The 57671-nt window shown below is 32.2% G+C and carries 59 protein-coding genes, 2 pseudogenes and 1 riboswitch (2 of these 62 running past the window's edge); of the genes and pseudogenes, 8 read left to right on the forward strand and 53 right to left on the reverse strand.

What is annotated here, in order from left to right:
- The 18 genes and pseudogenes from NSS86_RS05945 to cmk form a co-directional block, all read right to left on the reverse strand.
- A protein-coding gene (locus tag NSS86_RS05945; RefSeq protein ID WP_000154683.1) for a DUF1405 domain-containing protein crosses the window boundary here: on the reverse strand, nt 1–408 show its 5' portion. 180 nt of this gene lie to the left of the window's left edge; the window shows 408 of its 588 coding nt (coding positions 1–408); the start codon lies at nt 406–408; its stop codon lies beyond the left edge, outside the window.
- On the reverse strand, nt 398–973 hold the full coding sequence (locus NSS86_RS05950) for a YpiB family protein (protein ID WP_000005212.1): 576 nt from the start codon (nt 971–973) through the stop codon (nt 398–400). Before NSS86_RS05950 ends, NSS86_RS05945 begins: the two co-directional genes overlap by 11 nt.
- Before the next feature lie 13 nt (nt 974–986).
- On the reverse strand, nt 987–2231 hold the full coding sequence (locus tag NSS86_RS05955) for a tetratricopeptide repeat protein (RefSeq protein WP_000389517.1): 1245 nt from the start codon (nt 2229–2231) through the stop codon (nt 987–989).
- 6 nt (nt 2232–2237) lie between these two features.
- Nucleotides 2238–3536: a 3-phosphoshikimate 1-carboxyvinyltransferase gene (aroA, locus tag NSS86_RS05960; RefSeq protein ID WP_000253231.1), complete on the reverse strand. Its 1299-nt coding sequence runs from the start codon at nt 3534–3536 to the stop codon at nt 2238–2240.
- Between the two features lie 9 nt (nt 3537–3545).
- On the reverse strand, nt 3546–4610 hold the full coding sequence (gene aroB / locus NSS86_RS05965) for a 3-dehydroquinate synthase (protein ID WP_000776312.1): 1065 nt from the start codon (nt 4608–4610) through the stop codon (nt 3546–3548).
- Between the two features lie 25 nt (nt 4611–4635).
- Entirely contained in the window at nt 4636–5802 is a 1167-nt protein-coding gene (aroC, locus tag NSS86_RS05970; protein ID WP_001269921.1) for a chorismate synthase, read from the reverse strand.
- Between the two features lie 385 nt (nt 5803–6187).
- A complete protein-coding gene (locus NSS86_RS05975; protein WP_000789522.1) occupies nt 6188–6388 on the reverse strand; it encodes a hypothetical protein in 201 nt (66 codons plus the stop codon).
- Between the two features lie 208 nt (nt 6389–6596).
- On the reverse strand, nt 6597–7046 hold the full coding sequence (ndk, locus tag NSS86_RS05980; RefSeq protein ID WP_000442480.1) for a nucleoside-diphosphate kinase: 450 nt from the start codon (nt 7044–7046) through the stop codon (nt 6597–6599).
- 91 nt (nt 7047–7137) lie between these two features.
- Nucleotides 7138–8097: a polyprenyl synthetase family protein gene (locus NSS86_RS05985; protein ID WP_001096471.1), complete on the reverse strand. Its 960-nt coding sequence runs from the start codon at nt 8095–8097 to the stop codon at nt 7138–7140.
- Between the two features lies 1 nt (nt 8098).
- On the reverse strand, nt 8099–8824 hold the full coding sequence (locus tag NSS86_RS05990; protein WP_000774684.1) for a demethylmenaquinone methyltransferase: 726 nt from the start codon (nt 8822–8824) through the stop codon (nt 8099–8101).
- 2 nt (nt 8825–8826) lie between these two features.
- Nucleotides 8827–9399, reverse strand: a complete 573-nt coding sequence (locus NSS86_RS05995) for a heptaprenyl diphosphate synthase component 1 (RefSeq protein WP_000450555.1) — start codon at nt 9397–9399, stop codon at nt 8827–8829.
- A gap of 430 nt (nt 9400–9829) precedes the next feature.
- Nucleotides 9830–10102, reverse strand: coding sequence for an HU family DNA-binding protein (locus NSS86_RS06000; protein ID WP_001043863.1), 273 nt, complete (start codon nt 10100–10102; stop codon nt 9830–9832).
- A 170-nt stretch (nt 10103–10272) separates the two neighbouring features.
- Nucleotides 10273–11271 carry an NAD(P)H-dependent glycerol-3-phosphate dehydrogenase gene (locus tag NSS86_RS06005; RefSeq protein WP_000161745.1) on the reverse strand — a complete coding sequence of 333 codons (999 nt, stop codon included), beginning with the start codon at nt 11269–11271 and terminating at the stop codon, nt 10273–10275.
- 16 nt (nt 11272–11287) lie between these two features.
- Entirely contained in the window at nt 11288–12598 is a 1311-nt protein-coding gene (gene der, locus NSS86_RS06010) for a ribosome biogenesis GTPase Der (protein ID WP_000165530.1), read from the reverse strand.
- A 221-nt stretch (nt 12599–12819) separates the two neighbouring features.
- A complete protein-coding gene (rpsA, locus tag NSS86_RS06015) occupies nt 12820–13995 on the reverse strand; it encodes a 30S ribosomal protein S1 (protein ID WP_000133961.1) in 1176 nt (391 codons plus the stop codon).
- A 256-nt stretch (nt 13996–14251) separates the two neighbouring features.
- Complete coding sequence (locus NSS86_RS06020; RefSeq protein WP_001800578.1) at nt 14252–14443, reverse strand: hypothetical protein; 192 nt, start codon at nt 14441–14443, stop codon at nt 14252–14254.
- Between the two features lie 119 nt (nt 14444–14562).
- Nucleotides 14563–14676 (reverse strand): annotated as a pseudogene (locus NSS86_RS06025) (hypothetical protein); the annotation flags it as partial.
- Nucleotides 14677–14706: 30 nt separating this feature from the next.
- The gene (cmk, locus tag NSS86_RS06030) at nt 14707–15366 is read right to left on the reverse strand and encodes a (d)CMP kinase (RefSeq protein WP_000644391.1); all 660 of its coding nucleotides are present in this window, start codon (nt 15364–15366) and stop codon (nt 14707–14709) included.
- 76 nt (nt 15367–15442) lie between these two features.
- On the opposite strand from cmk, the gene NSS86_RS06035 reads away from it, so the two are divergent.
- Complete coding sequence (locus tag NSS86_RS06035; RefSeq protein ID WP_000681756.1) at nt 15443–16411, forward strand: asparaginase; 969 nt, start codon at nt 15443–15445, stop codon at nt 16409–16411.
- A 114-nt stretch (nt 16412–16525) separates the two neighbouring features.
- Here the strand turns inward: NSS86_RS06035 and ypdA are convergent, their stop codons facing one another.
- The 5 genes from ypdA to NSS86_RS06060 form a co-directional block, all read right to left on the reverse strand.
- Nucleotides 16526–17512 carry a bacillithiol disulfide reductase YpdA gene (ypdA, locus tag NSS86_RS06040; protein WP_001174258.1) on the reverse strand — a complete coding sequence of 329 codons (987 nt, stop codon included), beginning with the start codon at nt 17510–17512 and terminating at the stop codon, nt 16526–16528.
- Nucleotides 17513–17672: 160 nt separating this feature from the next.
- Nucleotides 17673–17789, reverse strand: a complete 117-nt coding sequence (locus tag NSS86_RS06045; protein ID WP_031764458.1) for a hypothetical protein — start codon at nt 17787–17789, stop codon at nt 17673–17675.
- Between the two features lie 124 nt (nt 17790–17913).
- Nucleotides 17914–19374, reverse strand: coding sequence for an elastin-binding protein EbpS (gene ebpS / locus NSS86_RS06050; RefSeq protein ID WP_000069291.1), 1461 nt, complete (start codon nt 19372–19374; stop codon nt 17914–17916).
- A 152-nt stretch (nt 19375–19526) separates the two neighbouring features.
- Complete coding sequence (locus NSS86_RS06055) at nt 19527–20906, reverse strand: ATP-dependent DNA helicase RecQ (RefSeq protein WP_000902099.1); 1380 nt, start codon at nt 20904–20906, stop codon at nt 19527–19529.
- Nucleotides 20896–21849 (reverse strand): helix-turn-helix domain-containing protein, encoded by a 954-nt coding sequence (locus tag NSS86_RS06060; protein WP_001163801.1) that lies wholly within the window; start codon nt 21847–21849, stop codon nt 20896–20898. The genes NSS86_RS06055 and NSS86_RS06060 overlap by 11 nt, the downstream gene beginning before the upstream one ends.
- Nucleotides 21850–21956: 107 nt before the next feature.
- Between NSS86_RS06060 and NSS86_RS06065 the strand changes: the two genes are divergently transcribed.
- The gene (locus NSS86_RS06065; protein WP_001151997.1) at nt 21957–22205 is read left to right on the forward strand and encodes a ferredoxin; all 249 of its coding nucleotides are present in this window, start codon (nt 21957–21959) and stop codon (nt 22203–22205) included.
- A gap of 105 nt (nt 22206–22310) precedes the next feature.
- Here the strand turns inward: NSS86_RS06065 and NSS86_RS06070 are convergent, their stop codons facing one another.
- From NSS86_RS06070 to NSS86_RS06125, 12 genes and pseudogenes are all read right to left on the reverse strand, one after another.
- Nucleotides 22311–22856: an ECF transporter S component gene (locus NSS86_RS06070; protein WP_001186912.1), complete on the reverse strand. Its 546-nt coding sequence runs from the start codon at nt 22854–22856 to the stop codon at nt 22311–22313.
- Between the two features lie 61 nt (nt 22857–22917).
- Nucleotides 22918–23052: riboswitch (FMN riboswitch) on the reverse strand.
- A gap of 205 nt (nt 23053–23257) precedes the next feature.
- Nucleotides 23258–24214 carry a DUF1672 family protein gene (locus NSS86_RS06075; RefSeq protein ID WP_000913227.1) on the reverse strand — a complete coding sequence of 319 codons (957 nt, stop codon included), beginning with the start codon at nt 24212–24214 and terminating at the stop codon, nt 23258–23260.
- Between the two features lie 38 nt (nt 24215–24252).
- Nucleotides 24253–24613 (reverse strand): annotated as a pseudogene (locus tag NSS86_RS06080) (hypothetical protein); the annotation flags it as partial.
- A gap of 71 nt (nt 24614–24684) precedes the next feature.
- The gene (locus NSS86_RS06085) at nt 24685–25581 is read right to left on the reverse strand and encodes a DUF1672 domain-containing protein (protein WP_000476354.1); all 897 of its coding nucleotides are present in this window, start codon (nt 25579–25581) and stop codon (nt 24685–24687) included.
- A 57-nt stretch (nt 25582–25638) separates the two neighbouring features.
- Nucleotides 25639–26544 (reverse strand): DUF1672 domain-containing protein, encoded by a 906-nt coding sequence (locus NSS86_RS06090; RefSeq protein ID WP_073429754.1) that lies wholly within the window; start codon nt 26542–26544, stop codon nt 25639–25641.
- 89 nt (nt 26545–26633) lie between these two features.
- Entirely contained in the window at nt 26634–28796 is a 2163-nt protein-coding gene (locus tag NSS86_RS06095; RefSeq protein ID WP_001033761.1) for a hypothetical protein, read from the reverse strand.
- Complete coding sequence (locus NSS86_RS06100) at nt 28789–29715, reverse strand: DUF1672 domain-containing protein (RefSeq protein ID WP_001557355.1); 927 nt, start codon at nt 29713–29715, stop codon at nt 28789–28791. The genes NSS86_RS06095 and NSS86_RS06100 overlap by 8 nt, the downstream gene beginning before the upstream one ends.
- A gap of 243 nt (nt 29716–29958) precedes the next feature.
- Nucleotides 29959–31710 (reverse strand): two-component system sensor histidine kinase SrrB, encoded by a 1752-nt coding sequence (gene srrB, locus NSS86_RS06105; RefSeq protein ID WP_000987774.1) that lies wholly within the window; start codon nt 31708–31710, stop codon nt 29959–29961.
- Nucleotides 31691–32416: a two-component system response regulator SrrA gene (gene srrA / locus NSS86_RS06110; protein ID WP_000064078.1), complete on the reverse strand. Its 726-nt coding sequence runs from the start codon at nt 32414–32416 to the stop codon at nt 31691–31693. Before srrA ends, srrB begins: the two co-directional genes overlap by 20 nt.
- 132 nt (nt 32417–32548) lie before the next feature.
- Nucleotides 32549–33286, reverse strand: a complete 738-nt coding sequence (locus NSS86_RS06115; RefSeq protein ID WP_000159577.1) for a pseudouridine synthase — start codon at nt 33284–33286, stop codon at nt 32549–32551.
- The gene (scpB, locus tag NSS86_RS06120) at nt 33279–33821 is read right to left on the reverse strand and encodes an SMC-Scp complex subunit ScpB (RefSeq protein WP_000368656.1); all 543 of its coding nucleotides are present in this window, start codon (nt 33819–33821) and stop codon (nt 33279–33281) included. The genes NSS86_RS06115 and scpB overlap by 8 nt, the downstream gene beginning before the upstream one ends.
- The gene (locus NSS86_RS06125; protein ID WP_000273371.1) at nt 33814–34545 is read right to left on the reverse strand and encodes a segregation/condensation protein A; all 732 of its coding nucleotides are present in this window, start codon (nt 34543–34545) and stop codon (nt 33814–33816) included. Before NSS86_RS06125 ends, scpB begins: the two co-directional genes overlap by 8 nt.
- Nucleotides 34546–34636: 91 nt before the next feature.
- Between NSS86_RS06125 and NSS86_RS06130 the strand changes: the two genes are divergently transcribed.
- Nucleotides 34637–35143, forward strand: coding sequence for a DUF309 domain-containing protein (locus NSS86_RS06130; protein ID WP_001183429.1), 507 nt, complete (start codon nt 34637–34639; stop codon nt 35141–35143).
- Between the two features lie 77 nt (nt 35144–35220).
- Here NSS86_RS06130 and xerD read toward each other — a convergent pair whose 3' ends face one another.
- The 3 genes from xerD to NSS86_RS06145 all read right to left on the reverse strand — a co-directional run bounded on the left by xerD (nt 35221) and on the right by NSS86_RS06145 (nt 37253).
- Nucleotides 35221–36108: a site-specific tyrosine recombinase XerD gene (gene xerD / locus NSS86_RS06135; protein ID WP_000447733.1), complete on the reverse strand. Its 888-nt coding sequence runs from the start codon at nt 36106–36108 to the stop codon at nt 35221–35223.
- A 48-nt stretch (nt 36109–36156) separates the two neighbouring features.
- Nucleotides 36157–36606 (reverse strand): Fur family transcriptional regulator, encoded by a 450-nt coding sequence (locus NSS86_RS06140; protein WP_000392691.1) that lies wholly within the window; start codon nt 36604–36606, stop codon nt 36157–36159.
- A 104-nt stretch (nt 36607–36710) separates the two neighbouring features.
- Nucleotides 36711–37253, reverse strand: coding sequence for an NUDIX hydrolase (locus tag NSS86_RS06145; protein ID WP_000365240.1), 543 nt, complete (start codon nt 37251–37253; stop codon nt 36711–36713).
- 81 nt (nt 37254–37334) lie between these two features.
- On the opposite strand from NSS86_RS06145, the gene NSS86_RS06150 reads away from it, so the two are divergent.
- Nucleotides 37335–38243 carry an aldo/keto reductase gene (locus tag NSS86_RS06150; RefSeq protein WP_001171335.1) on the forward strand — a complete coding sequence of 303 codons (909 nt, stop codon included), beginning with the start codon at nt 37335–37337 and terminating at the stop codon, nt 38241–38243.
- Between the two features lie 215 nt (nt 38244–38458).
- On the opposite strand, the gene NSS86_RS06155 is transcribed toward NSS86_RS06150, so the two are convergent.
- Together NSS86_RS06155 and NSS86_RS06160 are read right to left on the reverse strand one after the other, a co-directional pair.
- Nucleotides 38459–38707, reverse strand: a complete 249-nt coding sequence (locus NSS86_RS06155) for a hypothetical protein (RefSeq protein WP_000995800.1) — start codon at nt 38705–38707, stop codon at nt 38459–38461.
- Between the two features lie 15 nt (nt 38708–38722).
- Entirely contained in the window at nt 38723–39478 is a 756-nt protein-coding gene (locus NSS86_RS06160; protein WP_000678232.1) for an SDR family oxidoreductase, read from the reverse strand.
- 141 nt (nt 39479–39619) lie between these two features.
- On the opposite strand from NSS86_RS06160, the gene proC reads away from it, so the two are divergent.
- Nucleotides 39620–40435 (forward strand): pyrroline-5-carboxylate reductase, encoded by an 816-nt coding sequence (gene proC / locus NSS86_RS06165; RefSeq protein ID WP_000779749.1) that lies wholly within the window; start codon nt 39620–39622, stop codon nt 40433–40435.
- A 102-nt stretch (nt 40436–40537) separates the two neighbouring features.
- Here proC and rnz read toward each other — a convergent pair whose 3' ends face one another.
- Entirely contained in the window at nt 40538–41458 is a 921-nt protein-coding gene (gene rnz, locus NSS86_RS06170) for a ribonuclease Z (RefSeq protein ID WP_000454063.1), read from the reverse strand.
- A 312-nt stretch (nt 41459–41770) separates the two neighbouring features.
- Here rnz and zwf point away from each other — a divergent pair, with 312 nt between their 5' ends.
- Both zwf and NSS86_RS06180 read left to right on the forward strand, forming a co-directional pair.
- The gene (gene zwf, locus NSS86_RS06175) at nt 41771–43255 is read left to right on the forward strand and encodes a glucose-6-phosphate dehydrogenase (protein WP_000105070.1); all 1485 of its coding nucleotides are present in this window, start codon (nt 41771–41773) and stop codon (nt 43253–43255) included.
- 229 nt (nt 43256–43484) lie between these two features.
- The gene (locus tag NSS86_RS06180; RefSeq protein ID WP_000382585.1) at nt 43485–44351 is read left to right on the forward strand and encodes an AraC family transcriptional regulator; all 867 of its coding nucleotides are present in this window, start codon (nt 43485–43487) and stop codon (nt 44349–44351) included.
- Between the two features lie 81 nt (nt 44352–44432).
- Here the strand turns inward: NSS86_RS06180 and NSS86_RS06185 are convergent, their stop codons facing one another.
- The 7 genes from NSS86_RS06185 to NSS86_RS06215 all read right to left on the reverse strand — a co-directional run bounded on the left by NSS86_RS06185 (nt 44433) and on the right by NSS86_RS06215 (nt 52289).
- Nucleotides 44433–46082, reverse strand: a complete 1650-nt coding sequence (locus NSS86_RS06185) for an alpha-glucosidase (protein ID WP_001041912.1) — start codon at nt 46080–46082, stop codon at nt 44433–44435.
- Between the two features lie 15 nt (nt 46083–46097).
- Entirely contained in the window at nt 46098–47117 is a 1020-nt protein-coding gene (locus NSS86_RS06190; RefSeq protein ID WP_000256319.1) for a LacI family DNA-binding transcriptional regulator, read from the reverse strand.
- Nucleotides 47118–47372 carry a hypothetical protein gene (locus NSS86_RS06195; protein ID WP_001792107.1) on the reverse strand — a complete coding sequence of 85 codons (255 nt, stop codon included), beginning with the start codon at nt 47370–47372 and terminating at the stop codon, nt 47118–47120.
- Nucleotides 47311–47682, reverse strand: coding sequence for a VOC family protein (locus NSS86_RS06200; protein WP_000413436.1), 372 nt, complete (start codon nt 47680–47682; stop codon nt 47311–47313). The genes NSS86_RS06195 and NSS86_RS06200 overlap by 62 nt, the downstream gene beginning before the upstream one ends.
- A 466-nt stretch (nt 47683–48148) precedes the next feature.
- Entirely contained in the window at nt 48149–49366 is a 1218-nt protein-coding gene (locus NSS86_RS06205; protein ID WP_000122710.1) for an MFS transporter, read from the reverse strand.
- A 315-nt stretch (nt 49367–49681) separates the two neighbouring features.
- Nucleotides 49682–51088, reverse strand: a complete 1407-nt coding sequence (gene gndA / locus NSS86_RS06210; protein WP_000193707.1) for an NADP-dependent phosphogluconate dehydrogenase — start codon at nt 51086–51088, stop codon at nt 49682–49684.
- Between the two features lie 67 nt (nt 51089–51155).
- Nucleotides 51156–52289, reverse strand: a complete 1134-nt coding sequence (locus NSS86_RS06215; RefSeq protein WP_000606693.1) for a tripeptidase T — start codon at nt 52287–52289, stop codon at nt 51156–51158.
- A gap of 262 nt (nt 52290–52551) precedes the next feature.
- Between NSS86_RS06215 and prli42 the strand changes: the two genes are divergently transcribed.
- Nucleotides 52552–52731 carry a stressosome-associated protein Prli42 gene (gene prli42 / locus NSS86_RS06220; protein WP_001789875.1) on the forward strand — a complete coding sequence of 60 codons (180 nt, stop codon included), beginning with the start codon at nt 52552–52554 and terminating at the stop codon, nt 52729–52731.
- A gap of 126 nt (nt 52732–52857) precedes the next feature.
- Here the strand turns inward: prli42 and NSS86_RS06225 are convergent, their stop codons facing one another.
- From NSS86_RS06225 to NSS86_RS06245, 5 genes are all read right to left on the reverse strand, one after another.
- Nucleotides 52858–53838, reverse strand: a complete 981-nt coding sequence (locus tag NSS86_RS06225; protein WP_000916196.1) for an aromatic acid exporter family protein — start codon at nt 53836–53838, stop codon at nt 52858–52860.
- Nucleotides 53839–53851: 13 nt separating this feature from the next.
- Nucleotides 53852–54289, reverse strand: a complete 438-nt coding sequence (gene brxB / locus NSS86_RS06230; protein WP_000367419.1) for a bacilliredoxin BrxB — start codon at nt 54287–54289, stop codon at nt 53852–53854.
- Between the two features lie 350 nt (nt 54290–54639).
- Nucleotides 54640–55914 (reverse strand): dihydrolipoamide acetyltransferase family protein, encoded by a 1275-nt coding sequence (locus NSS86_RS06235; protein WP_000406838.1) that lies wholly within the window; start codon nt 55912–55914, stop codon nt 54640–54642.
- A gap of 12 nt (nt 55915–55926) precedes the next feature.
- Entirely contained in the window at nt 55927–56910 is a 984-nt protein-coding gene (locus NSS86_RS06240) for an alpha-ketoacid dehydrogenase subunit beta (protein WP_001096633.1), read from the reverse strand.
- Nucleotides 56910–57671 carry the 3' portion of a thiamine pyrophosphate-dependent dehydrogenase E1 component subunit alpha gene (locus NSS86_RS06245; RefSeq protein WP_000568351.1) on the reverse strand. The gene runs 231 nt beyond the window's last position, so the window shows 762 of its 993 coding nt (coding positions 232–993); the start codon falls outside the window, past its right edge; its stop codon occupies nt 56910–56912. Before NSS86_RS06245 ends, NSS86_RS06240 begins: the two co-directional genes overlap by 1 nt.

The following is a 57671-nucleotide window of genomic DNA, read 5'->3' on the forward strand; positions in this document are numbered from 1 at the left end:
TCCAATCATAGAACGTTTAAACCTAGGATAGAAGTAAATTGCCTGAACAGCCATTATACTGTGGGAAAACATTAATACCAAACCATTTACTGTAATATCACCTTGTTCAATAATAAATAATATATTCATTATAACTGCCCAAATCCCATATTTGAATAATGTTACAAATGCCAGTGCTTCGATAATACTATTTTGTTTTTGAATTAATATCAATGAGATAGAAATAACTAAGTATAATATTGCAGTTGGGCTATCTGGAACAAAAATCTTAAAATGCCACGGCGTATGACTTAATTGTTCACCATACCATATATAACCATAAATCATCCCTAATATATTACAAATGAGTAGCATCATTAACCAAGAACGTTGATAAAGTGTATATTGCCAAAATGTATTAATCGTCATCTGCTAAGTCCTCAAATTGATTATGTTTATTTACTAGCTTGAGTGTATTTAAAATTTGCGTTAGTTGATAAAAACGTTGCTTTTCATTCATCTGTAAACTTAAATCAATATTGTGTAACAAGTAATCTATTAATAACGCATGTTTATGCCGATCTATAGCCATACTATTTAAGTCATGAAGATAAGTTTGATAACTGGGCGATTCCGTTAGTTGAGCAACTATTAAATCATCTAGCCTTTGCTCACGCTTTGACACGTTTGCGAAGTGAATTTGAATATCAAAAGCACAGTTATGATTAGCGATATAATCAAATATTTCATTTGTATTCATTAACTTTATATTACGCTTAGTAAATTGAATTGCAGAAGCGTGACTTCCCACTTCTGCAATTTCTAATGTTTCATGATGATTAATTTTTGTATCTACAAAATGAATGTTTGCCAATTTCGCCTCATTCACTTTTATATAGTTAAGCACCCAAACTGCAATACGCGACTTAAATCGATATTGAAAAAGTAAATATTCAATAAAACTTTCTTTAATTTGATTGAGTGTCTCTGACATCAAATACCCCATTTTAAGATTGCAATCTTGATAATTCGTCATGCCAATTTTCGTTACTTGGCTCTAGTTCCAACAATTGATTTAAAATAGTAATTGCTTGTTCCTTTTGACCAATTTCAATTAAATAGAAATAATAATCACTCATAAAATCAATATTTGTTTTCATCGTTGGATATGCTAATTCAAAGAAATGTTGAGCTTCTTTATCTCGCTCTTCTTGACCATAGGCGAACGCTAAATGCCACATGAATGTAGGATCCAAATCTTCTTCATCTACATATGTTAATAATTCAATGATTGCTTCATAATCTTCTTCATTACGATATAAATCGCTTAAAATCAATAAAGGTTCTTGGTAAGCATTATCAACCTCTAATGCTTGTTTTAACAATAATACACCTTCATTAGCATCGCCGTGTTCTATTTCCAAACATCCAGTTGTATACATTAACTCTTTATAAAATTGACTTAGTCGTAATCCTTCTTTACCCGTCTCAATGGCATCTGGATATTTTTTTTCATTTTCATATAATGATTGTAAATACAAGTAGCCTTGAATATAATCAGGATCTTTAGAAAGTAATGTAGTCATTATTTTAATTGCTTCTTGAGTGATGTCATTTTTATCGTAAGAAATGGCTTTTTTGAGATAATCTTCTGAAGTCATTTCATCTTCATTAATTTCATCGTATAAGCGAATCGCATCACTATAGTTACCACTTTGTAAACTACAATCTGCCATACGAGAGAATAAGTTTACACCATTAACTTGATATTCACCAGTTTCTAAAACGGTTTCGTATTCAGAGGTAGCACGTAAATATTGACCATCATAATATAACATTTCAGCCAATGCAAAATGGATTATTGGATCATTTGGCTCTAGTTCAAGTGCTTCTTGTAATTTATCAATAGCAACTTCCATCATATTAATTTGTTGATATAAATCTGCTTCTAACATCAACTTTTCAGGTGATGGTTCAACATAACTTAAATATTCTAACGCTTCGTCAGTTTGATTTTCAGACATTAAACCTTCAATAAAATAAATCAGCAATTCACTTTCGTCTGGATATTTGTGATATAACACGCGGAATACTTCCAAACCTTGTGGCATTAATCCAAAATTGTAAAGTGTCTCTCCTAGAATAAATAATGCGTCATCGTTGTCAGTAGTTATTGCTTCATTAACACGAGAGTCTAAATTTTCTAGTTTTTGTAGATTGATATCGTCTATTAATTTATAGATATCTTCCATTTTATATTATCCCTCATTTTCTAAAAGCTTTAGTTTTGGTAAAAATCCTGGAAATGATACATTTACAGCATCAAATTGTTTGATTTTGACAGGCTCGCTTGAAAGTAGAGAAGCAACTGCAAGCATCATTCCTATTCGATGATCAGTTAAACTATCAACTGTTGCATTTGTTTTAAATTCTGACGGATGAATAATCAATCCATCATTAGTTGGTTGTAATTCAAACCCTAACAAGTTTAACATATCAGCCGTTGTATCAATTCTATTTGTTTCTTTTACTTTTAATTCCTCGGCATCTTTAATTGTACTCGTGCCAACTGCTTGTGTACAAAGTAATGCTATTACAGGCAGTTCATCAATTGCTTTTGGAACTAATTCTCCTTCGATTGTTATTGGTTGAAGCATTGGTGTGTATTGAATACGAATAGAAGCAGTAGGTTCAGCACCAGTTGTTTGATTGAAAAGTTGGATATTACCGCCCATTTTTTCAACAATATCAATAATACCTGAACGTGTTGGATTGATTCCAACATTATGAATTGTTACATCACTTTCTGGTGTGATAAGTGCTGCAACAATAAAGAACGCTGCAGATGAAATATCGCCAGGAACATGAAAATCTGCAGGTTTAATATGTTGAATGGCATCAGGGGTTGTAGTTATTGATAACCTTTCTGCTTCAATTGGAATATTAAAATGTCTGAACATCGTCTCAGTATGATTTCGACTTACATCTAATTCCTTTATTACCGTTGTATCATTTGAAAACAAACTTGCAAATAAAATGGCACTTTTTACTTGTGCACTTGCAACTTCCATTTGATAATTTATACCTTTTATGACAGATGGCTTAATAATTAATGGTGTATAATTATCTTCAATACCTTCAATATTCGCATCCATAAGTTTCAATGGTCTCAAGACACGATCCATTGGCCTTTTACCAATTGAAACATCGCCAGACAAAACACTTTCAATACCTAAACCACTTAACAAACCAGCTAACAATCGAGTCGTTGTGCCAGAGTTTCCAGTATATAAAACTTGATGAGGTGTTTTAAAAGCTTTATATCCAGGTGAATTCACAACCAATTTATCTTCATCTTCTTTAATATCTACGCCTAATAATCGGAATATATCCATTGTACGACGACAATCTTCACCAAGTAATGGTTTATAAATATTGGAAGTTCCTTCAGCTAAAGATGCTAACATGATTGCTCGATGTGTCATCGACTTATCTCCAGGCACTTCTATTTCACCTTTAAGTGGCCCTGAAATATCGATAATTTGTTCACTTACCATTTACTTCACCTACTTAAAATATGTTTTTAGTTGTTCACACGCATGTTGCAGTGTTGTTTGATCAATGTGTTGCACTACAATATCGCCAAAATGTTTAATCAATACCATTTGAACTCCTTGTTTGTCGTTCTTTTTATCACTTAGCATGTATTGATATATCGTTTCGAAATCTATGTCGGTTATTGTTTCTAAAGGATAACCTAATTTCGTTAAATAATTAATATAATGTTGGATATCGTGATTAGAATTGAACAATATATTCGCAACAATAAATTGATATATTATGCCTATCATTACGGCATGACCGTGTGCAATTTTGTGGTTATACTCCACGGCATGACCAAATGTATGACCTAAATTTAAAAATTTACGTACACCTTGTTCTTTTTCATCTGCAACAACAATATCCAGCTTCGTTTCAATACCTTTAGCAATATATTTATCCATACCATTTAATGACTGTAATATCTCTCTATCTTTAAAGTGCTGTTCGATTTCTTGCGTCGTTGATTCACCATTCAATAACGCATGCTTATAAACTTCTGCATAGCCACTTAATATTTGCTCAAATGGTAACGTCTTTAAAAAGTCTAAATCATAAATCACAGCAGTTGGACGATAAAATGCACCGATAAGGTTTTTACCTTGTTTTGAGTTAATACCCACTTTACCGCCAACACTAGAATCATGCGCCAAAATCGTTGTAGGAACTTGTATAAAATGGACACCTCTTAATAGTGTTGCTGCTACAAATCCTGCAAAATCTCCTGTCGCACCACCACCAACAGCTATAATCGCTGTATTACGCGTTACATGATGTGACAAAATGTATTCTAATGTTTCTTGATATTGCTCAAATGTTTTCGTCTTTTCACCAGCTGGAATAATGACTTTATGCACATTTTCATATGATAAAATATCATCAAATTTATCAGCAAAATATTGATTTACATGCTCGTCAATTAATATAAAACTTTGATCAAACTGATCAATATACGTGCTAATATGGTCAATTGCACCATGTTCAACAAATATTGGATAATTGTTTGAAGGATAGGTTGTTTGTAATTTCATGATCACACCTCAATTGTTCTCGTTGTTAAAACTCAACATTTAATTGTCTGCGGTCAGCAATTTGTTGTTGAAGTTGTTCAATATGGTTTGATTGAAACTCTTCAAGTAATGCTTTCGCTATTTCAAATGCAACAACGTGTTCACACACTATACTTGCTGCAGGTACAGCACAACTATCAGAACGTTCAATTGTTGCCTTAAAGTCTTCTTTAGTATTTATATCAACTGAATTTAATGGTTTATATAACGTAGGAATAGGTTTCATTACACCATTTACAATAATTGGCATACCATTTGACATACCACCCTCTAAACCACCTAAATGATTAGATCCACGATAATAACCAATTTCACTATTATATAGAATTTCATCTTGAATCTCACTACCTGGCTTTTCAGCTGCTTTAAATCCTTCTCCAAAGCTTACACCTTTAAAAGCATTTATGCTGACAACACCTTGTGCAATCTTACCATCTAACTTACGATCATAATGCACATAACTACCAACACCAACAGGCATATTTTCAACTACAACTTGAACGACACCGCCAATTGAATCTCCTTCATTTTTAGCTTCGTCAATTTTATCTCGCATTGCTTGTGCGATACTGTCATCAATTACACGAACATCATTACGATCAAGATTTGCTTTAAATGTTTCTGAATCATAAAAATCTTTATCTTTAATGCCACCTATTTCAACAACACGACTGTATATATCGATATCTAACTGTTGTAATAACACTTTACATAAGGCACCGACTGCAACTCGAGCTGCTGTTTCTCTAGCAGATGATCGCTCTAGCACATTTCGTAAATCACGATGATTATATTTCATACCTCCAACCAAATCTGCATGACCAGGTCTTGGTTTTGTAATAGTACGTTTCATATTTTCACGTTCTTCTTCACTTATTGGAGCTGCTCCCATAATTTTTCTCCAATGCGTAAAGTCATCATTGGTTACAACCATAGTAATTGGACTACCTAATGTATAACCATTTCTAACGCCTGATACTATTTCTACTGTATCTTTCTCAATTTGCATGCGTCGGCCACGACCATAACCCCCTTGACGCTTGAACATTTCTTTATTAATATCTTCAACTTTAATTTCTAAATTTGCTGGTATACCTTCGACAATAACTGTTAATTGAGGTCCATGTGATTCTCCTGAAGTTAGATATCTCATACACACTCGCTCCTTTCATACTTCCGCAATAACATTATAATATGTTGTTAATCTTATCACATTCATTGTGGATTCATAAATGTTTGTTTTCAAGCTTAATTAAGAAAATGGATGACATCTCATTTTAAATGTCAGAATTATCTTAATATTAAACGAACTAAAATTAATTATAATATATTCGTCTGTAGAAAAGTATCATGAATTTCTAAACAGTTGCATCATATAATCATTAATTAAAAATGATTAGCCGTTTTAATATAATCGTATCGCAACTTTAGCAAATAATATACTGACTACATTTCTTAATACAAAAGAACGAACTGTTAATTATTAATAAAGTTAATCAGTCCGTTTAAAAAAATTATGATATTAAAATATACATATGTTAAGCGCTTTTGTTATACTTTGACTTCAAAAATATAATCAATTCTTTTACTAATACATAAAAAATATAAATGAGAGTCAGTATAAAAATAATTTTTGTTATAGGATTAAGTGGTTTATCTAAAAATATAGCACCATATAGTAATTCCATTAATTTTAAGAACATTAAAATCCCCAAAATAATCGAAATAATATTCTTCATTTTAACAACCCCTTCTCTCTGTTTAGTTTCATTTGATAAAGAATATTCCTCTCTTTTTAATACGTGTTACCAAAAAACTATAAAATTTTTCAAGTAATTTACTACAACATAAAAAACGGGCCTTGTTATGTATAATCATAATGACTAACCACATAACAAAACCCTTTCTACCTTTATAAATAAATCGTAAAGGTTTACAGTTTATATTTTATTCATATAACCATGCATCACGTGGTGAAGCATAGCTAGTAATTTCATTTTCATTAAACCATAGATTAATTTCACGTTCAGCAGACTCTAATGAATCTGAACCGTGAATGATATTTCTACCAACAGTTAAACCTAAATCACCTCTAATTGATCCTGGTGAAGCTTCTGAAGGATTGGTGCTGCCAATAATATGTCTAGATACATTAACTGCATCTTCACCTTCAACTACCATTGCGAACACTGGTGCTGATGTAATAAATGAAATTAAATCATTATAAAACGGTTTGCCTTGGTGTTCACCATAATGTGTTTCAGCAAGTTCCATTGGTACTTGCATTAATTTACCACCGACAAGTTTTAGTCCTTTTCTTTCAATTCTTGAAATTACTTCACCAATTAGATTTCTTTGTACTGCGTCTGGTTTAATCATTAAAAATGTACGTTCCACTTTATGTATCCCCCTGTGTTTAATAGGTTTATGTATATTACTATTATATATTAACAGGTTGGTAAAGCGCTTTCAATACTTTTCATAAATACTATGTGTTTCTTGACCCCATTTTTTTCGTCAAACTTAAAAGTAGTGATTTCGGATGTCCATCTGGTAACTCAGAAATCAAATTCAAAGCTTTACTTAAATACTTCGAACTTACTGCCTTAGCCTCATCGATGCTGTCAGATTTTCTAATGATTTGGATACATTCTTCAAATTCTTTGCGTTCACTATCACGACGTAACTGTTCGATTTTCAATTTGAAGTCTGGATTTTTACGCATTTCTAATAAAATCGGTAACGTAATATGACCATTAAGCAAATCACTTCCGACCGGCTTACCTAATTTCTTTTCGGTACTTGTGAAGTCTAATACATCATCAATGATTTGGAAGCTCATACCTATATAATGACCAATCATTTTCAATTTTCGTACAGTCTCTTTATCAGATTGAGAAGTAATTGCACCAACTTCAGTTGATATTTGAATTAACAGTGCTGTTTTGCGATTGATACGTCGTAAATAATTAATAATTGTCTGTTGACTGTTAAATTGGTCTTGAAATTGGAAAAGTTCCCCTCTACAAACATCAACGATAGATTCAGATATCAATTGATGTACACGATTATCTTTAACGGCCATTAAGTGTTCAAGTCCTAATGCCAATAAAAAATTCCCAGTTAAAATAGCAGTTGTCTGATCCCATTTCTTTGATATGGTTAACTTGCCTCGACGCTTGTCGCTTTTATCAATAACGTCATCATGAACAAGTGTTGCCATATGAATTAACTCTAATGCGACTGCAACTTGATACGTTTGTTCAGACGTTTGTTCATCTTTGCCAAATTGGCTACTCAGAATAACAAATGCTGGGCGTACTCTTTTACCACCAGAAGACAATAAGTGTAATGATGCCTGTTCTAATACAGAATCTTTACTTTTTATTGCCTTTTCAAGTCGTTGTTCCACTTTCTTAATTTCATTGTTCATGTTTAACTTTGCCACGTTAATCACCTTTGGTATTATCTTTTTCTTTATAGCCAAGGTGCATTGCAGCAACGCCCCCTGTAAAACTACGTACTCTTACATTTATGAAACCTGCTTCTTCAAACATGCGCTTCAACTCTTCTTTTCCAGGAAAATTAAACGTAGATTGCTGTAACCATTCATATTCTTCTTTTGATTTTGCAAATAATTTTCCAAAAATAGGCATAACAAATTTAAAGTATAGTGCATACATTTGTTTAAAGACTGGCAAAGTTGGTTGGCTCGTTTCAAGACATACCACCATACCACCTGGTTTAAGTACTCTATTCATTTCTTTTAACGCGACTAAATAGTCTGGCACATTTCTTAATCCAAACCCAATTGTTACATAATCAAAAGAATTGTCTTCAAACGGCAATTCCATTGCATCACCATGAACAAGTTTAACATTTTCCATTGAAGCAGTTTTTTCTTTTCCTACTTCTAACATATTCTCACTAAAGTCAATACCAGTAACTTCACCTGTTGGTCCTACAGCTTTGCTTAATGCGATTGTCCAATCACCAGTACCACAACAAACATCTAATGCTTTCGTCCCTTTTCTAACACCCATGTCTTTCATGACGCGTTTTCTCCATACTTTATGCTGCTCAAAACTAATAATATTATTTAATCTATCATATTTTTTTGAAATATTTTGAAAAACGCGATGTACTTGCTCTTTATTTGCTTTATTGTCAGCCATGCTTAATTACCTCTACTTTTTAAATAACTTTTTTGGATATCGTGTAAGTAATGCTTTACTTCACTTTGATTATATTTCTTGAAGTATGATGGATAGTAATCAGACATATCTTCAAATAAATAATTATATATTTCCGACTCATCAATATTGATACCGAAATGAGATAACGTAATATATGGGAAAAGTGTTTCAATTTTTACTATTGCTTGAGAAATTTCATAATCATTTAAAGCTTGATGATGTAATGAAGATTTCAATTCATTAATTTCAACAATTGCTTTACTAATTTCATTTTGAAATGATAAATCATTGATTTCTGCTAGTAGCGTATAAAAATGTGCACTAATTAAATCTCCAATCAAAATGGAATGTTTAGACAAATGATTATATGTAATGTCATCAAGGTGTCTCATTGATGTGTCAATTGTGAGGCATGCTACTTTGGCAACATCTGGAATATCATATGAATCAAGTAACTTACCTAACCGATGATTAATATTAATGGATTCATATTCTGATACACCCTTTAATCTTTCTTCTATTTGTCTTTCCAATTTGCTAACAGTTGTTTCCATGTCTACACCTCACGATATTATCACTATTCATATTAACATTATATGTAAGAAATTAAAATCTTTTGAAGCATTAAGATTACTTATCATTTTTAAATTTCAATTTAAACTAACAGTAATTTATGTAGCTTTTGTAATTCTCATAATAACCTTTACTTCATTTACATTATTCATCTTTTTAAATAACGTAAAATACTATAGTAGACATGGTTACCTTTTAAGTAAATTCAACGCTAACAATTAATCTCATTATTCATATGTATATTTTGTAGTTGCTATTTTTATCAAAACTATTATGTCATGTAATATTTTGAACGCTTAAACAATGAATGTTCCAAAGATTAAAAACTTAGAAGAACATTACAAATTATGTACAGGTTGTAAGTATTAAAAGCAAAATAAAAAGCCCTTATTCAGGGCTTTTTAAGTAAAATTATTTTACAGCATCTTTTAATGCTTTACCAGCTTTGAATGCTGGAACTTTACTTGCTGGGATATCAATTTCTTTACCAGTTTGAGGGTTACGACCTTTACGTGCAGCACGTTCACGTACCTCAAAGTTACCGAAACCAATTAATTGTACTTTTTCACCTTTAGCAAGTGAGTTTTGGATTGATTCGAATACAGCATCTACTGCTGAACCAGCTTCTTTTTTAGTTAAATCAGCTTGCTCTGCAACTGCATTGATTAAATCTGTTTTGTTCATTAGACATTCACCTCCTGAGGTTTGATAATGATATGTTTATATCATTATGGTAAAACTTTAACACAAGCATTACATAAATCGCAATCATTTATGTGGCAAAAACGTTGAATTTAAGCCATTTCTATTCATTTTACGTAATTATTAGCCGTATATGTGTAATAATACACATTTTATTCAGATTTTTTATCGCGCTCCATTAAATCTTTTACGCATTCTTTTACTGAGATATTTTCAAATAATACTCTATATAATGCATTTGTAATTGGCATATCCACATTTTTTTCTTTAGCTAAATGATAAACTGATTTAGTTGTATAAATACCTTCAACAACCATATTCATTTCAGATAATGCTTGATCCATTGATTCACCTTGTCCAAGTTTATATCCTAATGTGAAATTTCGAGAATGTGTTGATATGCAAGTAACGATTAAGTCACCGATACCACCTAAACCTAGAAATGTCATAGGATCGGCACCTAACTTTTCACCTAATCTACTAATTTCCGCTAAACCACGAGTCATTAACGCAGCTTTTGCATTATCACCGTAGCCAATTCCAGCTACGATACCACTTGCTACTGCGATGATATTTTTCAATGCACCACCAAGTTCAACACCAATCAAGTCATCATTCGTGTACACACGCAAATAATCATTCATAAATAAATCTTGCGTTAATTTACTTACACTTTTATCTTTTGATGATGCAGCAACTGTAGTTGGTTGCTTGACTACAACTTCTTCCGCATGACTTGGCCCTGACAACACGCCAATACCTGCATTATATTCGGGTGAAATAGAATCTTCAATCATTTCTGACACACGTTTAAACGTCCCATTTTCAATACCTTTAGCAACATGTATAAAAGTCTTTTTAGAGGTCAGCTTATCATTAATTTGAGTAGCAACTTCTCGCATTGCTTTAGTAGGTAAAGCCATTAAGTAAATATCTGCAAATTGAATTGCTTTGGTCATATCTGAAGTAGCGATGATGTTAACATCTAATTTCGCGTATTTTAAATACTTTTTATTTGTATGACATGTATTTAATTCATCAACAGCATCTTGATTTTTACCCCACATCAAAACATCATGTCCATTTTCTGCAAGAACATTGGCAAGGGCTGTCCCAAAACTTCCCATACCAAAAACGGTAATTTTAGTCATTGTTATCCCCCAATCGTTAATTTCTCTTTCGAGCTATAATATGAATTGGTGTACCTTCAAAACCAAAAGCGGCACGGATTTGATTCTCTAAATAGCGTTTATAAGAAAAATGCATTAATTCTACATCATTAACAAATACAACAAATGTCGGTGGTTCTATAGCAACTTGTGTTGCATAAAAGACATTCAAACGTCTACCTTTGTCTGTTGGTGTAGGGTTCATGGAAATTGCATCAGTAACAACTTCATTTAAAGTTGAACTTTGAACACGTTTTTTATGGTTTTCACTTGCTTCATTAATGTAAGGGAATAATGTACGTAATCTTGTGCGTTCTTTAGCAGACACAAAAGCAATTTGTGCATAATCTAAAAATTGGAATTCTTTACGTACTTCATCTTCAAATTTCTTCATCGTTTTACTATCTTTTTCCACAGTATCCCATTTATTTACGACAATCACGACTGCTTTACCTTGTTCATGTGCATATCCTGCAACACGTTTATCTTGTTCAATGATGCCTTGTTCTGCATCAATGACCACTAAAACAACATTTGAACGTTCAATCGCTTTTAAAGCTCTTAGTACTGAATATTTCTCAGTTGATTCATATACTTTTCCTTTTTTACGCATACCAGCAGTATCGATTAAAACATAATCTTGTCCATCATAACTATACTCTGTATCAATAGCGTCTCTCGTTGTCCCTGCAACATTAGAAACGATAACGCGATCTTCACCTAAAATAGCATTTACTAAACTTGATTTACCTACGTTTGGTCGTCCAATAATGGATAGTCGAATTGTATCTTCATCATAAGGATCTTCTTCCTCTTCACCAAAATGAGAAACAACTGCATCTAACAAGTCACCAAGACCTAAACCATGTGACCCTGATATCGGATACGGTTCACCAAATCCTAATGAATAGAAATCATACACGTCTGTACGCATTTCCATATTATCTACTTTGTTAACCGCTAATACGACCGGTTTTTTAGATTTGTATAAAATTTGAGCGACCATTTCATCGCTTTGTGTCAATCCTTCACGCACGTTAACCATAAAAATAATAACATCCGCTTCATCTATGGCGATTTCTGCCTGCGCTCTAATTTGTGTTTGGAATGGTGCATCACCAATTTCAATACCACCTGTATCAATAATATTGAAATCATGTGTTAACCATTCACCTGAAGAATAAATACGATCTCGTGTTACACCTGGCGTGTCTTCCACAATCGAAACACGTTCTCCAACTATTCTATTAAAAATTGTAGATTTACCTACATTAGGCCTACCTACAATAGCTACTATAGGTTTAGTCATAAGCTAACTTCCTCTCTTTCTTATATCTTTTTAATAATATCACATGAGACTGTGTATTCAAAATGAGTTTATTACTGTAATGATAAAAATCAGCACTTAAAACTTTATCTTTTTAAACACTTAGTTAAATTTGTCCACGTTATCATTCCGAGTATATTTTGTTACATAAAAATACTCCACATGCAATCATAAACATGTGGAGTTGACTATTAAATATTAAATTATAGTTTAAGATTTTTAAGTTTATCACCAATCATATCGCCAATTGTTGGATTATCTTCTTCTTCGTTTTCTAAGTACGCCTTAGTCGTAGAAGGATCACTTTCAACAACATCTTCGTTTGGTAATGTTGCTTTAATAGATAGTGATACTCTTTCATTCTCTTCATCAATACCTAATATTTTAACATTTACTTGTTGACCAGGTTCTAACACTTCACCTGGCGTACCAATGTGTTTGTGTGCAATTTCAGAAATATGTACAAGTCCTTGTACACCTGGTGCAATTTCAACAAATGCACCAAAGTTTGCCAATCTTACTACGACACCTTCAATGACATCATTTTCGTGGAATTGACCTTTAATATTTTCGAAAGGTGTTGGTAACGTATCTTTGATTGATAATGAAATACGTTCTGTATCTCTATCAATAGATTTAATTTTAACTTTAACATCTTGACCAATTGAAACTACTTCTTCTGGTGTTTGAACATGTTCGTGAGAAAGTTCAGATACATGCACTAAACCATCAACACCACCAATGTCTATAAATGCACCAAATTGAGTTAAACGCGCTACTTTACCATGAATAACATCGCCTTCATTTAAAGATTGTAATAATTGATCTTTTTTAGCATCGTTTTCTTCTTGTTCAACTGCTTTACGGCTTAAAATGACTCTATTATTTTCAGGATCCAATTCTTCAACTTTAATACGAATTGTTTGTCCATCAAACACAGAGAAATCCTCAATGAAGTCTGTTGAAATTAGTGAAGCCGGAACAAAACCTCTTTGTCCTACATCAACAACCAAACCACCTTTAACTACTTCTGTTACTTTCGCTTCGATGATTTCATTATTATCTAATTTTTCTTGTAAATAACTATAAGACTTCTCAGTTTCAAGTTGTCTTCTAGATAAGATGTAAGCTCCAGTTTCATTTTCTTCATCAAACTCAACTTTAGTGACATATGCTTCAACTTCGTCGCCCTCTTTTACAACTTCACTTGGGCTATCAATATGATGCGTAGATAGTTGACTAATAGGAATAATCCCATTAAATTTACCACCGTTGATATGAACAACAACTTGCTTGTCTTCAACTTGTTGTACCTCGCCAGTGACTTTGTCACCTTCTTTAATATCGTTAATCATTGATTCATTGAATTCTTCAGTCATCTTGTTTGCCTCCTTATACACTACATATTTATAACATCTTATAAACTGACAGAATTGTCAAGAAATTCTACCTTTATTACATTTAGTAAATTAGTTGTATCCATAAATATGTCACTTAATCTCATTCTGTAAATTAGTTGGACATATATTTATTACAACCATATATTCAAACAAGTAATAAAGTCCGCTATGTTTATACATATTTTTTGTATAAAAATTAGCATAGCTTACTATTTTGTTTTATAAGTCTGTCATTTCATTGTTCTCTACAAGATATATTATAGTAAAATTTTATACTTTTATAAAACAAAAAGCCACGCAAATAAGCAACTTTTACATTTGAATAGTAAGAAGACCGTATATAGTGCATCTTTCTCGAATTATTACATAGGACATTTTTTGTGACTAAATCAACTTCTTTTGCAATATTTAGATTTGTAACACTCATTTTCTTACCATTTGTAAAATGCTTTATGAATGTAATGAATTATTTTTGGAATTCTAATAATTCACCTTTATTATTTCTTTTTACTTTTTGAAAAACTTACACAATTCACTGACGCATGAACTTTTACCAAAAATAAAAAGGCAACTTTCATTCATCATTGAATAAAAATCACCTTTTAATTTGAGTAAATCATTATCAGCACATTCATTTTGTATATGCGTTAAGCGTTGCACATTACAAATAGATAGTTATGACTTATTAGATTATTTAATTTGACTCACCATCGCTAAAATTTCGTCAGTAACTTCTTCAATCGACTTGCCTGTCGTATCTAATGTCACTGCATCATCTGCTTTTCTTAATGGTGATATTTCACGGTTCATGTCATATTGATCACGAGCTTCAATATCACGTTTTAAATCTTCAAAATTTGATTCGATACCTCTTAATTGATTATCTTTATATCTTCTTTCTGCTCGCTCTTCAACTGATGCAATCATATATACTTTTAAATCTGCATCTGGTAGCACTACAGTTCCGATATCGCGACCATCCATTACGATACCTTTTTCTGCAGCTAACTCTTTTTGTTTTTTAACGGCGAATGAACGTACTGGCTCTTTAGATGCAACGTATGAAACATGTTGCGTCACATCATTATTTCTTAAAAAGTCTGTTACATCTTCGTTATCTAAAATGACACATTGACCTTTATCTGCTTTATAAGTTAAATCTAATGTTGTTTGGTCAACTAGTTTTGCAAAGTCCTCAGTTTTGTTTAATTTTAAATATTTGTATGTTAATGCACGATACATTGCTCCTGTATCGACATAAATCATTGATAGTTCGCTGGCTACACGTTTCGCAATTGTACTTTTTCCGGCAGCAGCTGGACCATCTAATGCAATATTAATGGCTTTCATGCGTCATTTCCCTTCCTTGTCGTTTTATGAATAATATTTTATCATAATTAGGTAAATTAAATATAGGAGGAAATATATGAAACATCTACTTGTTATTCATACTGGTGGCACCATTAGTATGTCACAAGACCAATCTAATAAAGTAGTAACAAATGATATCAACCCTATTTCAATGCATCAAGATGTCATAAATCAATATGCACAAATAGATGAATTAAATCCTTTTAATGTACCATCACCTCATATGACAATCCAACATGTTAAACAATTAAAGGATATTATTTTAGAAGCAGTAACAAATAAATATTATGATGGTTTCGTTATCACGCATGGTACCGATACGTTAGAAGAAACTGCCTTTTTACTTGATTTAATATTAGGTATCGAGCAACCTGTTGTTATTACTGGCGCAATGCGCTCGTCTAATGAAATTGGTTCTGACGGATTATATAATTATATTTCCGCTATTCGCGTTGCCTCTGATGAAAAGGCCCGTCATAAAGGCGTGATGGTTGTATTTAATGATGAAATTCATACGGCGCGTAATGTTACCAAAACACATACGTCTAATACAAACACATTTCAAAGTCCAAATCATGGTCCGCTAGGTGTATTGACAAAGGATCGTGTGCAATTCCATCATATGCCATATCGCCAACAAGCATTGGAAAATGTCAATGACAAACTAAATGTACCATTAGTAAAAGCATATATGGGTATGCCAGGTGACATTTTTAGTTTTTATAGTCGTGAAGGTATCGATGGTATGGTTATTGAAGCGTTAGGACAAGGCAACATACCTCCAAGCGCATTAGAAGGCATTCAACAATTAGTATCTTTAAATATACCTATTGTGCTAGTTTCACGTTCCTTTAATGGTATTGTGAGTCCAACTTACGCATACGATGGTGGTGGTTACCAACTCGCACAACAAGGTTTTATTTTTTCTAACGGTTTGAATGGTCCAAAAGCAAGATTAAAATTATTAGTTGCGTTAAGCAACAATTTAGATAAAGCTGAAATCAAATCATATTTTGAATTATAATGAATACGTAACATAAAAAGGTCTATGTACAATAATTAGTCATCAACCTCATTTGACATATCATGAATGTCAGTCGTTGTAAAACTAAGTTATTTAGTACATAGACCTTTATTTTTATGATTCTAACGGCGTTTGTTTCTTAGCTAGCATGTTTTGAGCAATAATGCCACCGTGGAATTTACCATTTTCAATAAAAATGGTATTCGCATCGTTCCCTGCAGCAATTACACCTGCAATATAGCAATTTTCGATATTTGTTTCGTATGTTTCTTTATTATACATAGGCGCTGTTCCAAATTCATTTGTATTAATTTGAATGCCTACAGATTTTAAAAATTCATAATCGGGATGATAACCAATCATCGCAAATACATAATCATTGTGTATTGTTTTACTTTCACCATTTACTTCATAAGTCACAGTATCTTCAGTTATTTGGGTAACATTAGCATTAAATTCCATGTCAATTTTTTCATGATTTACTAATGCTGTGAAATTTGGAAGTATCCACGGTTTAATTGAAGGCGAATAATCTCCACCACGATATAGAACCGTCACGTTAGCACCAGCTTTTTCCAACTCCAAAGCAGCATCGATAGCCGAATTCTTACCACCAATAATAACAACATCTTGATCAAAATACGGATGTGCCTCTTTAAAATAATGGAACACTTTAGGTAAATCCGCTCCTTCAACTTCTAATGTATTATGCTGACCATAATAGCCTGTCGCGATTGTTAAAAATCGACATTCATAAACATCTTTCGTCGTAGTAATAGTAAATTTATTATTCATTTTTTTAACAGTTAATACTTCTTCAAATGCATTTACTTTTAATTGATGATGTTTTACAACTTCTCGGTAATAAACTAGCGCTTGATTACGTCTTGGTTTACTTTCTTCAACGATAAACGGTACGTCCCCAATACTTAATTTATCACTTGATGAGAAAAATGTTTGGTGAGTAGGATAATTATAGATTGATTCAACGACATTCCCCTTTTCAATAATTAAGGTATCAATACCTTTTCTTTTTTGTTCAATAGCCGCACTTAATCCGCATGGCCCTCCACCAATTATGATACTTTCAACTTTTTGCATTGTTTCGGCCTCCTTTAATCCCAAACTATTATAACAGTTCAGTGATTGATGCGCTAAGTCTGTGCTTGAAGATTTATGATATATTTTTGACAATTTGTTTAATGTGCATAGAGAATTGTTAGCTACGGAGTTGAATAACACTACAATTTAATATGTTGATTTATTTTTTATTCTCCCTCGTTAAATTTGTTGATTGTGGTGTTTTATCTTTTTGATGACTATTTAAAAAGTTTAATTGATATGCCAATATTCGAAACAAGACCTTGTTAAATAACAAACTTTGAAAAATGAAAAAACCGCTACATACTTATAAGCGCAATTTAAGTTCTCCAAAATATTTAGAGATACTTATAATATGCACGTTTGTATATAGCAGTTCAGTTACAATTTATATAGTTATATTATGGAATAACGATTTGTTGACCGTTTCTAATATTGTTACCACTTAAACCATTGGCACGTCTAATTTTTTCAACATTTTCCGGTGAACCTGAACCGTAGTATTGAATTGCGATACGGTATAAGTTTTCTTGACCATTCACTGTATGTCTTTGGCCACCACCTTGACGTTGTTGTTGCTGTTGTTGATTTTGATTAGCTTGTTGTTGATTTTGATTATTTTGTGCTTGATTGTTCGCTTGATTAGCGTTGTTTTGATCATTATCAGATTCATCTTTAGTCGCTTTGTCTTGATCCTCTTTTGATTTATCACTGTCTGTAGATTTTGATTTATCTTTAGAAGCGTCTTTAGATGTGTCTTTGTCTTTACTTTCATCAGCATTATTTTTATTTGTATTCGCGATTTTATTTTCTTTTGTACCATTATTATGATTGTTTAATGCCATGCCTCCAAATATCGCTAATGCACCGATAATTAGTACAGCTGCAATTAATGGTAACAATACTTTGGCCATGCCACCTTTTTTACGTTCTTTATCTCTGTCATGATTGTCATGTTCATCATGGTTTTGGCTTGCATTATTAGAGGCATGTGGTTTTGAAGCGGCAGAAGCACTTTTACTTGCTGCGCCTCCAGCCAAACCTGCTGTTCCAGCACCGATCGCTGCACCTTTTTTGCCATTATGATGATCTTTAGACTTATCTTGAGACGCTTTATCCTCAGTCGAGTTATTCGACTTGTCAGAATTACTTTTGTTTTGAGCGTCATTTGAATGTTTCTTAGCTTTAGAAACACCCATTGCACCAGCTGCACCTGCAACACCCGCTGTTCCAGCACCAATTGCTGCGCCTTTTTTACCACTATGATGATCTTTAGATTCATCTTTGTCTTGCTTAACAGTTACATCATCATGTTTATCTTTTGATGTATTTGCTTGGTTAGCACCTGTTGCAAAATATGGTTTAGGTTGCTGAGATTGTTCAGCTTTACTCTTATCAGAAACTGTTGAATGCTCAGTGTTATTTTCTGCATCTTTAATAGTCTCGTGTTTATCATTGTCTTCGATTGGTTCTGGATGTGATTTATCCATTGCAAAAGCATTCTTATTATAATATTCCTCTTCATGTTGAGGTGTACTGTCTTGATGGCTAGGTTCTTGACTTTCAGTACTGTGTGATGATTCGACTTGACGATCATCTATTGTGCCAGCCTCATTTTGAACATTGTCTTCAGATGTTTGTGATTCATTGTGAACTTGCTTATTATGATTCGTTGCTAAATCACGGCGTCTTTTTCTTCTTTGGGCATTTCTTGGCGGAAACTGTTGCTCCGTATTCTCTATTGTATCCTGATGTTCTAATTCTGATTGGTCTTTTTCAACATCTTCCGTATGGTCTTGATGTGAATTTGTGTCTATCGATTGACGATTTTTTTCAAAGTCATCTTTAAAATTATTAGACATAGCCATCTTCCTTTCTATTCTATTACAATGATTTTACATAAAATATACCCACATGACATATGTTTATGTATATTTTTCAAAATTATTTCAATCATTTTTCAATTGTGTATACACTAATTATAGCTTGTCAATTTTCTTTTAGTAAAGTAATACTATCTGAGAAATAAATTTTGCAACTTTTCATCAAATCCAATACTTCTAATTACCTTCTTCTTATTTAAAATTACGATATCAGTTATATTAGAATCATTGTCACAACATCGATCTTGTGCCGGTGGATATTCACCGAAAAATTCTAATAAATACTTCCGTCTACATTGATCCAATTTGCAATAGCCAATCATGCGAAAGAATCCTAATTGCTTTCGTTTAAATGATTGCTTAAATATCTGTTTCAAGGCGCCGATACTATAGAATGAATGCAACGTTGTCAAAACGTCTTGTTTATCGGGTGCTAAAAATTCTCCTATTTCGAAATTTTGTACATCTTCTTCTGTTATCATATCTGCAAATAATAACGTTTCTAAAATATATTTATCGTCCGGTTGAAATAAACTAATTGCCTGACTTAGTTCACCATCGCGACCTGCACGGCCAATTTCTTGAATGTAGTTAGAAGGACTTGTTGAAAGATGAAAGTGAATGATTGTGCGAATATCTTTTTTATTAATACCCATACCAAAAGCACTCGTTGCGACTATAATCGGAATATCATTATTTAAAAATTGTTGTTGAACTGTGTGTCGCTCTTGATAATTCATATCACCATGATAAATGCCAGTAAGAAAACCTGAATCATAAATAAGTTGCGCTAAATTCAGACACATCTTTTTCGATGAGACATAGATAATCGTTGGTCCCGACTGTTGTAGAAACGGCAGCAACCACTCAATTTTATCTTCATCATCATGAAAATTAAGATGCTTAAAGCTTATGTTTGGGCGATTCATTGTAGTTTTAATAACGTTGAATTGAATCGCTAACATTTCCGTCAAATCATCTTGTAAATGCGGTGGTGCAGTTGCTGTCAACGCTAAGACAACCGCTTCTTTAAAATGCTTTGTTACTTTTCCTATTAGAGCATAATGTGGTCTGAAATCATATCCCCATTCAGATAGGCAATGTGCTTCATCTAGAACAATCATGCCAAAGTCTATCATAGATATTAATTTAAAATTTGACGGTTGCAGGAGAAATTCTGGACTTAGAAAGATGAAGCGGCTATGTAGTAAACATTTAATATTATGCTTTTTCTCAATTTCATCCATACCAGAGTGAATACATGTTACACGTTTTTCTCCATTTATTTTCAACTGCATAACTTGGTCATCCATTAAAGATATTAACGGTGAGATAATTAATGTCGGCTTACCTGATAAATACGTAGGTATTTGATAACACAAACTCTTTCCACTTCCAGTTGGAAGAATACCTAGAGTGTGTTGTTGAGACATTATACTTTCTATAATTTCCTGTTGTCCCGGTTTAAAATTCTCGAAGCCAAATTTGTTTCGTAAAATATCATGCAACATTCAGATCACCTCTTTCAAATCCAACGATTAATACTTTTAATTGAAAATATGATAACGTGTCAAATTGTTCTTTGTAAAATTTTAATCGTTCGCCACGATGTTGTTGATAAAAATTCAAAAACTGGAGTTGATCTTCTAGTTCAACATAATCATCGTAATTAGACATGTAACCTTTGATTAAGATTTCAAGTACATGATCTTCGATAGTATTGATTTTAACTTGTTGTTGAGCCGCTATATCTTCCATCGTGAATTGTTCAAGCAATTTTGTATAAGTAATATAAGTTTGATTTAATAATGTAGGTTTCATTATTATTTTTGATAAAATAGTATATTCTCCACTTTCTAATTCAAACATCATTGTCACTAAATTATTCATTTCGTATTCAAACAATTGCTGTTGAGATAGTTTTTCTATTAAACTAACTTGCTGTCTCGTATACATTGGTTCATCATAGCCTTGCAAATAATAATGTAAGTAACATGGCCCTTTTAAAGTTATTGCTTTAAACAAGTTATGTAGTTCATTTTCAAAGTCAATTTGTAATTGGTTTTCTTTAATGTAGTTATAGACAATCTTTACAGTTTCTTGTATCTTATTATTTTGAGAGATTGGTACAAAATGAAAAACATGTTGTTTGGTATTAGACATGGTTTGCACTAATAGTTGAATTGCTTGAAATGTTTGCCCCATGCTTTCAAATGTATATCTAGGATGCAACATGATTTCCATTTCAGCATTAAATTCATTGATTTTTTCTAAAAATAGCTCAAAAGACGGATATTTTAATAGTGGTAAACTGTGATATAATGACAACTGTTGTTGACTACAAGCGTCAAAAAAGGTTTGGTGAGATTTCTTACCAACTAAGATATTGTAAATACTTTTATTTGTTTTATAGTTAAATGTTTGTTGTAATGCTGTTTTTATAATGTGTTGCAAATTTAACCCTCACTCTGTAAAACGGATAATTTGAAAATAAAAATGATGCTGTCTAAAATTTTAGTCACATTACTATTTTAGCATTTTTATCAAAGGAGGCGAAGACATTGGCAAAATATACAATCGTTGATATGGATACTTGTATTGCATGTGGTGCATGCGGTGCAGCAGCGCCAGATATATATGATTACGACGACGAAGGTATTGCTTTCGTAATCCTTGACGATAACCAAGGTACTGCAGAAGTACCTGAGGAATTATATGAAGATATGGAAGATGCAATTGATGGATGCCCTACAGATTCTATTAAAATTGCAGACGAATCATTTGATGGGGACGCTTTAAAATTTGAATAATTGATTTTTTAGACAAATGTTCTATAGAAAAAGCAGGCAAGCTATCGTTTATTGATAGTCACCTGCTTTTTATTATTATGTGTATATTATTTTGCTTTAATTTGATTAAATTCTTTTCAAGAAATTCGCAAGCCTTCTATATAGTAAAATAAATACAATAGAAATGACGATACCTTTAATAATATTGAATGGTATAATTCCTGATACAATGATTACTTTAAGATTATTTGCGATATCAGCTAAGTTAAATATCATACCGTACAAAGGTAATAGAACGAAATAGTTCAAAATACTCAACACGATAGTCATAACGATTGTTGCAATGATTAATCCAGTAATCAAAGATTTTGTTGAACGTTTATTTTTATAGATGGCGTAAGCAGTTAATAAGAAACTTGCGCCTGCTAAAAAGTTAGCAAACGGCCCAACTGGATCGCCCATACTAAATAAGTAGTTCAGCAAGTTTTTAACCAGTGCAACTACGATACCGGCAACTGGTCCAAACGTAAATGTAGCTAGTAGTGACGGTACATCACTAAAATCTAAAGTTAAGTATGGTGGCAAAAATGGTATAGGAAACTTGATAAAAGTTAACACAAACGCAATCGCGCTCAACATACTTATTGTGATAAGACGTTTATTTTGTTGCATATTCAATTTTCTCCTTCCATTCATCTCGTAAGAATAGGAGGATTATTGCACAACAAAAAACCTCCATCTTCTCCCATCCAGACTATACTGTCGGCTCTAGAATCTCACTAGATCAGCCACTAATATGATACATACTAGCAGGTCGCAGGCTTTATTTACTGCCGGTTGGGAATTACACCCGACCCCGAAGATGAATTTTACATTATTAAATTTAATTCTCATTAATTTTATACTATATATCACAAAACCTCAATAACTATGCTTTAATTAGATCATAGTTACATTATTGGAGAGTGATACATTGGTGATTTGAGTTCATTGGTTGGATAGGTTTGATTGGTTTGTGGTTTTAACTGTTGTTGAGATGGCTTTTTTGAACCTACCTTTTTATTGTTATTAGTTTAATCATTCGTGTTAGCTTTTTCATGATTAAATACACCTACTTCTATTACTTCCTTCTTACTATAGTTAGGTCTTTTTGTATTTATATATTTATTAGAAATTTGAAGAGAAACATTCAAATCATGAGGAATATTCTTTTTCTTTTTTAGTACTTCAGAAAAATCAATCATCTCGTCTATTGTATTATCTTTAGTAAAATTATCTTTAGTACTAAATAAAGTTGTAACAACATATGGACGTGATTTATCTTTAAGTTGTTTTTTTGAGTTTCTCATACCGTCCCTAAAAGACTTATCATCCTCTTTGATTAAGGGTTGAAAATACCTTTTATATTCATCTAAAGTATATGGAATTGCAGTCAAATAATAATACTCATTTCTAAAACCACTATTCTGCGTTTTCATAATTGCATTTTCAGTATAACCAGTATATTTATATTTACTTTTATATTCTTTTAAAACTTCTGTTAAATTATCCAACTCTTCCTTATGTGCTCGATATTCAAAACCACTCAACACTGTACCAACTAAAGTACTCATATCATCGCCTTTATCCTCACTTCTTAATGAGCTATCACTGTCAATAATTGATTTGTCAAATGGAATACTCGCATTAAATACGATATCGTGGTCATCACAATGCACGTATACTTCTACGCCGTCGCCACTACCTACAACATTCGTAGCTTTAACTTTTAGACCGAAGTTATCCATAAAAAATTGTTCGCCACGTTTAGCAATTTTATCTTTATGCTTCTTCGCAAATTCAATCGCATCTTTTTCTGCAGGCGGTTGGAATCCTTGGCCTACATATTTTGAAGCTTCCATTTCTTCTGGTACAGATTTCGTTTCTGTATTTGTTTCTGTATTTCTGTCTTTTTTTGATTCATTTTCAATCGTGGAGCACCCTGACAGTACTAGTGCTGCTATTAAGATTAATTTTGCTTTTTTAAGCATATCTCATCACCCATTTATGCGCTTTTATAAGTTTCATTTTGCATATAGTTATACTCACTTAATTTATTTGCATCTTTTAGTTCACCTATATATAAATCTTCAAGTACATATACTTGCGTTAAAAAATCTATTATTTTAATTTAATTATTCATTAATTTAGCATTTTGAAGCCAATCATCTCCAAAACCCGATGATTTTAATGGATTATTTGGATTAATTGCCTCTTTAGATGTTCCTTGATATATTATTGTCTTTTGACCAGTTGGATCTCCCTGATCATTAAGTAGCTCGTAGGTTTTTATATCAACTGCATCTTTCATATTATCGTTATTTTTATCATTAAAATAATCTATTTGTTTGAACCGTTTTCCATTTACTTTAAAATCTTTTTTCATTTATATCTTGATAAACTCAATATCTGCTCAATTCTGCTATGTCTCTATCATTTATTTTAATCACTTTATATTCACTCATCCTTCAATTGGATTTATATCGTCATAAAACGGCTTTTTAGTATTTATACTTGGTTTTCCTAATTGAATAGTAACTTGAGATTTTTGAGGCATATTGGGTTTATCTTTTAATTTATTACTCAATTCAATCACATCATCTACTGTATTGTCTTTAGTAAAGTTTTTCTTAGTAGAAAAAAGTGTAGAAACAACATCAGTATTAGCAGTATAGTTTAGCTCTTTTCTAGCTCGTTGCATACCTTCTTTAAATTCTTTATCCTTTTTATGAATCAATGGTTCGTAATATTTACGATATTCTTTTAAATTTCTTGATAAATATGTAATATAAAAATATTCATTTTGATACCCGACGTTTTGCGTCTTGTTAATTGCTTCTTTAGTAAAACCTGTATATTGATATTTCTTTTCATTTTCTTTTAAAAATTTATATAAATTATCATACTTTTCTTTTTGCGCTCGATATTCAAAGCCACTCAGCACTGTACCCACCATCATACTCATATCATCACCGTTGTCATTACTACGCATTGATCCTTTTTGATGGATGGCATCTTTGTACAAAGGTAGACTTGCATTAAATACAATGCCATGATCTTCGCAATGCACATAAACTTCTACACCATCATCTTTACCTACAACATTTGTAGCTTTAACTTTTAGTCCAAAGTTATCTTTAAAGAATTGTTCACCTACTTTTTCAAATTCTTTACGATGCTTCTTCGCAAATTCAATCGCATCTTTTTCTGCAGGTGGTTGGAAGCCTTGTCCTACATATTTTGAAGCTTCCATTTCTTCTGGTACTGATTTTGTTTCATTGTTGGATTCGTTATTGGTAGTTGAACATCCTGATAGTATTATCGTTGCTATTAAGATTAGTTTAATTCTTTTAAACATAGCCCATCTCCCATTTATGTGTTTGTTTAGAATATAGAGAAATTAGCTGATTTCAAGTCATTCGACCTCAATCCTTATAGACTCATTATCACTGTAATTAACTCGATTAGTGCTAATAGTAGATTTTGCTAGTTGTAAAAATATTTTCGTATTTTCAAAATTAAGGTGTAACTTTTTCGTACTTTCAGACAAATCTAAAACATCATCTAATTTTTTGTCCTTTGAAAAGTTACTACTTCTCGAAAACAATGTTGTATGTACTTCTATTGCAGCTTTATAGCCTACTCCTTTCCTTGCTTGTTTCATACCTTTTTTAAAATTCAGATTATTTTTCTTTATTAGGGGTTCGTAATATTTCCTATATTCTTGGAGCGTCGGTATATTAGCAACTATATAAAAATATTCATTTTCATATCCACTATTTTGTGTTTTGTTAATTGCCTCTTTAGTAAATCCTGTATATTGGTATTTCTTTTCATTTTCTTTTAAAAATTTATATAAATTATCATACTTTTCTTTTTGCGCTCGATATTCAAAGCCACTCAACACTGTACCAACTAAAGTACTCATATCATCGCCTTTATCCTCACTTCTTAATGAGCTATCACTCTCAATTATTGATTTGTCAAATGGAATACTTGCATTAAATACGATGTCGTGGTCATCACAATGCACGAATACTTCTACACCGTCGCCACTACCTACAACATTTGTAGCTTTAACTTTTAGTCCAAAGTTATCCATAAAAAATTGTTCGCCACGTTTAGCAATTTTATCTTTATGCTTCTTCGAAAATTCAATCGCATCTTTTTCTGCAGGTGGTTGGAAGCCTTGTCCTACATATTTTGAAGCTTCCATTTCTTCTGGTACTGATTTTGTTTCATTGTTGGATTCGTTATTGGTAGTTGAACATCCTGATAGTATTATCGTTGCTATTAAGATTAGTTTTGTTCTTTTAAACATAGCTCATCACCCATTTATGTGTTTGTAAAACTTTTATGTTAAAAAAACTACTTATTCTCAAAGAAAACAAGTAGCATTTAATAAATTACTTAGTATACAGCTAGTTTTTCTAATTGTTCTTTAACTTGAATTAAGTTTGACCGTATTAGAGAGGCAGATTGATCCATCGTTTGAATTGCTTGTCCTTCATTTTCGTTCAAGCCATTACAAACAACTTCAAACTGTTGTGCCATTTGATCAAGACGTGCATGAGCTTGTGTGTTTAAAATAAACATATCATCATAATGTGATGGTTCAAATAACATCTGTACAATCAAAGGCTTCATGTTCTTAACAATATCATCTAAATGGTTATCTAAAATTGGTGACACTGCTTTTAAATCATTAAGAAATGGCTCCCATTTGCCTAAAGTATTATCTAATTCTTCTAATTTAGTTTTAATATAATTACAAGTTACATTAGGAATCAGGGACAAAAATTCTTTCTTTTTTACATTTAACATTTCAATTGCATGTCTTAAATTCTTACGTATTTTGGGAATTGTATTAATCAAATATTTTATTACATCAACAATTTTCGATGCATATTCATCATATATACTTTGAACATAGTCTGCTATTTTTTTAATACCATCATCGATATGGTCTTTTAATATTTTCATTTTTCTTCCTAAATAATTAGAAGGTATAACTAGACCCTGTACCATATTTTCGCCGCTACAATTAATTTGGAAATTCCCATCTAAAATTGTTGCATCTTGTTGTTTCATAATACTTCTAATTTCTGCAATTTGCCTACCATAAATATCATTTTGATTTTTTATTCGCTCTATATTCTGTTTCACTACTTTCAAATGTTTCATCATTTCTTCAGATACTCCATCTCTGAAGTCGTGATCTATATTTTTGAAAATTTCTAAAATTTCATTATCTATACTATCATACACTTTTTCTATAAAAGATTTTATACCTTTAAACAACTCATTAATTCTTTCTTTTAATGCATCCAATGCAAAATCAGGTAATAAGTGTTTAACAGCACTAATACTTTCTATTGTTTCATCTGCAACTTCTTCAAGTGAGTTTATTTTACTAATTAAAGTTCTTTCCATTTCTTCTAATTGAAATAAGTTAATCTTATCCTTAAATCCTTCTGATAATTGTTGCTTTCTATCTGCAAAATTTTTATTTTCATTTTCTGAGATGTTAAAACTTTCATTTAAAAAGATTACGCATTCTGCTAACATACCACTAGTTTCACCAGTAATCAGTTTACTCAACGCATCAAGATTTTCTAAATTAAGTTTAATTAAAGTTCCTCTTCCAGAACGTGCAATCGAATCCCCTGTCCAAACATTTATCGGAATTCGCCCATCCATATCTAATGTTATGTTAATAGTCTTTTTTACTTTTTTTCCATTTTTAATTTCTGTATCTTTTACCGACTTAATTTTGATTAGTGGTACAGTATCGTATGTGTTGTCTTTTCTATTTAACTTCCTTTTATAACCTACATGGCTGTCTATTAAAGCATCTAACCTGGGCACACCATCACTAATGTTAACGCGTTTTCCTGGCATATCTTTGATGAATGGATCTTGTAACCATGTTAATAAATCGTTGGTACTATTAAAACTAATCATATTATCAAAGCGTGGTCTAGCAAATTTCTGCCAAGCAGCATAAGGTACCATTGCTGGGTCAGTAGCAACAACTTTTTCATTTGGATGTTTCGCTCCTTGATATTTTGCTCCTGCACCGCCTTCCGAATTACCGCCATCCGCCACAATGGTTTTGTTTTTGTAATTATTTGGACTAACACCATATTTTTGTGTAAAGTTATACTTACTTAATTTATTAGCGTCATTTAGTTTGTCTCTATATAAATCTGCAAATTCGTCTGATTGCTTAAGATAATCCGTTGACTTATTACTATTATCCATTAATTTCGCATTTTGTAACCAATCATCTCCGATATCTAAAGATTTTAATGGATTATTAGGGTTTATTGCCTCATTAGATGTTCCTTGATAAATCATGGTTTGTTCACCAGTTGGTTTTCCTTTTTCATCCAACAATTCATAAATTTTTAAATCTGAGGCACCTTTTTTATTTTTATTTCCATTATCATTATATTCATCAACCTGCTTAAATCTTTTTCCGTTAACTGTAAAATCATTATCTTTATTGATGTCTTGATAAACCCAGTAACTACTCAATTCTGTTAAGTCTCTATCATTAATTTTATTCATCTTCAAATGCTCCAAACGACACTACTTTCTTATCATCAAAACGAGCTTTTTTTGTGCCAATAAGTTTATTTCCTAATTGAGTAGTTATAGTATTCTTGATTGGCATATCTTTTGTTCTTTCAATTTTCTCGGATAAATCTATTACATTATTTATCTTTTCTTTTCTATTTTTTTTATCATTCGTACTAAACAACGTTGCTACTGTATTACTATTAGCAGTATAATCTAACTCTTTTCTAGCTCGTTGCATACCCTCTTTAAATTCTTTATCATTTTTATGAATCAACGGTTCGTAATATTTACGATATTCTTTTAAGTTTCTTGATAAATATGTGATATAAAAGTATTCATTTTGATATCCAACGTTTTGTGTCTTGTTAATTGCCTCTTTTGTAAAGCCTGTATATTGATATTTCTTTTCATTTTCTTTGAAGAATTTATATAAGTTATCATACTTTTCTTTTTGCGCTCGATATTCAAAGCCACTCAGCACTGTACCCACCATCATACTCATATCATCACCATTGTCATTACTGCGCATTGATCCTTTTTGATGGATGGCATCTTTGTACAAAGGTAGACTTGCATTAAATACAATGCCATGATCTTCGCAATGCACATAAACTTCTACACCATCATCTTTACCTACAACATTTGTAGCTTTAACTTTTAGTCCAAAGTTATCTTTAAAGAATTGTTCACCTACTTTTTCAAATTCTTTACGATGCTTCTTCGCAAATTCAATCGCATCTTTTTCTGCAGGTGGTTGGAAGCCTTGTCCTACATATTTTGAAGCTTCCATTTCTTCTGGTACTGATTTTGTTTCTGTATTCGTGTCTTTACTTGATTCATTTTCCATCATGGAACATCCCCCTAAAATTAATGTCGTAGCTAAAACTGATCCAATGAATTTTTTCATATGACACCTCGAATAATTTAATTATTACAATATATCTATATTTTACCCTATTTTTATAATCAAATAAATAACTTTATCAAACTTTATATTTTTATATAAATTAGTAATATATTTAATAGTTGATATTCGCAAAAACCCTAATCCTAATCCACTTACAAAACTTTCGACATCAATCAAAAAACGCATGCTATAAATTAGAGTCTCTAATCAATAACATGCGTTCTTAAATAACTATATTCAGTTTTATTCTGGTTTTGGTAGTTTAATAATAAATGTTGTGCCTTTTCCTAATTCGCTTTTAACATCAATGGAACCACCATGCTCTTCGATAATCATTTTACAAATGAACAAACCTAAACCGGTACCTTGTTTACCTCGCGTTCTCGCTGCATCAACTTTATAAAAACGATCAAATACTTGTTGTAAATGTTCTGGTGCAATGCCTGTGCCTGTATCTTTAATGTATAAAATATCTTCGCTTTCATTTTCATCACAAGTAATTGCAATTTCATCTCCAGGTTTCGTATAACGTGATGCATTATCAATTAAGTTCGTTAGTACTTGGTCCATGCGATCCATATCATAACTCCAAACACGCTTCTTACAATAATTAAAAGTCATATTTAGACCTAAATCATCAGCTTGTTGGCGATACTTAATTTTCATCTTATCTAGTAACGCTGCAATAGGCTGAACTTCTTTATTTACGGATAACCCTTCAGCATCCATGCGTGCGACATTTAACAATTCATTAACTAATCGATTTAAACGTTTCGATTCATCAAGGACAACGGCGAGCGATTCTTTTATTTCATCCGGTTCTGTAACAATACCATCTACAATTGATTCAGTATAACCTTGTAGTAATGATATAGGTGTTCGTAATTCATGTGATACATTAGCAATGAAATCTTTCTTCATTTGATCTAGATTGTGCTCATTAGTCATATCACGAACTGTCACAACAACACCACTTTTACCTCCCTGTTCAATCTTATCGATATAGCTTGTGGTCACAACAAAGAATCGTGCATTCATTTCTAAATCACGCATTTCCGTTTGTTTTGATTTAAAAGTATCTTCAATTTGTCTTAATAAGAAAGCTTTAGCATCTTCATCAATATTGTCCATAATATCATTCGCCATCTTATTAGATAAGATAATTTGTCGACTCTCATTAATACCTAGGACACCTTCTACCATAGAGTTAATTAAGCTGTCTCTAATATTTTTAGATGTGGATAATGCGTCGACATGCTCTTCGATTTCTGTACTCATCTGATTAAATGCCTGCGATAATTGACCAATTTCATCTTTCGTTGTGACAGAAGGTTTATAAGAGTAATCCCCTTCAGATACACGTGTAGCTTGGTCTCTTAAACGTCTTAAAGGTTTTGTAATTCTTGACGATAAGAAAAACGCAAAGACTGTTGTAATTGTTAAGAAAATAACAGCCGTAATTATAGTGATAATCGTAATAGCATTATTTGTATCTTCGATTGATTTCAAGTCTTTATATATAAAGACTCCACTATATTTGCTATGACTATTCTTCTGTGCTTTTGTTGGATAGCCTAACAAAATATATGTTTGAGATGAACCCTTTTCTTTAATCGTTACATTTCGAGTAACAGATTTACCTTTATCAAACACATCGTCAAAATGGTCGTTGTTGACTACTTCATTCAACATTTGCTTTTTAATATTAGAAAGTGAAGCCGTTGATTGACGATGTTTATTATTTATAATCATCAACCCACCAGGATTTTCAATTAATGTTTGACTATATTTTATTGCTTCTTCTTTATTATGTGATTGTTCGACCAGTGAACTTATACGTCTAGCATCTTCTCTTATGGCATTTTCGGTTTCTTGTGTGAAATAGTATTGCATAAAGGTAATTAAAGCAATACTTAATAAAATTAAAACTGTCGTCACTATTAAAATAATAGTTAACCACAGTTTAATTACGACACTATTTAGCCGGCTCATCATTAGATTTAACCTCAAATTTATACCCAACGCCCCAGACTGTTTGAATCATATGCGCAGCTTCGCTAGACACACGATTTAACTTTTCTCTAAGTCGTTTAACATGAGTATCAACTGTTCTTAAATCACCATAGAATTCATAATGCCAAACTTCTTTTAATAATTGTTCACGGTCAAATACTTTATTTGGTGTTTTAGCTAAATATATTAATAATTCGTACTCTTTAGGAGTCAAATTAACTTCTTGATTATCAGCAAGTACGCGATGTGCATCATTATCTATTTCTAAATGTTTAAATTCAATCACATCACGTGCGTGAGGTTCGCTTTGTTCTACAGTTGTAGATTGCGTTCTTCTTAGAAGTGCTTTAACTCTTAAGACTACTTCTCTTGGTGAAAATGGTTTGACGATATAATCATCTGCACCAGATTCAAAACCTTCAACACGGTTTGTTTCTTCACCTTTAGCAGTCAACATAATAATCGGTGTTTGTTTATGTTCACGCAATTTAGTTGCCACCTGGATACCATCCATTTCAGGCAACATTAAATCTAGTAGTATGCAAGCATAATTATTCTCCATTGCAAGTTCATAAGCCTCTTGGCCATTACTTGCTTCATGGATTTCAAAAGATTCTCTTTCTAAATACATTTTAAGTAATCTTCTGATTCTATCCTCATCATCTACGATAAGTATTTCGTTCGACATACAGGTCATACCTCCCACACATGCTTTTCTTTACAAAAGTATTATATCACAGGAAAGCGCATACAGTTATTAAAAACCTAAAATTTTGTGAAAAAATTCTCAAACTTTGTGATAAATACATATTTTATTTAATTATTTCCCATGTTCTGCTAAATGACGCATCACTTTTACTTCATGAGGCGTCAATACACGTCCTTCACCAGCATTCAAACCGACAACATTTAAAGGCCCATATTCAATACGAGACAGTTTCGTCACTTGATGACCAAAATGTTCGAACATTCTTCTGACTTGGCGATTACGACCTTCTGTAATTGTAATTTCAACCAATGTTGTGTTTTTATCTTTATCTTGTTTCTTAACTTTCACTTCAGCCGGTTGCGTCATACCATCTTCTAATTCAATACCTTTTTCTAGGGCTTTCACTTCTTCTCTCATTAAGTAACCTTTTAATTTTGCTACATATTTCTTCTTAATTTGATATCTTGGATGTGTCATTAAATTAGTAAATTCACCATCATTTGTAAGTAATAACAATCCAGAAGTATCATAGTCTAAACGACCAACAGGATAAATACGTGCTTCTATATCTTTAAAGTAATCTGTAACCACTGTACGTCCTCTATCATCAGATACACTTGTTATCACTTGAGTTGGTTTATGGAATAAAATGTAAATTTTGTCTTCTAGTTCTATTTTAATACCTTCAACTTCAATCGTATCTGATGGCTTCACTTTTGTTCCTAATTCAGTGACAGTCGTACCATTCACTTTCACTTTTCCTTCAGAAATTAAAGTTTCTGCCTTACGTCTTGAAGTATAACCGCTATTAGCTATACGTTTTTGTAATCGTTCTAATTCTTTAGTCATTATTTTCTCCTTTTTGATTGACTAGATTACTGAAAAAAGCATCCATTTCTTCATCGTCTTCTTCAGTTGTCGGCAAATCTTCTATATTGGAAATACCAAATACATTTAAAAATAAATCAGTAGTAATTAACTGTTGGCTACGCTGTTCATTAACCACTTTAGCCTCAACTAGTCCTTTGGCAATCAATGTCTTAACTGCACCATCTGAATTGATACTACGAATTAATTCAATATCACTTCTTGATAATGGCTGGTTATAAGCAATAATTGATAGTACTTCCATTGCTGCTTGTGATAATTTCATTTGTGACTTTTGTTCAATTAATTGTTCAATATACGTTGCCGCTTCTTTTTTAGTCGTTAAAACATACGTCGTTCCAAATCGTTGTATCATTAATCCATGTGATGAATAATTTTCAATTAATTCAACGAGTTGGTCTTTCGACATATCTAATATTTCTAATAGTTGTTTTTCATCTAAACCTTCATCGCCAGCTGTAAATAAAAGCGACTCTAATATACCATGATTATCCAAAATGGTAGTTCACTCCTCTAATAATGTTAATATCTTCAAAATTACGTTGTTGCTCAATATTAATTATTCCTGCTTTTGACATCTCTAAAATAGCTAAAAAGTGAGTGACTACTTGTTCAATTGGCTCAGAAAACGTAAACAGACTAAAGAAGTTAAAATGATCTTTATCTTTCAATCTCGATGTCACTTGTTCTGTAGCTTGTTGAATGGTAAATGTCTCTTTTCGGATTTCAACAGATTTAGGTGTATTTAACTCAACTCTATTTTTAACTCTTTGATAAGCTACAATTAATTCAGTTAAATCAATCGTATGATTTGGATCCCAAGATTCATCTGTTTCCAAATGAGATAAATCTGTCGGTCTTTTTGTAAAATAAAAATCTCTTTCTTCTTTCATGTCATTTAAAATAGCAGTATATTCTTTATAATTTTGATATTCTATTAAACGCCCAACTAAATCTTCCCGTGGGTCATCATCAACATCCATATCTGATGTTGATTGTGGTAATAGCATCTTACTTTTAATCATTAAGAGTTCTGACGCTAATACTAGGTATTCACTTGCAATATTAATTTCAAGCTGTTTCATTGCATGAACGTACTGCATATACTGCTCTGTTAATGCTTGCATAGGAATATCATAAATATCTATTTCAAATTTTTGGATAAGATGCAGCAATAAATCTAATGGTCCATTGAAAGCATCTAATTTAACTTCATACATAATATCTACCTCGTATTGCGTCATATGTGCATAATTCTCTAAAATATTATAGCATGAAAATAACTTACTTTTAAATTGGGGTGATAACAAAATGCAACAGGCACTGATAAATTTCTATTATCAATTTCATACTAAGCAACATTATTTCCTATGTCATGACATTTTAGAAGATGCATGGAAAGCTGAAAATAACTACAGTAAGCAAGATGCAGTTGTTAGTTTAATCTTGTTTGCAACTGCTTGTTACCATTATCGCCGCAATAATTTAAAAGGCGCCTATAAGTCTTTTAATAAATCTAAAGAAATAATACAAAATGCTAAAGATAGAGATGCGTTATACCTTAATTTAAATGATTATCAATTGTTAATTGAGCAACAGATTGCAAAATTGAATGCAGCAAAGCCTTTTTCATCTGTTATATTACCAATAACTCCAGTCTTTGAACGCATCATCAAGGCCAACTATCCAGACTATGATTATAATCAGGAAACAGCAACAGATCCTTTTATTGTAGACCATCACATGCGGCGTGATCGTTCAGAAGTGATTGCAGCAAAAGAAGAAGCGATTCAATTAAGAAAACATAGACGTAATTAATCAACCAATTTAAAAAAGCCACAATAGCACAGACATTTTTAGTCATGTGTATTGTGACTTTTAAGTTATGGTTCACTTTATGCTCTAGGATGAAATTGGTTATACATTTTTCTAATTTGAGATTTCGAAACATGTGTATAGAGTTGGGTAGTAGATATGTCAGAGTGACCTAACATCTCTTGCACTGCTCTTAAATCTGCGCCATTTTCCAATAAATGTGTCGCAAAAGAGTGGCGTAACGTATGTGGCGTTAACGTCTTTTTAATGTTTGCCTTTACGCCATTTTGTTTAATCATTTTCCATATTGCTTGTCGTGATAAAGGTTTACCATGCATATTTAAAAATAAGACTTCAGTAACAGTCTTTTTTAAAAGTTGCGGTCTAATCGTTTCAATATAAGTAGTTAAGTACTCAATGACTGCGTCGCCTAATGGTACAATTCTTTCTTTATCGCCTTTACCAAATACGCGTACAAATCCCATTATTAAGTTCACGTTTTCTAACTCTAAATGTATCAATTCAGATACACGCATTCCCGTTGCGTACAGAAGTTCTAACATCGTACGATCACGATATCCATTAATTTTATTTAAATCTGGCGTTTCTAATAAAGCCAATACTTCGTCAACATTTAAAACGTCAGGCAATTTTTTGTCATATTTTGGTGAATCTAATAATACCGTTGGATCTTTCGCCGCATATTTTTCTCTTATAGCAAATTGATGAAAACTACGGATTGTTGAAATAAATCGCGCAATAGATTTAGCAGATTGCCCTTGGTCTATTAAATGCCCCAAACACTCTTGAATTAATTGTCGATCTATAAAATCAATATGCGAGATATGATGTTCAGTCATATAATCTTGATACTTTTTCAAATCACGTCTATAAGCACCAATTGTGTTAGAACTTAGTCCTTTTTCAATTTGTATAAAACGCAAATATTCTTCAATAATTGTTTCCATAACCACACCTCTAAAAAAAGCGAAGGTTAATTTAACCTACGCAATTTACTATCCTTTACCTTTAGCTTGGCATGTTTCACACACACCATGGAAAGTTAAACGATGATCTAAAATTTTAAAATTGAACTCATTTTCAACTCGATTTTCAACTTCTGGTAACAAATCTTCATCGATTTCATCTACACGACCACATTCCATACATACTAAATGATGGTGGAAATGTTTTGCGCCTTCTTTTCTTAAATCAAAACGAGCGACGCCATCACCAAAGTTAATTTTGTCGACAACTTTTAGTTCAGCTAACAACTCTAACGTTCTGTATACTGTCGCCAAGCCAATTTCAGGCGCTTTGTCTTTTACTTTCAGATATACGTCTTCAGCACTTAGATGATCTTTTTCATTTTCAATTAGAACTCTAACAGTAGCTTCGCGTTGTGGCGTTAGCTTATATGATGATTGTTGTAATTGTTGCTTAACGCGATTTAATCGTTCTTCCAACGATGTCCACTCCCCTACTAATAATTAAAATCATTACAAATTATTTCAAACTTCACAATTAAAACTAACAGTTTTCTCAATAAAATGCAAGCTTTTCTCATTTGTTATTTAGAATGATTATAATTTAATAATAGGTGTTGCAATGCAATGATAGTCTTCGCATCTTCTATTTCTTTATTCATTAGCATCGATTTAACATTCTCAATCGGAACTTTAATGACTTCGACAAATTCATCTTCATCTAAGTGAACTGTACCTTCTTCTAAATTATCAGTAAAATAAATTGATAATTGTTCATCGCAAAAACCTGGTGAACCATACATATCTACAACATGTGTTAACTCTTTGGCAATATATCCTGTTTCTTCTTCTAATTCACGCTTAGCCGCTTCGACTCTATTTTCATCATCTTCTAATTTACCAGCTGGAATTTCTAGCAATGGTTTTTCTACTGGTTTACGATACTGTTTCACTAATACGACTTCTTTTTTAGGTGTCAATGCACAAACAGCAACTGCACCATTATGATAAACTAATTCTCTTGTTGACGTTTCACCGTTTGGTAATGTCACTGTATGAATTTCTACATCTACAATTTTGCCATTATAAATAACTGTTCGATCAATTGTTTTTTCATTTAAATCCATTATAATCACGTTCCTTTAAATTCATATTATATATTGATACACTATGCTTGTTAGCTAAAGTGTATCGAAAGGAGAACAGACATGCAAAAAAATATATTAAAAAGTGGTATTGCATTATCTGAATTAGGTCTAGGTTGCATGAGTTTAGGTACAGATTTAAAAAAAGCCGAACAAATTATAGATTGTGCTGTTGAAAATGGTATCACTTATTTTGATACAGCAGACATGTACGATAAAGGTATAAATGAATCAGTTGTTGGTAAGGCACTTCTTAAATATCAACAACGCGATGATATTTTCATTGGTACAAAAGTAGGCAATCGTTTAACAAAAGATGGCAGTACAACATGGGATCCGAGTAAATCCTATATTAAAGAGGCAGTTAAAGGTTCACTAAAGCGTTTAGGTATCGATCATATCGATTTATATCAACTTCATGGCGGAACCATTGATGACCCATTAGACGAAACAATAAGCGCATTTGATGAATTGAAACAAGAAGGAATTATACGTGCTTACGGTATTTCTTCTATTCGCCCAAATGTAATTGATTATTATTTAAAACATAGTCAAATCGAAACGATAATGTCTCAATTCAATTTGATTGATAATCGTCCAGAATCATTATTAGATGCAATTCACAACAATGATGTTAAAGTATTGGCAAGAGGACCTGTGTCTAAAGGATTATTAACTTCAAACAGTGTTAATGTGCTCGACAATAAATTTAAAGATGGTATTTTTGATTATTCTCATGATGAATTGGGTGAAACAATAGCCTCTATTAAAGAAATTGAAAGTAATTTATCTGCATTGACATTTAGTTATTTAACATCACATGACGTGCTTGGTTCCATCATTGTAGGTGCAAGTAGCGTCGACCAATTAAAAGAAAATATTGAAAACTATCATACTAAAGTTGGTTTAGATCAGATTAAAACAGCAAGAGCTCGTGTAAAGGATTTGGAATATACCAATCATTTAGTGTAGAAGTCATTTTCAGTAATAAAAACAGCAGCATGAGGCGTTTCATTATAAAAATGCCTTACTGCTGTTGTTTATGTACAATTCGCTATAATTTATGATTATGATTACTCACTTATGATAGAAATTAAAGCGTTGTCCTCACGCATCAGTATTTAGTAATTTCGCCTTGCGGCATTGCCTTAAGCAAACTTCTGCCACTTCATCTCTTAATAATTTTATTAAAACATCTTTCTATATTTCACTTCGCATGTTGATTCATCATTATTAGTTATTATTTGTACACCCAGCACATTTCCTTGCAACACAAGTAGTTTGAATTTTTCACAAGTATAATATAATGTACCGTCTGAAATTTGGTCTACAGAAATATCGCCTAAAATATCCAGCACTGTAAATTCTTCAAATACTGATAGTTGTTCCGCATATCGTACACAAAGTCTTACCACACTCTCCGATTGACAGTTCATTGCCATCCCACCTATTTATGCTTTATTTTTAAATAATTTAGGGAAACATCGTTCAAAAAATCTAGGCGCAATTTGATACATTTTCAACGCATGATGCATCCATTTAGGCCGATTAATTTCCAATTGTTTTGTTTTAATGCCATAAATGATATCTTCTGCAAGCTGATTAGCATCAAGCATAATTTCCCCCATCTTTTTAGCATACTTCATTGATGGGTCGGCTTTTTGATGAAAAGGTGTATCAATCGGGCCAACATTAACTGTCATGATATGTAAGTTTGGTGACTCTAGTCTTAAAGCATTCATTAATGCATAAAACCCTGCTTTCGATGCCCCATAATGTGCAGCATTTGCTTGTGTGGAAAATGCAGCTTGACTTGAAATACCTACAATATGTGCGTTAGATGTTAAATATGGTCTCAACACAGTATATAAAACATTAAAACTAATTAAATTAAGCTGATACGTTTCAATCATTTCTGAAAAACTATGGTCTGAAATAGATTTGAAATAACCTAAACCTGCACTATAAATGAATCCATCGAATGATGTATTGTCTTCAAATTGCAGTGCCTGTATCGACTTCAAATCATTTAAGTCACAAGGAATAACATTTATAGTTTTCCCCAATTCTTGTTCAAAGATTCTAGTTGCTTTATCAACATCACGCACCAACAACGTTACATGCACTTTATTTTCTAGTAACTTTCGGACAATCGATAAACCTAAACCACTCGTACCACCAGTCACTATAAAATGTTGTCCTTTCATCAATTAACCTTCCTTTTCAATTATATAGAATGCAATTTATCGTCTCTGTATAATTGAGACAAGTTGATTATCTTTCCTAATATATATACAATAATAAGAAAATATAACATACAAATCAAAAACTAAAGGGATGTGACGTTAATGAAACTCGTATTTTATGGAGCTGGTAATATGGCACAAGCTATATTTACAGGAATTATTAACTCAAGCAACTTAGATGCCAATGATATATATTTAACAAATAAATCTAATGAACAAGCTTTAAAAGCATTCGCTGAAAAACTAGGTGTTAACTATAGTTATGATGATGCGACATTATTAAAAGATGCAGATTATGTTTTTTTAGGTACCAAACCGCATGACTTTGATGCTCTAGCAACACGCATCAAACCACATATCACAAAAGACAATTGCTTCATTTCAATTATGGCAGGTATTCCGATTGATTATATTAAACAACAATTAGAATGCCAAAATCCAGTTGCTAGAATTATGCCAAACACAAATGCGCAAGTTGGACACTCAGTTACTGGCATTAGTTTTTCAAACAACTTTGACCCTAAATCTAAAGATGAAATTAACGATTTAGTTAAAGCATTTGGTTCTGTAATTGAAGTATCAGAGGATCATTTACATCAAGTAACAGCTATCACCGGAAGCGGCCCAGCATTTTTATATCATGTATTCGAGCAATACGTTAAAGCTGGTACGAAACTTGGTCTAGAAAAAGAACAAGTTGAAGAATCTATACGCAACCTTATTATAGGTACAAGTAAGATGATTGAACGTTCAGATTTGAGCATGGCTCAATTAAGAAAAAATATTACCTCTAAAGGTGGTACGACACAAGCTGGCCTTGATACATTGTCACAATATGATTTAGTATCTATTTTCGAAGATTGTCTAAATGCTGCCGTCGACCGTAGTATTGAACTTTCTAATGTAGAAGACCAATAAAAACAAACCCGCCAACACATGTATGCATCATCACATACATAGTTGGACGGGTTATTTTTATAAATTATTACTATTTGGCAAGCATTGTTTATTACTTTGTCATTAGACTTTAAAACTATCAAAATCTTTTACAAAATTAAAATTAGGTGTATCTTCATTTTGTATCAATATTTGATAAATTTCATTTATATCTTCTGTATTATAGCGATTGCTCAAATGTGTAATCAACGTACGTTTAACATTGGCTTCTTTTATCAATGCAAATACGTCTTCAATATGGCTATGATGATAATTGTTGGCTAAATGCTTTTCACCATCTATATAGGTCGCTTCATGTACCATCACATCAGCATCTCTAGAAATCACACGTTCATTAGAACATGGTTTTGTATCACCAAAAATTGCTACAACTGGACCCTGTTTGGACTCACCTCTAAAATCTTTTGATTGATAAACTTGACCATTATGTTCAAATGTATCATGAGATTTTACTTCTTGATATTTAGGACCTGGTTCAAGACCAATGTTTTTTAACGCTTCAACATTGATTGTACCTGTAGTTTCAGGTGCCATTACTCTATATCCATATGATGGAATACCATGATTAAGTAAATGCGCCTCTACAGTAAAACCATCATGATGATATGTCAGATGATCATCGATTTCAATATATGTAATTGGATAGTTTAAATGTGACTCTGATAAATTCATAGACATTTCCACATATGCTTTAATTCCTTTTGGTCCAACCAATGTAAGCGGCTTCTGTTCACCGCCCTGAAAAGAACGACTAGAAAGTAATCCTGGCAAACCAAAAATATGATCGCCATGCATATGAGTAATAAATATATGTGTCACTTTTCCTAATTTGATTGCATGATGTAAAATTTGGTGCTGTGTACCTTCACCAACGTCGAAAAGCCATATGGAATTGGAATATGGTTCTAAATTTAAGGCGATTGCTTGTGTATTTCTCTCTTTTGTAGGCAAACCTGCACTCGTTCCAAAAAATGTAACTTCCATATATGCCCCTCCTTTTCTTCAATTCATTTTATCATAAAATTTGTATCAATTTAGTTTTAATTTATACTTGAATCAAAATCTGTTAAAAATTCGTCTTTGCTAGTTAATTTTTCTAACTTTAACGTAGACATAACTATATAAATTTTGACAATTACGTTATACTTATCATTAATAAGTATCACATTAAACATGATACATGAATCGATATTTCATTTAAGACACTGCATACTGTCGAGCATATTGAATGACCTGCTGAATGGATTATCTTATAATAATAAATCATATATCTAATTAAGAATTGAGGTTTTAATCTTGAGTACTAAAAACAAACACATCCCTTGTTTAATCACAATCTTTGGTGCAACTGGTGACTTAAGCCATCGTAAGTTGTTTCCATCAATATTCCATCTCTACCAACAAGACAATTTAGATGAACATATTGCCATCATCGGTATTGGACGTCGTGACATTACTAATGATGATTTCCGTAATCAAGTAAAATCATCAATTCAAAAGCACGTAAAAGATACAAACAAAATTGACGCGTTTATGGAACATGTCTTCTATCATAGACATGATGTTAGTAATGAAGAAAGCTATCAAGAATTACTAGATTTTAGTAATGAATTAGATAGCCAATTTGAATTAAAAGGTAATCGACTATTCTATTTAGCAATGGCACCACAATTCTTTGGCGTTATTTCTGATTATCTAAAATCTTCTGGTCTTACTGATACAAAAGGATTTAAACGCCTTGTTATCGAAAAACCATTCGGTAGTGATTTAAAATCAGCCGAAGCATTAAACAATCAAATTCGTAAATCATTTAAAGAAGAAGAAATTTATCGTATTGACCACTATTTAGGAAAAGACATGGTTCAAAATATCGAGGTATTACGTTTTGCGAATGCGATGTTTGAACCATTATGGAATAACAAATATATTTCAAACATCCAAGTTACATCTTCTGAAATACTAGGTGTTGAAGATCGTGGTGGTTATTATGAATCAAGTGGCGCGCTAAAAGATATGGTGCAAAACCACATGTTACAAATGGTTGCATTATTAGCTATGGAAGCACCTATTAGTTTAAACAGTGAAGATATCCGTGCTGAGAAAGTAAAAGTACTTAAATCACTGCGTCATTTCCAATCTGAAGATGTTAAAAAGAACTTTGTTCGTGGTCAATATGGCGAAGGCTATATCGATGGTAAACAAGTTAAAGCATACCGTGATGAAGATCGCGTTGCAGATGACTCTAACACACCTACCTTTGTTTCAGGTAAATTAACAATTGATAACTTTAGATGGGCTGGTGTACCATTCTATATTCGTACTGGTAAACGTATGAAATCTAAAACAATTCAAGTTGTCGTTGAATTTAAAGAAGTACCAATGAACTTATACTATGAAACTGATAAACTATTAGATTCAAACCTATTAGTAATCAATATCCAACCTAATGAAGGTGTATCTTTACATCTAAATGCTAAGAAAAATACACAAGGTATCGAAACTGAACCTGTTCAATTGTCTTATTCAATGAGCGCTCAAGATAAAATGAATACTGTAGATGCATATGAAAATCTATTATTCGATTGTCTTAAAGGTGATGCCACTAACTTCACGCACTGGGAAGAATTAAAATCAACATGGAAATTTGTTGATGCAATTCAAGATGAATGGAATATGGTTGATCCAGAATTCCCTAACTATGAATCAGGTACTAATGGTCCATTAGAAAGTGATTTACTACTTGCTCGTGATGGTAACCATTGGTGGGACGATATTCAATAATTGAATTAAAACGCACATGTTAAACAAAAATAAATGAGCGAATGACAAGGATTGATTACGAATCAAGTAAATCAATTGTTCTATCATTCGCTTTTTTTCTAGACTATATTATGAAATTATATTTTACAATGCCCAAAACTATTTTAATAATCATTGAACAAATGGGTGTATAATTTATAGAAATAATGTAGAATAAAAATAAATGATTGAATTAATTGGAGTGAAAGTTTTGGACGTTATCAAGCAAATACAACAGGCAATTGTTTATATTGAAGATCGTTTATTAGAGCCTTTCAATTTGCAAGAATTAAGTGATTACGTTGGTCTTTCGCCATACCATCTTGATCAATCATTTAAAATGATTGTCGGCTTATCTCCAGAAGCTTATGCACGCGCGCGTAAAATGACACTCGCTGCAAATGATGTGATTAATGGTGCTACACGACTTGTAGATATCGCTAAAAAATATCACTATGCAAATTCAAATGATTTTGCAAATGATTTTAGTGATTTTCACGGCGTATCACCTATTCAAGCTTCTACTAAAAAAGATGAATTACAAATTCAAGAGCGATTATATATCAAATTATCAACTACTGAGAGAGCACCCTATCCATACAGATTAGAAGAGACAGATGATATTTCATTGGTTGGATATGCACGATTTATAGACACTAAGTATTTGTCACATCCTTTTAATGTTCCGGATTTTTTAGAAGACTTGCTCATTGATGGTAAAATTAAAGAGTTACGACGATATAATGACGTTAGTCCATTTGAACTATTTGTTATTAGTTGTCCTCTTGAAAATGGTTTAGAAATATTTGTAGGTGTACCAAGTGAACGTTATCCTGCACACTTAGAAAGCCGATTTTTACCTGGCAAACATTGTGCGAAATTCAATTTACAAGGTGAAATTGATTATGCAACTAATGAAGCTTGGTACTATATTGAATCAAGTTTGCAGTTAACATTGCCATATGAACGAAATGATTTATATGTTGAAGTGTACCCTCTCGATATTTCATTTAATGACCCATTCACTAAAATTCAGCTTTGGATTCCTGTTAAACAGAGTCCTTATGACGAAGATTAAAAATTAAAAACAAAGAAGCCCCCTAATATATCTATAGGTCTACAAATGGCCTTAGATTCTATTAGGGGGCATATTAATATGTTAATTTAGTTCGATAACACATGCTTCATATGGACGTAACTGTTTTAAATTAACTTTGGCATCATAATTAAATAGCTTTACTTCTCCATGGCTTAAATCAAATGGTACAGTTAATTCTGCTTCGTGGTTAGTAAGATTACCTACAATAAGAACTTGCTTTTCATTTAATGTTCTCGTGTACGCAAAAACTTGTGAATTTTCAGCATCTACTAAATCAAATTGACCATATACGTATACATCATTAGACTTTCTTAATTGAATTAAATCTTTATAAAATTGTAATACTGAATGCTCATCTTCTAATTGTTGTGCAACATTGATAGTTTTATAATTCAGATTCACTGGGAACCACGGTTCACCATTTGTAAATCCTCCATTTAACGTATCATCCCATTGCATTGGTGTGCGAGAATTATCTCGGTTCTCATCTTTATATTTCGCAAGTAAAGCGTCTACATCTCCACCTTGAGCTTTCACTATTTGATAGTCATTTTTTACAGCAACATCGTTAAACGTTTCAATACTTTCAAATGGATAATTCGTCATACCAATTTCTTGACCTTGATAAATGAATGGCGTACCTTGTTGCAAGAAATAAACAGCTGCATGACTTGTTGCTGATTCATACCAATACTTGTCATCGTCACCCCACGTCGATACACGTCGTGGTTGGTCGTGATTTTCAATAAACAACGCATTCCAACCTTTATTTTCAAGTTGTTTTTGCCATCTATTTAATACAGATTTATACGAATTTACATCAAAGTGAGAATCACCACTATTCCACAGTCCCAAATGTTCAAATTGGAATATCATATTAAATTTACCATTTTCTTCCCCGACCCAGTCATCAGCATCATCAGGGCTTACACCATTCGCTTCACCGACAGTCATAATGTCATACTTACTTAATGAGCGATCTTTCATCTCTTGTAACCAAGTTTGTATACCTGGCTGATTCATATCTACATCAAATGCTGGGGCATATGTTTTACCCTCAGGTACAGGTAAGTCACCCGCTTCAAACGTCTTCTTAATATGCGTAATTGCATCTACTCTAAATCCATCAATGCCTTTATCAAACCACCAGTTCATCATTTCAAATACAGCATCTCTAACTTCTGGATTACCCCAATTCAAATCAGGTTGTTTTTTACTGAATAAATGGAAATAATATTGCTCAGTATTAGCATCATATTCCCATGTAGATCCATTAAAGATACTTTCCCAGTTGTTAGGTTCAGAGCCATCTGGCTTTGGATCTTGCCAAATATACCAATCACGTTTGGGATTGTCTTTACTAGATTTAGATTCTATAAACCAAGGATGTTCATCAGATGTATGATTTACAACTAAATCTAAAATAAGCTTCATGCCTCTATCATGAATACCTTTTAATAAACAATCAAAGTCTTCCATCGTTCCAAATTCATCCATAATTTCTTGATAGTCACTAATATCATAACCATTGTCATCATTAGGTGATTTAAACATTGGACTGAGCCAAATGACATCGATACCTAAATCTTTTAAGTAGTCCAATTTATCAATCATTCCAGGTAAATCCCCAATACCATCGTGATTACTATCATTAAAACTTCTTGGATATACTTGATATGCTACTGCTTCTTTCCACCATTGCTTATTCATTTTAAAACTCCTTTGCTATCGCTGTGTTGATTTTCTTATTTTTAATTCTGTATCTATAATGACGAGTTCAATAACATCCTGTGCTTTGTTTTTCAATATATTTAAAATTGCTGAACCAGCCTGTTGACCTAACATTCGAGGCTTGATGTCAATACAGGTTTGAGGTGGTGACGCAATTTCGGTTAAATAAGAATCATTGAACGTTGCTGTCATTACATCTTTCGGAATTTCAATATTAAGTTCATATAGGACACTTAAAATCGCTAAATGTAACATAGCATCTAACGAAATGATTGCCTGTTTAATATTTGGGTCCTTCAAACGCGTATGTAGATTTTGCATGTAATTTAAAATAACTTCTCTTTCATTACTAGTCTCAATAATTTGATAATCCAGATTAAATTGTGATGCAACCGTTTCAAATCCTTGAATTCTATCTTTTGAAACTTCAAAATTTCCTTTTTCTGTAATAAATATTAATTCATCTACACCTTGTTCAATAACATGTCGTGTCAAATTTTCAGAAGCTAATATATTATCATTATCTATGTGTGTAAATTGATGATCTATATCCGATGTAGGCTTACCAATCACAATAAATGGCATGCTTTCATCAATTAACATTTGTTTAATTGGATCATTTTCTTTTGAATAAAGCAGTATAAACGCATCAACCATTCGTTGTTTAATCATTTTATAAACTTCATCCATTAAATCATTCATATTATTTGAGACTGTCGTTTGTGTACCATAGCCATGCTGGTTACACGTTTCAGAAATTCCTAGCAATACATTGATGTAGAATGGATTCAGTCGAATAGGCTCCTCAGACCCTTTTAACACTAAACCAATTTTATATGTTTGGTTTGTAATTAAAGTTCTAGCAGCGGTATTAGGAAAATAATTCAATTCTTCCATAACTTTCTTCACTTTTGAAATTGTCGCTTCGCTAATACGTTTATTTCCTTTTATAACTCTTGAAACTGTCGAAGGAGAAACACCGGCTTTTAGTGCAACATCTTTAATCGTAACCATTTAATCACCTCCTGTTAATTTCTGCATTGGAAAACGCTTCCAACCTCTATATAATAACAGTTTAGTTACTCTTTCTAAAAAAGTCAAAAGATTTGTGCAAACGATTGCATAAAACGATAAAAATAAAACCTTCATACTGAAATTCAATCCGAAAATCAATATAAAGGTTTGTATAAATATTAAAATCGATTGTTTAGTCACTAACTGCAAAATAATTACCTTGTCCATCTTGGAAATTAAATACACGTTGACCATCCATTTCTACTATATCATGCCCAGTTAAACCTAAATCATTTAATTTTGAGTATAATGCATCAAAGTTTTTCTCTTTAAACATTAAAGATGGTGTTCCTAGGTTCACCTCTGGACTATGCTTTTCAATAAATTCTTTTGCCATAATCGTCAATGACGTTTCAGCATCTTTGGTAGGTGATACTTCAACTGCAACATAGTCCTCAGCTAACGGTGTTTCACTTACAACAACAAATTCTAAAGTTTCTGTCCAAAATGCTTTCGCTTTTTCAACATCATCAACATATAACATAACTTGATTTAACTTTTCCATAAAATAGTACCTCTATTTCTCTATAGTACATGCTATCATAACACAGTAAATATTTTATTACTTCACAAAATGCTTAAAAATATGGCGGGATGCTTTTAAGGTAATAGATATTGCTTGTGTAATTTTTAAAATTTTGTAGCCACATAGAACTTCATTAATCAAACATGTCGTCTGGGACATATATCAATGAAATACTTCGTTCAAAGTTTTCGTATTTTCTATGTCAACTTAACTGGGTGTAGCTCACATTGTCCATTAGAATGTATAACTAACATAATAAAATTAATTAAACGTACATCATTTGATTATGGAAGTTACAATCATTTGCGCAATCGAATATTATTATGTTCAAAACTTTAAGCTCCAATAACTAAAAAGAAAGTTATACAATGTTTAGTTGCCTAACTTCCTATATTGAATTCATCAGTCCAATTTGACATAGCAGCCATTTTTATTAATTTTCTTCTTAATATTCTTCAACTTGATAAAATCTATTTTTCAGTATATATAACACTAATGGTATAAATAACACAGCACTGATCGTAAGTGCATAAAATCCACCTTTATTTTCAAGTAATATACCGCCTAAAAAAAGGCCTATAGGTCTGAATGCAAAAACCATTGTTTTAAAAACACTATTAACACGTCCTAACATATTTTCTGAACATTTCTTTTGCCTCAGTGTGATTATCGCTATATTTAAAATGGATTGTGTCATATATGTCAACCCTAAAAGTGGGATGAGTATAAAAATATAAGTACTAAATGGTAACATTAATCTAAAAATTGTATCTAAAAATAATATAATTACAATTAGTTTTCCGAAATTAAATAATTTCAAGAGAAAACTTGCAGATAATGAACCGATTAGCGCACCTAATGATGAGATACCTAAAACTAACCCCAATGCTTGAGATGATTGATTCATGTCTTCCTTTACAAACATTACTATATAAATATAATAAGGTGAGATAATTAGATTGGATAAACTTACAACAACAGCCATTACTCTAATAGTTGAATTAGATAATAGATAATCAAATCCAACTTTAACATCGCTCAAAAAATTTTTTCCACTCAACTTTTCTTGATTGAATATACTCTTTGTTTCAATTTTAATTAATATCAAACTGAAAAATGAGAGTAAAAAAGTCATAGAATCTATAAAAATCAATATTGAATATCCCATATATGTATAAAGTAAACCTCCAATTATAGGGCCCAAAAATTCCGAAACATTTTGAGTAGCGTATATATAACTGTTTGCGCTCGCCAAATCTTCTTCTTTTACAATACTTGGGATTATCGAAACCTCAGAAATACTGTGAAATACTAATCCAATACCTGAAATGATTGCAACTACATAAATTTGAAAGATGCTTAACATATTGAAAAAACTTAATACTGGTATACTTAAATATGAAACGAACCTAATTATATCAGCACATTTCATTATGGTCTTCTTATTCAATCTGTCAATTAAAGCACCAGCTGGCAATCCTAAAATTGCATAAGGTATAAAACTTAGTGCAGAAACTATGCCAACTTGAAATGCAGATCCAGTAAGCTTTAAAATCATTAATGGAAAAACAAACGTAGTAAAAGCACTGCCCATGTTAGAAAAAGCTATCCCTATTAAATAAAAAGTAAAGTTCTTATTAAACAATACAGAAGTATATGACATTCTATCCCTCTTATTCATCAAATAATAAAACGTAATCTATTTATCGAAATATTAAAATTATTTACTAATGCTATCTTAATAGTATGTAAGTAAAACGTCTACACTTAAACGGACAAATTCTATGAGGATAGATATCGTTAATTTATAAAAGTTGAAAATTTTAATTTGACAAGAGAAAGAAAATCATTGAATATATCATGCGTAGAAAATTTCGATAAATACATAAGGAAAGAGACAATTTCTATCAAATAAATAATAGAAATTGTCTCTTTAACATTACCTAAATTCATAAGGTCTCAGGCTCAATGGTCAATATTATTCTTCAATCCATTGTGTATGGAATACGCCTTCTTTATCTTTTCTTTCGTACGTGTGAGCACCGAAGTAGTCACGTTGTGCTTGAATTAAGTTTGCAGGTAAATCAGCTGCACGGTAACTATCATAGTAATTAATACTTGATGAGAAACCAGGTGTTGGTACACCATTTTGAACACCAGTTGCGACAACATCACGTAACGCATCTTGATATTCAGTAACGATGTTTTTAAAGTAAGGATCTAGCAATAAGTTTTGTAATCCTGGATTATTATCGTAAGCATCTTTGATCTTTTGTAAGAATTGTGCACGTATAATGCAACCTTCTCTCCAAATCATAGCTAAATCACCAAGTTTTAAATTCCATTCATTATCTTCACTTGCTTTACGCATTTGCGCGAAACCTTGTGCATAAGAACAAATTTTACTCATATATAATGCTTTACGAATTTTTTCTAAAAAGTCTTTCTTGTCACCATCAAATGATGCTTTTGGACCATTTAATTCTTTAGAAGCATTTACGCGCTCTTCTTTGATTGAAGAGATAAAACGTGCAAATACAGATTCAGTAATGATTGTTAATGGAATACCTAATTCTAATGCATTAATTGAAGTCCATTTTCCTGTACCTTTTTGACCTGCAGTATCAAGAATTTTTTCAACTAATGCTTCTTTATTTTCATCTAATTTCATGAAAATATCACCAGTGATTTCAATTAAATAACTTTCTAATTCACCAGCATTCCAGTCTTTGAACGTTTGAGCAATGTCTTCATGAGACATACCTAATAATTCTTTCATCATAGCATAACTTTCTGCAATTAATTGCATGTCAGCATATTCAATACCATTATGTACCATTTTCACATAGTGTCCAGCACCATTTGGTCCAATATAAGTAACACATGAAGCACCGTCTTTTGCCTTAGCAGCAATTGCATCAAGAATATCTGCAACTTTGTTATAAGCTTCTTCTTGTCCACCCGGCATTAATGACGGACCAGTTAACGCTCCAATTTCACCACCAGAAACGCCCATACCAATAAAGTTGATTGCACTTTGTGCTAATGCTTTATTACGTCTGATAGTATCTTGATAGTTTGTATTACCACCATCAATTAAAATATCTCCATCATCTAATAAAGGTAACAAACTATCAATTGTTGCATCCGTAGCTTTACCTGCTTGAACCATTAATAAAATTTTACGTGGTTTTTCTAAAGAATTAACAAATTCTTCCAATGAATACGTTGGATGAATATTTTTCCCTTTTGATTCTTCAACCATTAAATCAGTTTTTTCACTTGAGCGGTTAAATACAGATACACTATATCCGCGTGATTCAATATTCCAAGCTAGGTTTTTACCCATAACGGCTAAACCAATAACTCCAATTTGTTGTGTCATATTACTTACCTCACTTGTTGATTTTTCATTAGTATTGTATCACAAAATAGACATACACTACACTAAATCATTTCGATTGTCGCGCAACTATTTTGATTATTTCTAACACTTGACTTGCAAGCAAGTTCAATGATTTAATCGGCATTCTCTCATTTGTTGTATGGATTTTTTCATAACCCACTCCTAAAATGACTGAAGGAATACCAAATGTATTAATAATACTGCCGTCTGAACCGCCACCAGAAATAATTGTATTTGCAGATAATCCTAAATTACGAGCACTTTCTTGTGCAATTTTAACAACCGCTTCATTATCATTAATTTTAAATCCTGGATAACTTTGCTCCACTGTAACTTCTGCTTTCCCACCTAATTCTGATGCAGTAGTTTCAAACACATCAGTCATATGTTTGACTTGTGTTTTTATTCTTTCTGGATCGTGAGAACGTGCCTCTGCTTCTAAAATGACTTCATCTGCAACAATATTCGTAGCTGAACCGCCATGAAACTTACCAATATTGGCAGTAGTTATTTCATCAACTTGTCCTAATTTCATTCGACTAATTGCTTTAGCCGCAATATTAATAGCACTAACACCCTCTTTTGGCGTACTTGCATGAGCTGTTTTGCCAATAATTTTAGCTGAAATTAACATTTGCGTCGGTGCACCTACAACCGTAGTACCGACATCAGCACTTGCATCAATAGCATAACCAAAGTCCGCGTCCAACAACTCTGAATTTAATTCTTTAGCACCAATTAAACCTGATTCTTCCCCAACAGTAATCACAAATTGAATTTGTCCATGTGGGATTTGTTGTTCCTTTATCACTTGCAAAACTTCAAGCATCGCTGCTAATCCTGCTTTATCATCTGCACCTAGAATAGTCGTACCATCAGAGTATATGTAGCCGTCATCTTTTACAATTGGCTTTACATTAATTGCGGGTACAACAGTATCCATATGGCTCGTCAAATATAATTTAGGTACTTCGCCTTCTTCGATAGTACTATTCATTGTACACACTAGATTATTGGCACCTAATTTAGGATGTTTAGCCGCTTCATCTTCTTTAACATCTAACCCTAATGCTATGAATTTTTCTTTTAAAATAGGTTGGATTGTTGATTCATTCCCTGTCTCAGAATCGATTTGTACAAGTTCTAAAAACGTATTAAGTAATCTTTGCTCATTAATCATAATGGAACCCCTTTTATCAAAATTTTCAAGTACGCCAAACGGTAAAAATTGATGAAATAAAATGTTACAGTAATTGACGTTACACAGATTTATCAGGCTTGTAAATTGTGTCATATTATTTTCAATTTATTATATATATTTATTGTAACTCAAACTAAGCTTTGTCAAAAATATATTGATTGATTTTTCAAAGATATCGTATAATGAGGAAAATGACATAAGCAAACTTACTCATGTTTTTTATTATATTCCTTAATGATGATTGCTAGTTATATCGTCTCAAGTTAAAAGTTTTATATCTTATGTCGTAATTATTAATACAAAGGTTATTCATTTGGAGGCACACAAAATGCAAAATAAAGTTTTAAGAATTATCATTATCGTTATGCTTGTATCAGTTGTATTAGCATTGTTATTAACGAGTATCATTCCAATTTTATAAACTATATCTCAACTACCTATACAAAATCATACAATTAAAAATCCATCCGTTATAAACGCATGTATTAATAAGTTATCGTATTGCAACGATTACTTTCAAACATGGGTCATACGGATGGATTATTTTTTAAGCTACTTCACTATGCATTTTCAATGAACCAAATTGCGATTTGATTTGTAAATATTCTTCTAATTCATTTAATATTTGAATAATACTTGCTCTCGAGTTAAGCGCTTTGTGTGTTGTTGGCAATGGCAGTTCATCCAATTTCAAACGCGTCTCATACAAATTGTGTAAACGCATTGCTGTATAGTCATTACTATTCACATTTAGACCAATTTCTTTCAGCAGTGACGAAACATCATTTAAAAGTGGATCTTTATGACAGATACTTTCGATGAGCGGTTTCATTCTCATTAACAATTCCACTTGCTCTTCTCGCATATCAAAATAATGATAGTATGAATTTTCGTTTCTAACAAAATGATTTTTAACATCTCGGAACGCGATAGACTTCGCCTTTTTAATATTTAAAAGTAACACTTCAAATTCAATCGCAATGGTATCTTCATATTTTTCACAAATATAACTATATTTACTAAAAATATCAGCAATTTGTTGCTCAATTTTACATTTGTATTCGTCTAGTTGTTTGTCTAAACTTGGCATCATTAAATTCATTGTAAATGCAATGCTCAGTCCAATTAACAGTAATAATGTTTCATTAACAATTAAATGTGCATCAATTGATTTTGCATTAAAAACATGAAGTAATATAACGCAACTCGTAATGACACCTTCTTGTACTTTTAATACGACAGTTAATGGTATAAATAACAATACGATAATACCGAGTACAATTGGACTCTGACCTAATAAACTAAATATTGCTGAACCTAAAAACAATACTAAAAAACATGATACTAATCTTGAAATAATCGCTTGTAGCGAATGTACTTTTGTATGTTTAATACATAATACGACTAATATGGCGCTTGAAGCATAATTATCTAAACCTAACAGCTTACTAATAATTACACCTAAAGTCATACCCACTGCTGTTTTTATTGTTCTAAATCCAATCTTGTAAGGATTTAACTTTAACATGGGTTAGCGCCTCTTATCTTTCTTCACAATATTTATTGAATAATGTTTGTAATTGATTAATTACGTTCATCACATCATGACCTTCGATTTGATGTCTTTCAATCATTTCTGTAATCTTTCCATCTTTTACTAATGCAAATGACGGACTTGAAGGCGCATAACCTTCGAAGTATTCACGCGCTCTTTGTGTCGCTTCTTTATCTTGTCCAGCAAATACTGTCACTAGACGATCAGGTAATACGTCATAATGTAAAGCATGTGATGCTGCTGGTCTTGCGATACCACCTGCACAACCACATACAGAATTGATCATAACTAGTGTTGTACCATCTTGTTTAAGAACTTTGTCAACATCTTCTGCAGTAGTTAATTGCTCATATCCCGCAGATTCAATTTCATTCCTTGCTTGTTCTACAACACCGTTCATGTATAAATCGAAATTCATGTCCATAAGTTCAATCACCTATCCCTTTATATTTAAACTATCCTCATTCTACTAATTAATAACATATTGTTCAATAAACTAATCTGAATCACACCAATATTTAGACACAATTTTAACAATATACCAAACATTATTGTGCTTAATATCATGGAAACTAATTTGTTCACCTGTTTTCATTAATATGTTTCCAGTATGATGTATTATTTTGACTTTACTGCAAAAATGCATTCAACCATGTTGATTATTGTTCTTTATCTTTTTTTGAATTTATTGCACATATTTTATTGCCCAAAAAAATACATCCATCGACAAGAACAAGATAAAACAAGTTGTCGATAGATGTATCCATGTTATCACTAATATATATTTGTATTTTCTAAAGTATACTGTTCGATACGCTGTTTAATATGATTCATAAATTTACCAGTTTGTAAACCATCTAAAATGCGATGATCTATTGAAATACATAAATTTACCATACTTCGAATTGCAATCATATCATTAATTACTACTGGCTTTTTAACGATTGATTCTACTTGTAATATCGCTGCTTGAGGGTGATTTATAATCCCCATTGATGATACTGAACCAAATGTACCAGTATTATTAACTGTAAATGTTCCACCTTGCATATCTTCAGTTGTCAATTGCTTATTACGCGCTTTTGTTGCTAAAGTATTAATTTCTCTAGCTATACCTTTGATTGACTTTTCGTCTGCATGCTTAATCACAGGTACGTATAATTTATTTTCATCAGCAACAGCAATTGAAATATTAATGTCTTTATGTAAGACAATTTCATTTCCTTGCCAGCTACTATTTAATAAAGGATATGCTTTTAAAGCATCTGCTACAGCTTTTACAAAGAAAGCAAAGAACGTTAGATTATATCCTTCTTTATTTTTAAAGCTGTTTTTATAATGATTTCTCGTATTCACAAGATTTGTAGCATCTACTTCAATCATCATCCATGCATGTGGAATCTCTGTTACACTATTAACCATATTTTGCGCAATTGCTTTACGCACACCATTTACTGGTATTGTGCTGTTTTCACTATTGTCTTCAGATGATTGGTTACTTGATGTATCTACTGATGTTGATTTTGTTTGAACTTGTTTGTCAGATTGAGCTGTGGTACCACCATTTTCAATAACTGACATTATATCCTTCTTAGTTACACGACCTTCAAATCCACTACCTACAACTTGTGATAAATCAATGTCATGCTCTGAAGCGAGTTTAAATACAACAGGTGAAAAGCGACCATTATTACGAGGTTGATTTTGTTTAGCAGTAAATGTCTGTTCCACTGTTGCACTAGCTTTTTTAGTAGATTTCTGAGTATGCTCATCCACTTTTGCTTGTATCTCTTCAGTTGTTTCATTTGTCTTTTCATCAGCAGTTTCAATTTTACAGATAATTGTATCAATAGCTACTGTCTGCCCCGCTTCAACTAAAATTTCTGTAATTGTTCCTGATATCGTGGAAGGGACTTCAGCTGTCACTTTATCTGTAATAACTTCACATAATGGTTCATATTCATCAATATGATCACCAACAGAAACTAACCATTGTTCAATGGTACCTTCATGAACACTCTCACCTAACTTAGGCATTGTTATTTCCATGACTTTCCCTCCCTAGAATTCTGCTAATTCACGCATTTTATTTAAGATTTTTTCTGGATTCATCATAATTTCATTTTCTAATACAGGAGAAAATGGCATAGATGGTACATCTGGAGCAGCTAAACGCATGATTGGTGCATCTAAATCGAACAAGCAATGCTCTGCAATAATCGCTGACACTTCTGACATAATACTACCTTCTAAATTATCTTCAGTTACAAGTAAAACTTTACCTGTATTTTTAGCACGATCAATAATTGTTTCTTTATCTAATGGATAAACAGTTCGTAAATCAACGACTTCAACGTTGATACCGTCTGCAGCTAAAATATCCGCTGCTTGTAAACAATAATTGACCATTAATCCATAACAAAATACTGTTAAATCTTCACCTTCACGTTTAACATCTGCTTTTCCTAAAGGTACAGTGTAATATTCTTCTGGCACTTCTTCCTTTAAGAAACGATAAGCTTTTTTATGCTCAAAGTACAATACTGGATCATTTGATTCGATAGATGATAATAAAAGCCCTTTAGCATCATACGGTGTGGAAGGAATAACAATTGTTAAACCTGGTGATGAAGCAAATATACTTTCAATACTTTGTGAATGATATAGTCCTCCGTGAACACCGCCACCAAATGGTGCACGAATCGTTAATGGGCATTGCCAATCATTATTTGAACGATAACGCATTTTCGCAGCTTCACTAATAATTTGATTTGTCGCAGGTAAAATAAAATCTGCAAATTGAATTTCTGCAATTGGTCTTTTACCTACCATAGCTGCACCAATGGCAGTTCCAACAATATTTGACTCAGCTAATGGCGTATCGATAACTCTGTCTTCACCATATTGTTGTTGTAGTCCTTGAGTAGTACCAAATACGCCACCTTTTTTACCAACATCTTCACCAAGAATAAACACATCTTTATTTTGTTGTAATGCTAAGTCTTGTGCCTGGCGTATCGCCTCTAAATAAGATAATTTAGCCATTAGTTAAGACTCCCTTCTTCGTACACAAATGCATAGGCTTCTTCGACACTTGGATATGGCGCGTCTTCAGCAGCCTTTGTCGCTTTATTGATGATGTCTTTATGCTCCGCTTCTATTTCTGCCAACCAAGCATCATCGATAATGCCAGCTGAAAGCAACTCTTTTTTGAACTTTTCATTGCAGTCAGCTTTTTTAAGCGCTTCACGCTCTTCTTTCGTACGATATTGGTCGTCATCATCTGATGAATGAGCTGTCATACGACTTGTTACTGCTTCAATCAAAGTTGAACCTTGACCAGAAATAGCTCGATCTCTTGCTTCTTTCATCGCTTTATACATTGCTAATGGATCATTACCATCTACTTGTTCACCATGTATACCGTAACCAAGTGCTCTATCCGATAATTTTTCAGCTGCGTATTGTAATGAATCAGGTACTGAAATTGCATATTTATTATTTATAATGACACATACAAAAGGAAGTTTGTGTACACCCGCGAAGTTTAAACCTTCATGGAAGTCACCTTGGTTTGAGCTACCTTCACCAACAGTTGCTGTTGCAATTTTCTTCTTACCATCCATTTTTAAAGCTAAAGCAGCACCAACAGCATGGGGTATTTGAGTTGCTACCGGTGAACTTTGAGACAAAATATTCTTAGCTCTACTACTAAAGTGTGATGGCATTTGTTTTCCACCAGAGTTAACATCGTCTTTCTTTCCAAACGCTGATAAAAACGTATCATACGCTGAGATACCCATATA

The sequence above is a fragment of the Staphylococcus sp. FSL W8-0056 genome, from assembly GCF_037963075.1.
Lineage (GTDB): Bacteria > Bacillota > Bacilli > Staphylococcales > Staphylococcaceae > Staphylococcus > Staphylococcus aureus.

Coding starts and splice junctions, on each gene's coding strand:
- NSS86_RS05950 (WP_000005212.1), bottom strand. CDS start 973: ATGTCAGAGACACTCAATCAAATTAAAGAAAGTTTTATTGAATATTTA.
- NSS86_RS05955 (WP_000389517.1), bottom strand. CDS start 2,231: ATGGAAGATATCTATAAATTAATAGACGATATCAATCTACAAAAACTA.
- aroA (WP_000253231.1), bottom strand. CDS start 3,536: ATGGTAAGTGAACAAATTATCGATATTTCAGGGCCACTTAAAGGTGAA.
- aroB (WP_000776312.1), bottom strand. CDS start 4,610: ATGAAATTACAAACAACCTATCCTTCAAACAATTATCCAATATTTGTT.
- aroC (WP_001269921.1), bottom strand. CDS start 5,802: ATGAGATATCTAACTTCAGGAGAATCACATGGACCTCAATTAACAGTT.
- NSS86_RS05975 (WP_000789522.1), bottom strand. CDS start 6,388: ATGAAGAATATTATTTCGATTATTTTGGGGATTTTAATGTTCTTAAAA.
- NSS86_RS05990 (WP_000774684.1), bottom strand. CDS start 8,824: ATGGCTGACAATAAAGCAAATAAAGAGCAAGTACATCGCGTTTTTCAA.
- NSS86_RS05995 (WP_000450555.1), bottom strand. CDS start 9,399: ATGGAAACAACTGTTAGCAAATTGGAAAGACAAATAGAAGAAAGATTA.
- NSS86_RS06000 (WP_001043863.1), bottom strand. CDS start 10,102: ATGAACAAAACAGATTTAATCAATGCAGTTGCAGAGCAAGCTGATTTA.
- NSS86_RS06005 (WP_000161745.1), bottom strand. CDS start 11,271: ATGACTAAAATTACCGTTTTTGGTATGGGAAGTTTTGGGACAGCCCTT.
- der (WP_000165530.1), bottom strand. CDS start 12,598: ATGACTAAACCTATAGTAGCTATTGTAGGTAGGCCTAATGTAGGTAAA.
- rpsA (WP_000133961.1), bottom strand. CDS start 13,995: ATGACTGAAGAATTCAATGAATCAATGATTAACGATATTAAAGAAGGT.
- NSS86_RS06020 (WP_001800578.1), bottom strand. CDS start 14,443: ATGAGTGTTACAAATCTAAATATTGCAAAAGAAGTTGATTTAGTCACA.
- cmk (WP_000644391.1), bottom strand. CDS start 15,366: ATGAAAGCCATTAATATTGCATTAGATGGTCCAGCTGCTGCCGGAAAA.
- NSS86_RS06035 (WP_000681756.1), top strand. CDS start 15,443: ATGAAACATCTACTTGTTATTCATACTGGTGGCACCATTAGTATGTCA.
- ypdA (WP_001174258.1), bottom strand. CDS start 17,512: ATGCAAAAAGTTGAAAGTATCATAATTGGTGGAGGGCCATGCGGATTA.
- ebpS (WP_000069291.1), bottom strand. CDS start 19,374: ATGTCTAATAATTTTAAAGATGACTTTGAAAAAAATCGTCAATCGATA.
- NSS86_RS06055 (WP_000902099.1), bottom strand. CDS start 20,906: ATGTTGCATGATATTTTACGAAACAAATTTGGCTTCGAGAATTTTAAA.
- NSS86_RS06070 (WP_001186912.1), bottom strand. CDS start 22,856: ATGCAACAAAATAAACGTCTTATCACAATAAGTATGTTGAGCGCGATT.
- NSS86_RS06075 (WP_000913227.1), bottom strand. CDS start 24,214: ATGCTTAAAAAAGCAAAATTAATCTTAATAGCAGCACTAGTACTGTCA.
- NSS86_RS06085 (WP_000476354.1), bottom strand. CDS start 25,581: ATGTTTAAAAGAATTAAACTAATCTTAATAGCAACGATAATACTATCA.
- NSS86_RS06090 (WP_073429754.1), bottom strand. CDS start 26,544: ATGTTTAAAAGAACAAAACTAATCTTAATAGCAACGATAATACTATCA.
- NSS86_RS06095 (WP_001033761.1), bottom strand. CDS start 28,796: ATGAATAAAATTAATGATAGAGACTTAACAGAATTGAGTAGTTACTGG.
- NSS86_RS06100 (WP_001557355.1), bottom strand. CDS start 29,715: ATGAAAAAATTCATTGGATCAGTTTTAGCTACGACATTAATTTTAGGG.
- srrB (WP_000987774.1), bottom strand. CDS start 31,710: ATGATGAGCCGGCTAAATAGTGTCGTAATTAAACTGTGGTTAACTATT.
- srrA (WP_000064078.1), bottom strand. CDS start 32,416: ATGTCGAACGAAATACTTATCGTAGATGATGAGGATAGAATCAGAAGA.
- NSS86_RS06115 (WP_000159577.1), bottom strand. CDS start 33,286: ATGACTAAAGAATTAGAACGATTACAAAAACGTATAGCTAATAGCGGT.
- NSS86_RS06125 (WP_000273371.1), bottom strand. CDS start 34,545: ATGTATGAAGTTAAATTAGATGCTTTCAATGGACCATTAGATTTATTG.
- NSS86_RS06130 (WP_001183429.1), top strand. CDS start 34,637: ATGCAACAGGCACTGATAAATTTCTATTATCAATTTCATACTAAGCAA.
- xerD (WP_000447733.1), bottom strand. CDS start 36,108: ATGGAAACAATTATTGAAGAATATTTGCGTTTTATACAAATTGAAAAA.
- NSS86_RS06145 (WP_000365240.1), bottom strand. CDS start 37,253: ATGGATTTAAATGAAAAAACAATTGATCGAACAGTTATTTATAATGGC.
- NSS86_RS06150 (WP_001171335.1), top strand. CDS start 37,335: ATGCAAAAAAATATATTAAAAAGTGGTATTGCATTATCTGAATTAGGT.
- NSS86_RS06155 (WP_000995800.1), bottom strand. CDS start 38,707: ATGAACTGTCAATCGGAGAGTGTGGTAAGACTTTGTGTACGATATGCG.
- NSS86_RS06160 (WP_000678232.1), bottom strand. CDS start 39,478: ATGAAAGGACAACATTTTATAGTGACTGGTGGTACGAGTGGTTTAGGT.
- proC (WP_000779749.1), top strand. CDS start 39,620: ATGAAACTCGTATTTTATGGAGCTGGTAATATGGCACAAGCTATATTT.
- rnz (WP_000454063.1), bottom strand. CDS start 41,458: ATGGAAGTTACATTTTTTGGAACGAGTGCAGGTTTGCCTACAAAAGAG.
- NSS86_RS06185 (WP_001041912.1), bottom strand. CDS start 46,082: ATGAATAAGCAATGGTGGAAAGAAGCAGTAGCATATCAAGTATATCCA.
- NSS86_RS06190 (WP_000256319.1), bottom strand. CDS start 47,117: ATGGTTACGATTAAAGATGTTGCACTAAAAGCCGGTGTTTCTCCTTCG.
- NSS86_RS06195 (WP_001792107.1), bottom strand. CDS start 47,372: ATGGTCAACGTGTATTTAATTTCCAAGATGGACAAGGTAATTATTTTG.
- NSS86_RS06200 (WP_000413436.1), bottom strand. CDS start 47,682: ATGGAAAAGTTAAATCAAGTTATGTTATATGTTGATGATGTTGAAAAA.
- NSS86_RS06205 (WP_000122710.1), bottom strand. CDS start 49,366: ATGTCATATACTTCTGTATTGTTTAATAAGAACTTTACTTTTTATTTA.
- gndA (WP_000193707.1), bottom strand. CDS start 51,088: ATGACACAACAAATTGGAGTTATTGGTTTAGCCGTTATGGGTAAAAAC.
- NSS86_RS06215 (WP_000606693.1), bottom strand. CDS start 52,289: ATGATTAATGAGCAAAGATTACTTAATACGTTTTTAGAACTTGTACAA.
- NSS86_RS06225 (WP_000916196.1), bottom strand. CDS start 53,838: ATGTTAAAGTTAAATCCTTACAAGATTGGATTTAGAACAATAAAAACA.
- brxB (WP_000367419.1), bottom strand. CDS start 54,289: ATGGACATGAATTTCGATTTATACATGAACGGTGTTGTAGAACAAGCA.
- NSS86_RS06235 (WP_000406838.1), bottom strand. CDS start 55,914: ATGGAAATAACAATGCCTAAGTTAGGTGAGAGTGTTCATGAAGGTACC.
- NSS86_RS06240 (WP_001096633.1), bottom strand. CDS start 56,910: ATGGCTAAATTATCTTATTTAGAGGCGATACGCCAGGCACAAGACTTA.